This window comes from Youngimonas ophiurae (nom. illeg.), assembly GCF_049803795.1.
Lineage (GTDB): Bacteria > Pseudomonadota > Alphaproteobacteria > Rhodobacterales > Rhodobacteraceae > Thalassobius.
The window spans coordinates 55,919-112,385 of the sequence record NZ_JBNAGJ010000006.1; the positions used below are offsets into that span (position 1 = coordinate 55,919).

At 62.9% G+C, this 56,467-nt stretch carries 53 protein-coding genes (2 of these 53 cut by a window edge); 16 read left to right on the top strand and 37 right to left on the bottom strand.

Annotation, left to right across the window (positions count from 1 at the left end):
* The 31 genes from ACP15O_RS13745 to ACP15O_RS13900 all read right to left on the bottom strand — a co-directional run.
* Positions 1-696: the 5' portion of a bifunctional AfsR/SARP family transcriptional regulator/alpha/beta hydrolase gene (locus ACP15O_RS13745; RefSeq protein WP_425096684.1), read on the bottom strand. 876 nt of this gene lie to the left of the window's left edge; the window shows 696 of its 1,572 coding nt (coding positions 1-696); it begins with the start codon at positions 694-696; its stop codon lies beyond the left edge, outside the window.
* Between the two features lie 299 nt (positions 697-995).
* Positions 996-2,021 carry a hypothetical protein gene (locus tag ACP15O_RS13750; protein ID WP_425096685.1) on the bottom strand — a complete coding sequence of 342 codons (1,026 nt, stop codon included), beginning with the start codon at positions 2,019-2,021 and terminating at the stop codon, positions 996-998.
* 11 nt (positions 2,022-2,032) lie between these two features.
* Positions 2,033-2,758 (bottom strand): PP2C family protein-serine/threonine phosphatase, encoded by a 726-nt coding sequence (locus tag ACP15O_RS13755; protein ID WP_425096686.1) that lies wholly within the window; start codon positions 2,756-2,758, stop codon positions 2,033-2,035.
* The gene (gene tagF / locus ACP15O_RS13760) at positions 2,755-3,366 is read right to left on the bottom strand and encodes a type VI secretion system-associated protein TagF (RefSeq protein ID WP_425096687.1); all 612 of its coding nucleotides are present in this window, start codon (positions 3,364-3,366) and stop codon (positions 2,755-2,757) included. The genes ACP15O_RS13755 and tagF overlap by 4 nt, the downstream gene beginning before the upstream one ends.
* A gap of 11 nt (positions 3,367-3,377) precedes the next feature.
* Positions 3,378-6,959, bottom strand: a complete 3,582-nt coding sequence (tssM, locus tag ACP15O_RS13765; protein ID WP_425096688.1) for a type VI secretion system membrane subunit TssM — start codon at positions 6,957-6,959, stop codon at positions 3,378-3,380.
* A gap of 4 nt (positions 6,960-6,963) precedes the next feature.
* Positions 6,964-8,373, bottom strand: coding sequence for a type IVB secretion system protein IcmH/DotU (gene icmH / locus ACP15O_RS13770; RefSeq protein WP_425096689.1), 1,410 nt, complete (start codon positions 8,371-8,373; stop codon positions 6,964-6,966).
* A gap of 21 nt (positions 8,374-8,394) precedes the next feature.
* Positions 8,395-9,729 carry a type VI secretion system baseplate subunit TssK gene (gene tssK / locus ACP15O_RS13775; RefSeq protein WP_425096690.1) on the bottom strand — a complete coding sequence of 445 codons (1,335 nt, stop codon included), beginning with the start codon at positions 9,727-9,729 and terminating at the stop codon, positions 8,395-8,397.
* Between the two features lie 22 nt (positions 9,730-9,751).
* Positions 9,752-10,189, bottom strand: a complete 438-nt coding sequence (tssJ, locus tag ACP15O_RS13780; RefSeq protein ID WP_425096691.1) for a type VI secretion system lipoprotein TssJ — start codon at positions 10,187-10,189, stop codon at positions 9,752-9,754.
* A gap of 12 nt (positions 10,190-10,201) precedes the next feature.
* Positions 10,202-11,497 (bottom strand): type VI secretion system-associated FHA domain protein TagH, encoded by a 1,296-nt coding sequence (gene tagH, locus ACP15O_RS13785; RefSeq protein ID WP_425096692.1) that lies wholly within the window; start codon positions 11,495-11,497, stop codon positions 10,202-10,204.
* Between the two features lie 5 nt (positions 11,498-11,502).
* Positions 11,503-11,793, bottom strand: a complete 291-nt coding sequence (locus tag ACP15O_RS13790; protein ID WP_425096693.1) for a PAAR domain-containing protein — start codon at positions 11,791-11,793, stop codon at positions 11,503-11,505.
* 79 nt (positions 11,794-11,872) lie between these two features.
* Positions 11,873-12,457, bottom strand: coding sequence for a DUF6931 family protein (locus tag ACP15O_RS13795; protein ID WP_425096694.1), 585 nt, complete (start codon positions 12,455-12,457; stop codon positions 11,873-11,875).
* Positions 12,458-12,467: 10 nt separating this feature from the next.
* Positions 12,468-14,546, bottom strand: a complete 2,079-nt coding sequence (locus tag ACP15O_RS13800) for a type VI secretion system Vgr family protein (RefSeq protein WP_425096695.1) — start codon at positions 14,544-14,546, stop codon at positions 12,468-12,470.
* Between the two features lie 2 nt (positions 14,547-14,548).
* Entirely contained in the window at positions 14,549-14,833 is a 285-nt protein-coding gene (locus ACP15O_RS13805; RefSeq protein WP_425096696.1) for a hypothetical protein, read from the bottom strand.
* Positions 14,833-17,340 carry a type VI secretion system contractile sheath small subunit gene (tssB, locus tag ACP15O_RS13810; protein ID WP_446033524.1) on the bottom strand — a complete coding sequence of 836 codons (2,508 nt, stop codon included), beginning with the start codon at positions 17,338-17,340 and terminating at the stop codon, positions 14,833-14,835. The genes ACP15O_RS13805 and tssB (ACP15O_RS13810) overlap by 1 nt, the downstream gene beginning before the upstream one ends.
* A 103-nt stretch (positions 17,341-17,443) precedes the next feature.
* Positions 17,444-20,086, bottom strand: a complete 2,643-nt coding sequence (tssH, locus tag ACP15O_RS13820) for a type VI secretion system ATPase TssH (protein WP_425096697.1) — start codon at positions 20,084-20,086, stop codon at positions 17,444-17,446.
* An 8-nt stretch (positions 20,087-20,094) separates the two neighbouring features.
* Positions 20,095-21,114: a type VI secretion system baseplate subunit TssG gene (tssG, locus tag ACP15O_RS13825; protein WP_425096698.1), complete on the bottom strand. Its 1,020-nt coding sequence runs from the start codon at positions 21,112-21,114 to the stop codon at positions 20,095-20,097.
* Entirely contained in the window at positions 21,078-22,952 is a 1,875-nt protein-coding gene (gene tssF, locus ACP15O_RS13830; RefSeq protein ID WP_425096699.1) for a type VI secretion system baseplate subunit TssF, read from the bottom strand. The genes tssG and tssF overlap by 37 nt, the downstream gene beginning before the upstream one ends.
* Before the next feature lie 4 nt (positions 22,953-22,956).
* A complete protein-coding gene (gene tssE, locus ACP15O_RS13835) occupies positions 22,957-23,454 on the bottom strand; it encodes a type VI secretion system baseplate subunit TssE (protein WP_425096700.1) in 498 nt (165 codons plus the stop codon).
* On the bottom strand, positions 23,447-24,232 hold the full coding sequence (locus tag ACP15O_RS13840; RefSeq protein WP_425096701.1) for a type VI secretion system accessory protein TagJ: 786 nt from the start codon (positions 24,230-24,232) through the stop codon (positions 23,447-23,449). Before ACP15O_RS13840 ends, tssE begins: the two co-directional genes overlap by 8 nt.
* Positions 24,233-24,306: 74 nt before the next feature.
* On the bottom strand, positions 24,307-24,849 hold the full coding sequence (locus ACP15O_RS13845; RefSeq protein ID WP_425096702.1) for an Hcp family type VI secretion system effector: 543 nt from the start codon (positions 24,847-24,849) through the stop codon (positions 24,307-24,309).
* A 53-nt stretch (positions 24,850-24,902) separates the two neighbouring features.
* Positions 24,903-26,396: a type VI secretion system contractile sheath large subunit gene (gene tssC, locus ACP15O_RS13850; protein WP_425096703.1), complete on the bottom strand. Its 1,494-nt coding sequence runs from the start codon at positions 26,394-26,396 to the stop codon at positions 24,903-24,905.
* A 3-nt stretch (positions 26,397-26,399) separates the two neighbouring features.
* A complete protein-coding gene (tssB, locus tag ACP15O_RS13855; RefSeq protein ID WP_446033528.1) occupies positions 26,400-26,921 on the bottom strand; it encodes a type VI secretion system contractile sheath small subunit in 522 nt (173 codons plus the stop codon).
* Between the two features lie 45 nt (positions 26,922-26,966).
* Entirely contained in the window at positions 26,967-28,004 is a 1,038-nt protein-coding gene (gene tssA / locus ACP15O_RS13860; protein WP_425096705.1) for a type VI secretion system protein TssA, read from the bottom strand.
* A gap of 11 nt (positions 28,005-28,015) precedes the next feature.
* A complete protein-coding gene (locus tag ACP15O_RS13865) occupies positions 28,016-29,353 on the bottom strand; it encodes a serine/threonine-protein kinase (RefSeq protein WP_425096706.1) in 1,338 nt (445 codons plus the stop codon).
* Positions 29,346-30,224 (bottom strand): c-type heme family protein, encoded by an 879-nt coding sequence (locus tag ACP15O_RS13870; RefSeq protein ID WP_425096707.1) that lies wholly within the window; start codon positions 30,222-30,224, stop codon positions 29,346-29,348. The genes ACP15O_RS13865 and ACP15O_RS13870 overlap by 8 nt, the downstream gene beginning before the upstream one ends.
* Before the next feature lie 30 nt (positions 30,225-30,254).
* Positions 30,255-31,244, bottom strand: coding sequence for a peptidoglycan-binding domain-containing protein (locus ACP15O_RS13875; protein ID WP_425096708.1), 990 nt, complete (start codon positions 31,242-31,244; stop codon positions 30,255-30,257).
* Positions 31,241-32,383: a S8 family peptidase gene (locus ACP15O_RS13880; protein ID WP_425096709.1), complete on the bottom strand. Its 1,143-nt coding sequence runs from the start codon at positions 32,381-32,383 to the stop codon at positions 31,241-31,243. Before ACP15O_RS13880 ends, ACP15O_RS13875 begins: the two co-directional genes overlap by 4 nt.
* A complete protein-coding gene (locus ACP15O_RS13885) occupies positions 32,380-33,024 on the bottom strand; it encodes a hypothetical protein (RefSeq protein WP_425096710.1) in 645 nt (214 codons plus the stop codon). Before ACP15O_RS13885 ends, ACP15O_RS13880 begins: the two co-directional genes overlap by 4 nt.
* On the bottom strand, positions 33,005-33,610 hold the full coding sequence (locus tag ACP15O_RS13890; RefSeq protein ID WP_425096711.1) for an RNA polymerase sigma factor: 606 nt from the start codon (positions 33,608-33,610) through the stop codon (positions 33,005-33,007). The genes ACP15O_RS13885 and ACP15O_RS13890 overlap by 20 nt, the downstream gene beginning before the upstream one ends.
* Before the next feature lie 279 nt (positions 33,611-33,889).
* Positions 33,890-34,741: a hypothetical protein gene (locus ACP15O_RS13895; RefSeq protein ID WP_425096712.1), complete on the bottom strand. Its 852-nt coding sequence runs from the start codon at positions 34,739-34,741 to the stop codon at positions 33,890-33,892.
* A 71-nt stretch (positions 34,742-34,812) separates the two neighbouring features.
* Entirely contained in the window at positions 34,813-35,682 is an 870-nt protein-coding gene (locus tag ACP15O_RS13900; protein ID WP_425096713.1) for a M15 family metallopeptidase, read from the bottom strand.
* Positions 35,683-35,907: 225 nt separating this feature from the next.
* Between ACP15O_RS13900 and ACP15O_RS13905 the strand changes: the two genes are divergently transcribed.
* Entirely contained in the window at positions 35,908-36,933 is a 1,026-nt protein-coding gene (locus ACP15O_RS13905) for an AraC family transcriptional regulator (protein ID WP_425096714.1), read from the top strand.
* 93 nt (positions 36,934-37,026) lie between these two features.
* A complete protein-coding gene (gene acmB / locus ACP15O_RS13910) occupies positions 37,027-38,226 on the top strand; it encodes a methyl acetate hydrolase AcmB (RefSeq protein WP_425096715.1) in 1,200 nt (399 codons plus the stop codon).
* 87 nt (positions 38,227-38,313) lie between these two features.
* Here the strand turns inward: acmB and ACP15O_RS13915 are convergent, their stop codons facing one another.
* On the bottom strand, positions 38,314-38,856 hold the full coding sequence (locus tag ACP15O_RS13915; protein WP_425096716.1) for a TetR/AcrR family transcriptional regulator: 543 nt from the start codon (positions 38,854-38,856) through the stop codon (positions 38,314-38,316).
* 69 nt (positions 38,857-38,925) lie between these two features.
* On the opposite strand from ACP15O_RS13915, the gene ACP15O_RS13920 reads away from it, so the two are divergent.
* Positions 38,926-39,297, top strand: coding sequence for a VOC family protein (locus ACP15O_RS13920; protein WP_425096717.1), 372 nt, complete (start codon positions 38,926-38,928; stop codon positions 39,295-39,297).
* Between the two features lie 48 nt (positions 39,298-39,345).
* Here ACP15O_RS13920 and ACP15O_RS13925 read toward each other — a convergent pair whose 3' ends face one another.
* From ACP15O_RS13925 to ACP15O_RS13940, 4 genes are read right to left on the bottom strand one after another with little or no spacing between them, the layout of a single operon-like run.
* Positions 39,346-40,365 carry a VOC family protein gene (locus ACP15O_RS13925; protein WP_425096718.1) on the bottom strand — a complete coding sequence of 340 codons (1,020 nt, stop codon included), beginning with the start codon at positions 40,363-40,365 and terminating at the stop codon, positions 39,346-39,348.
* 1 nt (position 40,366) lies between these two features.
* A complete protein-coding gene (locus ACP15O_RS13930) occupies positions 40,367-41,131 on the bottom strand; it encodes an HpcH/HpaI aldolase family protein (protein WP_425096719.1) in 765 nt (254 codons plus the stop codon).
* Positions 41,128-41,601 (bottom strand): nuclear transport factor 2 family protein, encoded by a 474-nt coding sequence (locus ACP15O_RS13935; RefSeq protein ID WP_425096720.1) that lies wholly within the window; start codon positions 41,599-41,601, stop codon positions 41,128-41,130. Before ACP15O_RS13935 ends, ACP15O_RS13930 begins: the two co-directional genes overlap by 4 nt.
* Complete coding sequence (locus ACP15O_RS13940; protein ID WP_425096721.1) at positions 41,594-42,493, bottom strand: cupin domain-containing protein; 900 nt, start codon at positions 42,491-42,493, stop codon at positions 41,594-41,596. Before ACP15O_RS13940 ends, ACP15O_RS13935 begins: the two co-directional genes overlap by 8 nt.
* Positions 42,494-42,647: 154 nt before the next feature.
* Between ACP15O_RS13940 and ACP15O_RS13945 the strand changes: the two genes are divergently transcribed.
* From ACP15O_RS13945 to mhpA, 5 genes are all read left to right on the top strand, one after another.
* On the top strand, positions 42,648-43,394 hold the full coding sequence (locus tag ACP15O_RS13945) for a DNA-binding transcriptional regulator (RefSeq protein WP_425096722.1): 747 nt from the start codon (positions 42,648-42,650) through the stop codon (positions 43,392-43,394).
* Complete coding sequence (locus tag ACP15O_RS13950) at positions 43,387-44,574, top strand: MFS transporter (protein ID WP_425096723.1); 1,188 nt, start codon at positions 43,387-43,389, stop codon at positions 44,572-44,574. The genes ACP15O_RS13945 and ACP15O_RS13950 overlap by 8 nt, the downstream gene beginning before the upstream one ends.
* Before the next feature lie 103 nt (positions 44,575-44,677).
* On the top strand, positions 44,678-45,547 hold the full coding sequence (locus ACP15O_RS13955) for a beta-keto acid cleavage family enzyme (protein ID WP_425096724.1): 870 nt from the start codon (positions 44,678-44,680) through the stop codon (positions 45,545-45,547).
* A complete protein-coding gene (locus ACP15O_RS13960; RefSeq protein ID WP_425096725.1) occupies positions 45,544-46,152 on the top strand; it encodes a glutathione S-transferase family protein in 609 nt (202 codons plus the stop codon). Before ACP15O_RS13955 ends, ACP15O_RS13960 begins: the two co-directional genes overlap by 4 nt.
* A gap of 122 nt (positions 46,153-46,274) precedes the next feature.
* Entirely contained in the window at positions 46,275-47,852 is a 1,578-nt protein-coding gene (mhpA, locus tag ACP15O_RS13965) for a bifunctional 3-(3-hydroxy-phenyl)propionate/3-hydroxycinnamic acid hydroxylase MhpA (protein WP_425096726.1), read from the top strand.
* A 10-nt stretch (positions 47,853-47,862) separates the two neighbouring features.
* Here the strand turns inward: mhpA and ACP15O_RS13970 are convergent, their stop codons facing one another.
* Entirely contained in the window at positions 47,863-48,639 is a 777-nt protein-coding gene (locus ACP15O_RS13970; protein WP_425096727.1) for a helix-turn-helix domain-containing protein, read from the bottom strand.
* Between the two features lie 137 nt (positions 48,640-48,776).
* On the opposite strand from ACP15O_RS13970, the gene ACP15O_RS13975 reads away from it, so the two are divergent.
* The 8 genes from ACP15O_RS13975 to scpB all read left to right on the top strand — a co-directional run.
* Positions 48,777-49,304 carry a TRAP transporter small permease gene (locus ACP15O_RS13975; protein WP_425096728.1) on the top strand — a complete coding sequence of 176 codons (528 nt, stop codon included), beginning with the start codon at positions 48,777-48,779 and terminating at the stop codon, positions 49,302-49,304.
* 21 nt (positions 49,305-49,325) lie between these two features.
* Positions 49,326-50,627, top strand: coding sequence for a TRAP transporter large permease (locus ACP15O_RS13980; RefSeq protein ID WP_425096729.1), 1,302 nt, complete (start codon positions 49,326-49,328; stop codon positions 50,625-50,627).
* A 107-nt stretch (positions 50,628-50,734) separates the two neighbouring features.
* Positions 50,735-51,730, top strand: coding sequence for a TRAP transporter substrate-binding protein (locus tag ACP15O_RS13985; protein WP_425096730.1), 996 nt, complete (start codon positions 50,735-50,737; stop codon positions 51,728-51,730).
* Positions 51,731-51,889: 159 nt separating this feature from the next.
* Positions 51,890-52,852: a VOC family protein gene (locus ACP15O_RS13990; RefSeq protein WP_425096731.1), complete on the top strand. Its 963-nt coding sequence runs from the start codon at positions 51,890-51,892 to the stop codon at positions 52,850-52,852.
* Positions 52,852-53,694, top strand: coding sequence for an acetoacetate decarboxylase family protein (locus ACP15O_RS13995; RefSeq protein ID WP_425096732.1), 843 nt, complete (start codon positions 52,852-52,854; stop codon positions 53,692-53,694). Before ACP15O_RS13990 ends, ACP15O_RS13995 begins: the two co-directional genes overlap by 1 nt.
* Before the next feature lie 83 nt (positions 53,695-53,777).
* Positions 53,778-54,623, top strand: a complete 846-nt coding sequence (locus ACP15O_RS14000) for a fumarylacetoacetate hydrolase family protein (protein WP_425096733.1) — start codon at positions 53,778-53,780, stop codon at positions 54,621-54,623.
* Between the two features lie 302 nt (positions 54,624-54,925).
* Positions 54,926-55,879: a DUF1403 family protein gene (locus ACP15O_RS14005; protein ID WP_425096734.1), complete on the top strand. Its 954-nt coding sequence runs from the start codon at positions 54,926-54,928 to the stop codon at positions 55,877-55,879.
* Positions 55,876-56,467, top strand: partial view of an SMC-Scp complex subunit ScpB gene (scpB, locus tag ACP15O_RS14010; RefSeq protein WP_425096735.1) — the 5' portion only. It continues 8 nt past the right edge of the window; only the first 592 of its 600 coding nucleotides appear in the window; its start codon is at positions 55,876-55,878; its stop codon lies off the right edge, out of view. Before ACP15O_RS14005 ends, scpB begins: the two co-directional genes overlap by 4 nt.

The following is a 56,467-nucleotide window of genomic DNA, read 5'->3' on the forward strand; positions in this document are numbered from 1 at the left end:
CACCGCAGCGGCCCTGCCTGGGTCGGCCAGGTCCAGGGGCTGCGCCTGATCGCCCATCAGATCCAGGTAGCTATCTGCGACTTGCCGGGCCTCTTCCATCAGGCCCAGCTCGGACAGTTTGCCCGACAAAAGCCGCGGGGCGTCATGTGAATAGGGTTCAAGCCGCGCCCATGTGCGCAGCCATTTGACCGCCTCTTGGTTGGAAAGGCCGGGGGTTTGGGCCAGCCGGCGGAAAATGCCGCCGCGCAGGCTTTTTAATTGCTCGCATTCGCCCATCAGCCAGAATGTGTAATCCTGAGCCCGAGAGATCTCGATACCTACGAAGGGGGTGATCGAAAGAAGTGTTGCCGCTTCCTTCAGATCGTCCAGCCGTGCGGCCGGATTGTCGTGAACATTCCGGACAAAGCTGACATCAAGATCGACCTGCGCCATATCGATGCGAACGCTGCTGGGCGTGGTCAGCAGAACCTGGGTTTCGGCGTTCAGCACCTTGCGTAATTTGGTCAGGGACCAGCGCAGCGATGCGCGGGGGTCACTGGTGCCGGAAAAGAACAGCTCGCATAGGGATTCGCGGCGCTGTTCGCGCCCTGACACCAGAAGATAAGCCAACAGCGCCAGCGTTTTTCGGGAGGATACCAGCGGCACCGCCGACCCATCGACGCGGACCGACACTTCGTCGATGAGGGTAATCTTCAAGTGGCCTGCCACGTCTTTGTCTCAGATCCTTGGTGAGATGTTGGCTGGGCTGAGCTTGTGTCAGCCGGGCTCTGAATTTCCGGTGCCAGAATGGTCCAGCATAGAGCAATCCATACCTGTATCTTCCGATTGCAAGAAACGATTGCCATATGAAACCGCGTGGCGACCTTCTGTTTTCATGCCATTGCCGGTTTTTACAGCTATAGGGCGATTTGGCCAAGCTGAACAGAGAGGTTTTCGCCAAAGCGCGAAAAGACAGCCAAAAGGGGGCATCTGCGGGCCCTTTTCCCGCGCAGCGGCTAACATGGGCAGGCCGCGCACAGATCGAACGCCGGCATATCCAGCGCCAGCTGCATCGAGGCCCCAATCGCGACCATCAGGCTTGCTACGGGCATAAAGGCCAGTTTCGGCATCGAAAAGCTCATCATCGGGGCGAACATGCCGGGCGTGAACAGATCGGCTCCGGCCATGACCGAGGGCAGATCGGGCAAGGCATCCAGTTTCGGCATCAGCGCCAGCGCGGGTGCGGTGGGAAAGGGGATCGGCAGCCCCGAAAGCCCATGCAGCATTGCGCTGATTGACGCCAGCCCGCCGGGGGTAAAGGCCGAAGCGCCGAACGCCTGGTTGATCACCGCCAGCGAGGACAGGGTCAACGCCAGCTTTTGCAGCATCGGAATGCTGATCCCCACCGAGGGCGGCCGGATCGAGGCAAGCGTCGTCATCAGCCCGCTCATTGCCGCGGGCGCGCCGGGATCGCCCAGGGGGGGCAGTTCCAGGCTCTCGGTCATGCTGACCAGTGAGGGCAGGCCCATCATCAGCCGTGCCATTTGCAGCTTTGGCGTGGTCAGAGCAAAGGAAAAGCTGGCGGCAGGCGGGGCCGTGGCGGGCATGGTCAGGGTCACGGGGTCGATCCCCAGCGCCCGCAGATCCAGCACCAGCCGCGCCGCCAGGGCAAAGTTCAGAAGCGGCGCCATTTTCAGCGAAGCCAGCCACCCGGCCATGGGCCACAGGTTCTGCGTCATGGTCGCGGCGGCCTGATCCAGGCTGGCCTGAAGCGTCGGCAGGCCGTCCAGCGCGAAGGTGCCCATGACCATGGACAGGGTGGGTGCGATGCTCAGAAGCCCGCCAATGCTCCCACCGGCAAAACCCATCGGCGGGAGTGTCAGCCCCTCAAGAGCTGCATTCATTTTAATATCAAGCCGCCCCATCGGAAACAGCGCGGGCGCGATCATCAGCTGAATCGGCACTTTTGGCAGCGCGATGCTGAAGCCGGGCGGAAAAATCCGCGGAATTTGCTGCGAGGGTGTCTGACAGAAACAAACCATGGTGTTTTCCCTCAGGTTTCTATGGCGATGATCGAAACATTATCCGCAGCCCCGCCCTCAAGAGCGACGCGCAACAGATCATCCGCAAGGGCTTCGATCGGGCATTCGGCCATCATCCGGGCCAGCGTGGCGTGATCGGCGTATTTGGTCAGCCCATCCGAGCACAGCAAAAAACGATCCCCCGGCGTGACCGCGCCCCGGCGTTTATCAAGGGCGAGTGTCTCATTCACGCCGACGGCGCGGGTGATCTGGTTAGCGTATTGGTGGCGCTCGGCCTCGTCCCAGGTCAGTTGCCCTGCGCAGACCATCTCGCCTACCACCGAATGATCGGAACTGATCATCATAAGCCGCTGGTCGTGCCACTGGTACAGCCGGCTATCCCCGGCCCAAAGACACAGGAAATGGCCCTGAGCAAGGGCCAGCAGCACGACGGTGGCGCCGATAATTGCGTTGTCGTGACGATGGGATTCAGCCCGGATGGCCGTATGGGCCGCGTGCAGCGCCGCCCGTGTGTGCGTGACCAGATCGCCGGCACCAAGACCCGAAGGCAGGGCCAGTAGCGCATCAATCACGGTCTGGCTGGCAAAGTCGCCGCCCATATGCCCGCCCATCCCGTCCGCCACCGCCCAGACCCCCAGATCGGGCCGTGCGACGATGGAATCCTCATTCACTTTGCGGACAAGCCCGACATGAGTCCGGGCGCTGAAACGGGGGGGCTTGGGGATTGTCCGGGTCATTGTGCGCCCTGCGATTGTGGCGGCCCTGCCCAAAAGAGCGCATCCAGGTCGAAAAGCGCGGCGGCCTCGGCCCCGTCCGAAGGCAGGCCGGGCAGGGATAGCACACGGGATTTATCGGTTCCGGCCGCCACCCAAAGCGACCCGCCCTGCGGGCCGTATGCCGTGTCCACCATGGCCGGGGGCGGCAACGCGGTCAGCCCGGCATCCAGACGGGCCAGCGTGGCGCCCTCTTCGAGCATCTCTAGGGCCAGCGCTTCCAGCCGGTCCGCCACGGGTTGCAGCGCCAGATTGGCGGCCATGGGGGACAGATCGGTTTCGGCAGCAATGCAAAAGGGAAACTGCCGCCCGACCTTGTCGAGGCTGGGCATCACGATCCCCACCGCGCCCCGCGGTCCCAGAAGCTGTGGCGCAACGGAAAACCGCCAGATCGGGGCGCTGAAATAGGCTGTGGCCCATTGCTCGGGCCCCATTTGTGCGGGGGCGGCGATCATCACGCCCTGGAGCCAGCGATCCCAGGCAGAGGTAAAGCCAGGGCTTAGCCCGCGCCGCAGGAAATCCCCCGCAAAAGGCAGTTTTCCGTAATACCCATAGGTGATCATGTCGCGCATCCCTGAGGCCCTTACATCGAGGTCGGGCAGCTAAATCCCGCAAGCGCCCCCAGCGTGAAGGGATTCAGCGCGGTCCCGGCCCGGAGCTCGAAGATGGCGATCCGCCCGCCGACATTGAACACCACGCGGTTGCGATCGGTCACGTTGGTGCGGCGCAATTCGGCACTATCGAGCATCCGAAAGAGCGACCAGGGCCCGTCATGCGTGATGTCATTCTGCCGTCCGGGCGCGGGCGGGGAAAACGCGATTCGCGTGCGCGCGCCGCCAGTGCCGGGCCATCGCAGGGCGCTGACCTGAGGCGGACCGTGGGCATAGATGACCTGCTGACCATCCACATCCAGCGTGACTTGGGCCACCGTGGGGTCCAGCGCCGCCGGGGTGACGTTAAACGTGACCGAGGGCAGACCGGGGGCCAGAAAGAACGCATTGCGGATTTCATCGGCGTTCTGGAACTGACGCACCACGGCCTGAGAAATGCCGATATCCACACCATTCACCCGGCGCACCTGCCAGGGATCGGTGGTGGTATCGACAAACTGCGCAAGGTTTTGTTCAAAGAAGCTGTGCAACAGGCCAGAAGGCCCGAAAAGCCGTCCGAAATCCTGCAATGCGACATCCGCGCGGGCCTGCCGGTTAAAGGGATAGCGCCCCTCGATGGCCTGCTGACAAAAGGGCAGGACCTCGGATTTCCATTTTGCGTTCAGCTCATTGCGGACCCCGCCCACGGCGGCCCCGGCGCTGGCCGCGACAACCTGTGTTGCCCAGCGTTCCAGCGGGGCGGGCATACGCCCGATCTCGGCCTGAAGCCGGGCCGAGGCATTATTCGCCCCGCCCACCACGGCAGATGACAGGTTTTGCCCAAGCGAGAGCCGGTTCAGCTCGTCATAGACATCGGTCATCAGCAGGATCGCCCGGTCCAGCTCGGACTGGCCGCTGCTGCGGTCGGTTAGCCGGTGGAGAGACTGAAACCGGGCTTCGACGAACTGGCCGGGCTGCACCGGATCCTGACCGGGGATCTGGGCCAGCGACTCTTGAAACGTGCCGAACAGGATTTCCACATCGGTGCCGAAATTCGAAACCACCTGATCGATGGCCAGTTTCTGCGCGCGGTCGGCCGTGGCATTGGTCGCCACATCGGCGGCGGGGGGCTGGGCCAGACGGGTTTGCTTGCTGACCTCTTCAAGGATATTGCGCAGCGGCGACACGGGGCCCGAAAGGATGTTGATGACATCGGTCGCCTGAGCCAGGCTGGCCATGGGCAGAATGTCGATATCGGCCAGCAGATCGTCATAGCGCGTCACGTAATCGTTTTCATACAGCGCCAGCACATCGCGCGACAAAAGCGCCAGCGACACCGCGCTGCCATCCCCGGCAGCGGGTCCAAGGATCTGGGCATCGCTTTGCACACGCTCGGCGGCGATCAGGATTTCCGGCAGCACATAGTCGTAGAACCCGGCATGGGTATAGACGCCTTCCACGCCGGCGCTAAGCGGCCGCCCCGAGGGGCGCACCAGCACCCGCGCCGCGGCCGGGCCGCCCACATCGGTGATCCGGAAGGGGCGCAGCGCCTGCGCCTGAGGGGCCGTCACGATGGACAGATAGACGCGTTCAGACAGCGGCGTTTCGGCCAGAATCCCGCGCGCCTGCTCGATCATCGGCCCGTTCAGGCCGATTTCCTGCATCGGCTGGTTCAGCATCCCGGTCAGGTGCCCCAGAAGATCGGCCCGCAGTTGCGGCTGGGTCGGCAACAGGTTTTCCCAGTCCTCGGTCATCCATTGGCGCACATGCTCGCCGTCCATCGGCACCTGAAGGCCCAGCATCAGATAGGTCTTGAGCGCCTCGAACAGGAAGTCGCCATTGTTCAGGTTGGACTGGATTTGCGTCTCAAGCCGGACCAGAAGGCGCGGCAGCAGGATCGTGTTCAGCGCGGCGCGATAATTCTGGCCGGTTTCGGTGCCCAAAACATCGCCCTGATACAGCCCATAGGTCAGCGCCCGTGGCGGTTCGGGGTCCAGGGCCGCCGGATTGCCGGGCAGGTCGCGCAGGATGTTCAGCGCGGGGACAATGGCGGCGATGTCCTGATCCTCGATCGGGCTGGGGGGCAGGGCTGCGGCGGCAGTGCGGAAGGCCGAAATCTGGGTGCCGGCTTCCGCGATCAGCGCGCGGTTGCCGACAAAGCTGTTGCCCAAGAGGCCCAAAGCCAGCCCAACCAATGCCACCCCGGCGACAATCGCCCCGCGCGCGGTCCAGCGATAGCGCCGCTCGACCGCGTCATCGGCGCTGACCAGGCCGGCCTCGTGAAAGATCACATCCCCCATCAGCTGCGTCAGAAAGAAACTGCGCCCCTGACCGCGCCCGGCGCCGATGGCCTGCCGCCCGATGCCAAATGTCTGCGCCATGCCCGCCATAAGCCGGTCAATCGGCATACCTTCCTGCGTGCCCGAGGTGAAATAGACCCCGCGCAGAAGCTGGTTATCGGCATAGCGGCTTTCCTGAAATACCTCGTCCAGAAAGCGTTCGGTCACATCGCGCAGCGCCGCCATTTGGGCGGGAAATCCGGCGATCAGGCTGCGGCGCTGGAAATCGGTCTCGGATTGAATCCGTTCCAAGGAGTGCTCGGAGAGCTGCGCCAGAAGCGCGTCATATTCGCGGGTAACGGCCTGGGCCAGGGGCGGGGCGCCTTTTTTGGTGGTCTCAAGCGGCAGGGTCAGGCCCCAGACCTGCTGGGCCTCTTTACTGGAGAGCGTGTCGAAAAATTCCTGAAACCCGGCGATCAGATCGGCCTTGGTGAACAGCACATAGACAGGGAATCGCACGCCCAGTTTTTCGCGCAATTCCTGTAGGCGGACACGGATGGCGCGGGCATGTTCGGCGCGGGCGGCGGCGTCAAGATTAGACAGATCGCTAAGGCTGATCGCCACCAGCGCGCCATTGATCGGCTGGCGTTTGCGGTATTTCTTGAGCATGGTCAGAAAGCCGGTCCAGGCCTTGGCATCGGCGCTGGCATCGCTGTCTTGCGTGGTATAGCGCCCGGCCGTGTCGATCAGCACCGCGTCATTGGTGAACCACCAATCGCAATTGCGCGTCCCGCCGATACCGCCCACGGCCTGGGTGCCCATGGTCTCGGCCAGGGGGAATTTCAGCCCGGAATTGACGATGGCGGTGGTCTTGCCCGCGCCGGGGGGGCCGATGATGATATACCAGGGCAACTGATACAGATGCCGGCTGCCAAACCTGCTTAGCCGCGCGCCGCGCAGAGTTTTGAGCGCTGCGCGCATACGGCTGCCGAGCTCGGCCAGCTCGGCCTTGACGGCCTCGTCCTGGGGGGCGGTCTCTTCGGTTTGGGTGATTTCCTCGGTCAGGCGGCTGTCGGTGGCGCGGCGAGTCAGCAAAATGGTCAGCACCGCGATGATCGTGGCCGCCGCCAGCGATAACGTGGCAAGCACCCGGTCCGCAAACCCATCGAAGGGGCGCACAGGGCCGATCGCGACCAGTGGTCCAAGATACCACAGGGCCAGGGTCAACAGCAGGCTGGACAGGATCAAGACCCCCACAGGGGTGAAAAAGACGGCGCGAAATGCGTTACGGATCATGGGTTTATCCTGACTTGACCAGAATGACATCAATACGGCGATTGAGCGCGCGCCCCGCGGCGGTGTCGTTGGGGGCGATGGGCTCGCGGTCGGCGCGGCCCTCGGCGACGATGCGCGTGGGGTCCGAAAGCAAGGGCGTCATCCGCGCCATCACCGCCCGCGCACGGGCGAGCGATAGGAAAGTGTTGGACGGAAACCGCGCGGTATTGATCGGGATATTGTCGGAATGACCGGCCACGATGATCCGGCCTGCCTCGTTCTCCAGCGCGGTGGCCACGCGGTCGATGATCGGGCCGAAATCCTTGGCCAGCACATCAGAGGCCGAGCCGAACATGCCGGCTCCGTTTATCCGGATGGTCACGGTATTGGCGTCGGTTTCGACTGTCACCAGACCTTCGGCCACTTCGGCGGCCAGGAATTCGCGGATACTGACCTGTTGAACCACGACCACCGGCTCGGGGGGCGGAGGTGGAGGCGGCGCGGGGCGGGCCAGCTCGACCGGACCGGAAAGATCAAGCGACAGGAACTGCCCGCGCAGTCTTTCGGTATCTAGGCTAAGCACAAAGGACAGGCCGAAAAACACCACCGAGATCAGCGCAACCGTAACCCCGGCAAACAGCCAGATCGGCATCCAGGCCGAAAGCGTCCGATGGGCGATGTGCACGCCGCGCCAGTGCGGCGACAGATCGGGTACGGATTGCCCGCGCTGCGTGCGGATCGCGCGGGCCAGCCCGTCGCGAATGGCCAGATGCCGCTCGCTGCCGCGCGGTTCGACCCGCAGCCGTCCCTCGAACCCAAGCGACAGGCACATATAGAGGAACTCCAGCAGGTCGCGATTGCCTGCCGGGTTGGATTGGAGCTTGTCGAGCAGATCATAGAACCGATCGCCGCCGTGGGTTTCCTTGTGAAACGTGCCGACCATGCTTTGCCGGGCCCACAGGCTTTGCCCGCCCCAGGGCGTGTTCAGCACCACGTCGTCGATTGTCGCGCAAATCGCATAGCGGGCCACGCGGATGGTCTGGGCGGGAATTCCGGCCTGCCCGGCGCGCGTTTCAAAGGCGCGGATTTCCGCGACCACGCTTTCGCGCAATGCTGCCGGATCGCTGTGCTGGGCGCGGTTGCGGATGCGCCCGACCAGCAAAAAGAGCGGCGTCGCGGCGGCATTCAGCGGGTTGAGCCCAGTGGCGGCGCTGTCGATGCGGGGTGATGCCGCCCCATGCGGTGCGGATGTGGCCTCTGGTACTGGGGATGACGCAGAGGGTGGCACTGGGGGCGGCATCTGCCCGGCAGGCGTCGCGGCTGGCGCGGCGCTTGGTGGGGGCGGCGCGGCGTCAAGCCTGCGACCACCGGGATTAAGCCGGATCACCGTTTTATCGGTGTCGGTCGGTTCGGCAAAAGGATCGTCGTCTGTCATGTCTTGGCCTCTGGCGGGGGATCAGCGGATCGCCCACAGCTCCATTTCAAGGTTCGGAAAATCCCCGGCAACATGGATCGCCAGCCCGCCAGAGGAGGTCATCTGCTTCCAATAGGGGCTGGCGCTGTCGAGTTCGAAATAGACAACGCCCGCATGGTAGGGCACCTGCCGGGGGGCGACGGGCAGGGCGCGCAGATCGACGCCGGGCAGGGCCGAGTTGACCAGTTGGCGGATCTCCTCGACGGGGCCCAGCTTGGCCTGGGCCGGGAAATGGCGGCGCACGCTTTCGGGGGGGACATCGGCCTTGGCGGCCAACACGAAACTGGCCGAGCTGAGCAGCGATTTATCTGCGATCATCGCCACCGAGACCCCGTATTTGCGCGCCTCGATGGGGATCGGGATCGCCCCCTGTTCCAGCACAGCCGAGAGATGTTCGCGCAGGCTTTGGATCACCGGCTGAAACGTGTGGGTCAGGTCGTCGTGGCGATAGAGCGGAAACTCGGGCGCGGTTTTGTCCGCAGCCATGAAGCTGGCCAGTTGCCCGGCCAGCCCGGTCAGCACCTGATAGATTGCGGCCGGGTGGGCGTTCTCGATCGCGCTCAGATGCCGGATCTGGGGCAGCGCGCCATTGACCGCGATCAACAGCAGGAAATCGGCAATCTCGGCCACGCCCTTGGCCCCGCCATTCTGGCTCAGCCGTGCCGAAAGGGCCTGCGCACGATGGGACAAAAGCCCCTCAAGCTCTTGCAGGAAATCATGCAGCGGCGGCGCGGCGCGGGTGTCCAGACAAGAGGGCATGAACCCCTTGTCGAGCAGGATTTCCCCATCGGCGCGCACCTCGGTGATCCGGGCGATGGGGATGACCAGATGATCGGTCAGCTCGTCCACGTCCAGCGCCAGCCGGGTGCGCAACCGGCCCACGGCCATCTCGACCGCGCGCCGTTCTGGGCCCATGCTATCTGTCACTTCGACTTCGCAGGGAAGGTAACGCGCCGTTGCGCCGGGATCGCCGGTCAGGTCCACCTCGGGGGCGCCCTGCCGCCGGGTCGGGACGGTCAGATAGACCACCGAATTGCGCACCGAGGGCGGCACATCCAGCGCGGGCGGATGCGGGTCCACCTGCGGGATGCGAAAGATCGCCCCGTCCGGGGTCAGGCCTGTGGCCGATTTCACCGCCAGCTTGCCCAGTTTCAGCAGTTCCGTGTCCAGAGTCAGTTCGCGCAGGCCCCAGGCATAGGGCGTCACGGAACCGGCCAGGCCACAGACCAGAGATTCCAGATAACGGTCTTGCTGCTGGAAATGATGCGGCTGAAGGAACAGCCCCTCTTGCCAGACAACTTTGCTTTCCCAGGACATGGGCGGTTTCCTTCGGCCGGCGTTAGCGCAGGGTGACAGAATTGCCGGACAGGCTGGCCTGTACCGGGTTGGATGCGTTCGGGCTTAGCGGCCGGACGGCCAGAAAGCGGCCGTTGATGTTCCGGAAGGCTCCGACGATGCCGATGGCCTTGGGGGCAGGCGCGCCCGCAGGGAACGAGGCCGTGTCGGCAATCGTCCGTCCGGGGGAAAGCTGATAGGTTTTGACCTCGATCAGGTCCGTGCCAAGCGTGGCCTGCGGGTCGTTGAAGACCGCAAAGAAATCCGCCGAGGCAAAGACCGAGCTATCGGCCAGATAATAAACCTTGGCCTGCGCCGGCGCGCCGCCATTCATGTCCGCCGCGCCGGTCAGGGTCAGTTGAACGCTGGTGTCCGACGGCCCCGCGCAGGCGGCCAGCAAGGCTGCGGCGGCAAGGCCAAGAAAGGCGCGTTTGGTCAGCATGGGCGGGGTCTCCTAGAGTTTGTTGATCTGCTCTTCGTAGGCGCGGGAAAATTCCTTGCCGAAGGTGGATTGAAAATCGGTCTCGGTGGCGTTTGCGATTTCGGCGTAATGGGCCGCGTAGGCGTCCCAATAGAGTGCTTTTTTCGAACCGAACCGGCTGATGCGCCCGGATTTCTGTTCGATCCGGGCGGCCAGATTGTCGGGGCCAAGCTGGGCCAGAAGATCCTTCAGCGCGGCCTCCATGCCGGTCATGGTGGCGATCTCATGGGCCTTGATGTCGCGCAGGGCCTCTGCCACGGCTGCCTCGGGTTCCTGGTAACCGGGGGTGGTGGGTTTCAGCATGGCCTCGATCGCCTGTTCCTTCGAGACCGAGAATTTCAGCGGATTGTTGGCCTGCGCCTGGATCATGGTCCGGTTGACGCGCATTTCGCTTTTGAGCGCCGAGCGGGTCATCAGAATGTCGCGCAGCCCGTCGATTGTCGTGGCCATGATGCGGCCAACCCGGCCCATGATCTCTTTGGCCTCGTGCGGGGACAGCTGCAAATGAGGGGCACCAACCCCTGCCAGAAAGGCCCGCAGCAGGGCGTCGTCTTGCGGGGTCTCAGGGGCCAGAGGGTTTGCGGGCGAAACAGGCGCCTGAACGGGCGGCTGGCGCGCAGAGGCAGTTTCAAGAGGCAGTTCTTCGGCCGGGGGCTCGGGCTGCGGCGCGATCAGGCTGTCCTCCCAATCATCGGGGATCATCGGCCCGCTGGCCTGCGGCGGCGCGAAATGCGCACTGGCGGCGGGGGCATGATCGGGGGCGCTGGCTCCGGGCTGTTGGGGGTGGCCTAGCGGATCGGTCGAGGCGGGCTCACCCAAAAGATCGTTCAGAAAATCCCCTGCCTCGTCCTCTTCCTCCAGGGTTGGCAGGTCCTGGCGGGCGGCGGGCCTGGAAACAAACGGGCTGTGCCCGGCATCCAGCGCAGGCAATTCGGGTTCGGCAGGCAGGGCCGAGGGGGCGATGTCGATCACCAGCTCATATTGGCCGATCTGAATCACATCCCCGTGCGACAGCGGCGTCGGCCCCGCGCCCAGAGGTTCGGTGCCGTAATTGAGAAAAGTGCCGTTGGTGCTGGTGTCGGTCAGGATGTAATCGGCCCCGCGCCGTTCTAAAATACAGTGCCGCTTGGACAGGAACTTTTCCGGGTCGGGCAGAACAAGATCGCAATCGGCACCGCGCCCCACAGCGAACCGATCCCCCGGCATCGTGGCGCGGATCGGGGCGGCTTGGGGCTCAAGCGGGTTGCGGGCCAGAATGGTCAGGGACATTGGGCTTATCCTCCGACCAGAACGGTTGGGCATCCCATGACGATCATCCCGCCCTGCGCGCAGCTATCCAGTGCGCGGGCTTGCGGCTTGCGCCCCGTCAGGCATGTCATCGAGCCCTTTACCACCACATCGGGCGGGCCGATGCAGACGGCCATTGCCGTGGCTGTGGTGGCTGGCATTTTGCCGATCAGCACCGTGGGCACTGGCGTCACCACCGGCCCGCCCACGCAGGGCACCACACCCACGACCATCGGGCTGACGTGATTGTCTGCAACGCGGGCGGCGGGCATGGGCATGGCGGGCCTCTCTTGTGGCGATAACAGAGCCCTTTATCGGGCGGGTTCTTCTGTTAGTGCCGCTTTGCCGGTTTTGGGTTCATGCGTCTGTTGCGATTTGGCCATTTCCGCCCCGTGCAATATCCAGCCCCCGCGCCAGAAGCAGCGGGCCGCGTTCCTCGGGCGTGCTGTCTTCGGCAAAGAGCGTGATCAGCAGCAGACCGAAAACCGCTGCGCCCACCGCGCCGGGGGGCGCGTCGTAATCGTCATATTCACCGGGCCCCATGGTGCCATCGGCAAAGCTGGCGGCCATGGCGCAAAACACCGTGTCATCGTCATCGGGGGCGGTATCATAGGTCGCGCGGGCGGCGCTCCGGGTCTGTGGCCCCGGCTGACGCACCCAGGCCTCGGCGGCGTGAACGGCGCTGGTGTTGCCCTGCCCAAGATCGCGGGCTGTCAGGCACGCCCACCAGGTTGCCTCGCGCGGGGGGAGCGCATGAGCCAGAACCTGAAGCATATCCATCAGTGCCTTCTGGTCCCAGAGCGCCTGTAACATCTCAGCGGCACTGGCCCCGGCGGGCAGGTCCGGCGGTGTTTGCAGCGTGACCTTGCCTTGGGTCAGAAACCGGGCGGCGGGGTAATCGGGAAGCTTTCGAAGATCGTTAAACTGCGCGTCGATTTGCATGGGCCGGCCTTTAGTTAATCATGGTCAGGCTGCCCTTCACGATCAGCAAGCCCTTGGATTTCACCTGAGTCATCCCGCCGCCCTCGACGGTCAGCATTCCGCCGCCCTTCAGTTTGGCCATGCCCTTGCCCTCTAGCATAAGCTGGCCCTTGGCGTTCAGCTTGGCCATGCCGGTGGCCGACATGTCCAGCTTGGGCGAGGACAGCGTGATCCCGGTGGGTGTCATCTCGATTTTGGAGGCGCCGCATTTCAGGGTGATCTTGGTCTTGGCCGAGATTTCCAGCGCGGCGCCGATGTCGATCTTGCCGTTTTTGTCCACCTTCAGGCTGTCGCTGCCGCCGATCTTGGTGTCGCGGTCCTTGGCGACGGTCCAGGTCTCTTTGCCCTTGGCGATGGTAAAGGCGTGGTCGCCCTCGACGATCTTTTCGGTTTTGTCGCCGTGGATTGTCTGTTTGAAAAAACCCTTGTCCTTGTGGCCAAGGCCGATCTCAATTTCGGCGTTGTTCTTGACGATCTGCCTGAAGTCCCGTTCCGACTGCAACCGGACGAACTCGGCGTCTTTTTTGTCTTCGAACACCAGTTCGGAAAAGCCGCCGCCCTTTTTCGAGCTGTTGGTTTTCAGCGCGAATTGCGTCGCGTTCTTGGGCAGGTCATAGGGGAATTTCGTGTCCCCATTATACAGCATTCCGGTGATCAAAGGGCGATCGGGATCGCCGTCTTCGAACTGAACGACGACTTCCTGCCCGATCCGGGGCACGGCCATCATGCCCCAGCCCTTGCCTGACCAGGGCACCGCACAGCGCACCCAGCACGAGGCCGTTTCATCCTTTTTGCCGTCCCGGTCCCAATGGAACTGGATCTTCACCCGGCCGTGTTTGTCGGTCCAGACTTCCTCGCCCTTTTTGCCGACCACCAGCGCGGTCTGCATTCCTGGGCTTTCGGGCCGCGGGGTGCGGTGCGGGGCGCGGTATGGTTCGCGGGCGGGCTGTACCTCGACGATGCAGCGATAGATGTCGGGGCTGCTGGCGCTGTCGAAATCCAGCATCGGCCCCAGGATCGAGGACACCACCTCGTTGATCCCATTATTGCTGTCCGATTGGATTTCATGGCGGGCCGAGACCACGATGTAATCGGTGTTTTCGGCCTTGCGGGGGTGTTCCTTCAGCTTGAACCGCCCACCGACAACCATCTGCCGCAGATTGCCCACCGCACGGGCCCGCGTGGCCTGCGCGGCGTGGGCTTCGATACGGACGCGTGCGTGGTGTTCGCCGGTTTTCACGTCCGTGTGGCGGCCCGGATAATCGTAGATTTCAAGCTTGGTATAGGGGTGCCGCCCCTTGGGCAGTGATTTGACGGTTTGCAGGTCGGTCTTGGGCTTTTCGAAATCGAAATCCGACAGCGTGACTTTGCCCGGCTGGATCGCCTCGATCCCGCGCCATTCGAAAAAATGATCCGCCTCAAAGCGAAATTTTTCGGTCCTGCCATGGAATTCCACCTCGGCCTGATCGGTCAGGGGGCGGTGGCTGCTGACATCATCGGCAAGGATCAGGGTTTCCTTGGTTTTGTCGCAGCTGTGGAAATAGTAAATCCCCTCTTCCTCCATCAGCCGCGAGACGAAATCGAAATCGGATTCGCGATACTGAACGCAATAGGGCCGTTTGGCGAAGCTTTTCTTGGTTTTGTCCTGCCAGTCGGAAAACCCGTGTTCTCCAAAGACGTCGCGCAGGATGTCGATGACGGTTTTATCCTGAAAAATTCGGCAGTTGCTGGTTTGGGTCAGGAACCAAAGCCATGGGCGCAGATGCGCGCGGAAATAGGCCTGGCCGTCAAAACTGTCCAGATATTCGGCCGAGACGCAGCGCCCCTGGAAATAGCGTGTTTTCTTCTTGGGCGCATCCAGTTCGATTCGCAGACGTTCCCCCACCAGTTTGCCAAGGTCCAGATCAAGATCCGAGCTGACGAATTCGACGATTGTTTCAGGGATCGAGCTAAGCGCTTCGTCAATCCGCGCTCGGACAAGGAAGCCTTTGATTTTGTTTGGTAATATAAGGTTGGCGTTGCGGTTTTCCAGAAAGTTTTCGTTTGCCATCGTCAGGCCTTTGTTTCTGGCGGCGTCAGATCGTGCAATTCGCCGGCCTGTTGCAGCCGGGCAAGGACATTGCCGTGGATTGTCCACAGCGCCGAGATGTCCTGCCCGCGGGGCAGAAGATATTCGGCCAGCGCCTCGGCATCGGCAAAGCGGATACGCCTGACCGGCACCGGATAGCCGCCCTGCCCTTGAAGCAGGGCGTTGATGTGATCCTCGCCCTCCAGCAGCCAGGCGCCTTGGTCAGCGCAGGCCGCCAGCACGATGGTGTCTGTGTCGATGCGGTCCATCACAGGCCCTCCAGCAGTGCGGCCAGGTCTTCGTCCATGTCTTCATCCAAGTCGTCGCCGGTGCCATCCTCGTCATCGCCAAATCCGGCCAAGAGCGCGTCGAGGTCATCTTCATCCTCGGCGCTCTCGGGATCGAGGCCAAGGGCGTCACCGCCGTCATCATCGTCCAGATCGAAGTCCAGATCCCCGAACCCGTCCAGATCCTCGTTTTCGGGGTCGTCTGCCGGATCGTCCGTCCCCGTGTCACTGCTTGGGGCCGTGGGGGTGAGTGTCCCGTCGATCGCGGCATCCGTGGTATGGGGCTGGGCGGTTTCATTCTGGGCCTGCCCCCAGGGCCCGGCCAGCATCCCCGGCCCAAGCCCCTGAAACGAGCCTTGTCGCACCTCGTTACGGCCCTTGATCGAGAGCAGCGGGATATACCCCCGCGCCACGACCTCGGCCATCGTCCGGGTGGTCAGCAGCCGCTCGGTGCAGGGCAGGGCAATCTGATCGCCATATTGATCGGTCATATAATGAAAGGGCATGTCGCCGGCGCTCATGACTGTGCCCAGCTGCATGTCTTTGCCGCCTTGGGTTGCCGTTTCGGCCATCAGAATCGCGCTCAGCACAACCGGGTTGGCCCATAGCATTCCTTTCAGCCCCTCGCGCAGGGTGAATTCCTCGTAATCGAAGGGCTCTACCGGGTCGGTCTTGGTCCCATAGGGCAGCCGCAGCAGGAAACGGGGTGCGGCCAGGCCGACAAAGGATGCCTCGGGCAGGGCGCGCAGCGCATCCCAGGCCTGGGCCACCAGCGGGTTGCGCTCGTGCTTTGGCACCTCCAGAAATTTCGGCGAGATCGCCGCCAGGAACGGAGCGTTCATCCAGTTGCAGATCTTGGCCATTCGGGCCATCAGCTGCGCATGGGGCGGGGTTTCTTCCAGCGTATACAGGCCGAACACCGCCGAAAGAGGCCCCTGCGCGGCGTCAAGACGGGGCTCTTCGGCCAGCAGCCGGAACAGGCCGGATTCGCCCAGATCTTCCTGCGCTGACAGATCGGCGGCCCATTCTTCGGCCGAGACGTCATACAGCACGATATCCAGCGCCGCCCCGGTGGGAATCCGGCGCGCCATAAGGTCAAGCGCGCGCCAGGTGCTTTCCAGCGCCTGAAAATCCGGATGGTGCAGGATTGCGCTCATCGCGCCCGAGATCGCGGCATCCACAGCGGCCAGCATGGCCGGCTGCGCGGGGTCCGGCGCGGTCTGAACGAAGGGGCCGACAATGCGCCCGATCAGCGCCTGCGCGGGCGAGGCACTGCGCAAGTTGCCGGTCATATCCCCGATCAGGGCGCCAAAGTCGGACAGCCTGCGGTCGGCGGGCACGGTGGCCCCCCGTGCGCGGGGTTTCGGGGTCAGGTTAAGATCGCCGAACGCCTCGGCCCAGTCTTGCAGCTCGGCGATGGCCTGGGCGCCATCCCCCCTGGCCACCCGCTGACGCAGGGCGGCCAGTTCTTCAAAAAGCGACACGTTTTCATAGAGCTCATCCGGGTGCAGATCATCCAGCGTCCGTAGCGGCACCTCGATCCCGGCGCCATCCCTGCCAATGGGCAAAACCAGAGTGGTGGCGAAACGGGCAATCACATCGTCAATCGTATCGACATCGAATTTGATCGGTTTACGGGCGGCAAGAGCGTCCCCGGTTTCAAGCGCCCCCCGCGCGGCGCGGCCAGTGAAATCGCCAAGAATGGCGATGCGGAATTTCTTTTGCGGCGCATCGCGGTCTTCGGGTTGGGGCGTGGTCAGAATGCCGAAAGGATCGGAGTCTTCGGCGGGTTTGTCCCCGTCGGCGCCCATATCTGCCGGAAAATCGTCCAGCTCGGCGTCGGTCGTGTCACTGTCCTCCTCAAGAAGATCCAGCATATCATCTTCGCTTGCATCCGCAGTTTGCGAAACAAGAGTATCGAGGTCATCCTGCGGGTTGTCTGCCGTGCTCTTGTCTTCGTTCAGCGCGGCCAGGATGGCATCTGTCTGGTCCGGCGTTTCTGCGGGCAGGCTGTCACACATAGCACAGAGCGCCTCGGGATCGGCGATCAGCCGGGCGATCAGCTCTTCGGTGCCCGATTTGCCATCCATATAGGTGGTCAGATGCTGAAGCCGGGTTCGGGCCGCCAGCAGCGTCTTCAGCGCGGGCACTTTGCGGGCCACGGCGGCGGGGGAAAAATCGTCGATGCTGTTAAAGCTCAGATCGACCGGCAGATTGCCCTGCCCGGTCAGGGTGTTGGGCACGGCAAAGGTGGCACGGGGCTGGATGGCCCGCATCCTTGCATCAAAATTATCGACGTCGATTTCAAGGAACTTACGGTCAGCCACGGCCGGGACGGGCAGATCGGATTTACCGGCCAGATCGGCCATCACCCCCATGACAAAGGGAAGCTGGATTTGCTTTTCCGCGCCGTACAGCTCCACATCATATTCGATCTGGACGCGGGGGGCGCGGTTGCGGGCGACGAATTTCTGACCGCTGGTTGACATGGGCTGGGCTTCCTCGGCAAAGACGGCTTTGAGATGTAAGTGCCGGGCGGGGCGCAGATGGTTCGCCCCGCCCGACAAAAATCACAGCCAGGGCCGCCGCAGGTCAGTCGAAGGCATAGGTGAACTCGGCCCCGGTCACATCCACGGCCAGGCGGCCAAGGGGCGTGCCGCTGATCTGGCGGGTCAGCACCTCGGTCGAGAGAGCGGGCAGCATCGTGTTGGTCACAATCGCGTCGATCATACGCCCGCCGCTTTCGACCTCTTGGCAGCGCGAGACGATCAGATCCACCACATCATCCGAATAGGTGAAGGGCACGCCGTGGGCTTCGTCCACGCGGCGGACGATCCGGTCCAGTTGCAGGCGGGTGATCTGGCCGATCATATCGGGCGAGAGCGGATAATAGGGGATTGTCACCATCCGCCCCAACAACGCGGGCGGGAAAACCTGTAATAAAGGATCGCGCAGCGCCTTGGCCATGCCATCGGGATCGGGCATCAGATCGGGATCGGCGCACAGGTCCATGATGACCTCTGATCCGACATTCGAGGTCAGCAGGATCAGCGTGTTGCGGAAATCAATCATCCGCCCTTCGCCATCTTCCATCATGCCCTTATCGAAAACCTGAAAGAACATCTCGTGCACGTCCGGGTGCGCCTTTTCCACCTCGTCCAGCAGGACCACGGAATAGGGGCGGCGGCGCACGGCTTCCGTCAGGACGCCGCCCTCGCCATAGCCGACATAGCCCGGAGGCGCGCCTTTGAGCGAACTGACGGTGTGCGCCTCTTGGTATTCGGACATGTTGATGGTGATGACGTTCTGCTCGCCGCCATACAGGGTTTCGGCAATGGCCAGCGCGGTTTCCGTTTTGCCCACGCCGGATGTGCCGGCCAGCAGGAAAACCCCAACGGGTTTCGAGGGGTTATCCAGCCCCGCGCGCGAGGATTTGACCCGTTTTGCGATCATCTCCATGGCGTGATCCTGGCCGATCACCCGCTTGGACAGGTGGTCCGACAGGTTCAGCACGGTGCGCATTTCGTCCTTGACCATCCGGCCGACGGGAATGCCCGTCCAATCCGCCACAACCGCGCCGACAGCGGCGGCATCCACAATGGGCAGCATCATCGGCGTCTCCCCTTGCAGGGTTTCCAGCTCGGCCTGGGTGGTTTTGAGCTCGGCCAGCGCGGCGGCGCGGTTTTCGGCTTCTTCGTCGCTGCGTAGCTGGGCGCGCAGGTCCATCAGGCGGGCGACCAGGGCTTTCTCGGCCTCCCAGCGTTCGGTCAGTTGGGTCAGCTCGGTCTGGGCCTGGGTCAGGGCTTGGGTTGCGGTGTCGCGGCGGGTGCCGATGTCGGCCCCGGCGGTCTCATCACGGGTGATGATCTCTAGTTCCGTGGTGATCCCGTCGATCCGGCGGCGGCAATCATCGACGGGGGCGGGCACCGCATGGAGCGAAATACCGACGCGGGCGCAGGCGGTATCCAGCACGCTGACCGATTTGTCGGGCAACTGCCGCGCCGGGATATAGCGGGCAGACAGGCGGATCGCGGCCAAGAGCGCCTCGTCCAAGATCTGCACTTTGTGGTGATTTTCCAGCATGTTAGACGTGCCGCGCATCATCAGAAGCGCCTTGGCCTCGTCCGGTTCATCCACCTGCACCACCTGAAAACGGCGCGTCAGGGCGGGGTCTTTCTCGATGTGCTTTTTATATTCAGCCCATGTGGTTGCGCCGATGGTGCGCAGGGTGCCCCGTGCCAGCGCGGGTTTCAGTAGGTTGGCAGCGTCCCCGGTGCCCGCGGCCCCGCCAGCGCCCACCAGAGTGTGTGTTTCATCCACAAACAACAGGATCGGGCGGGGGCTGGACTGAACCTCTTCGATCACCTGCCGCAGCCGCTGTTCAAACTCGCCCTTCATCGAGGCCCCGGCCTGCAAAAGCCCCACATCAAGCGACAAAAGCCGTGCCTGGGCCAGCGCCGGGGGCACGTCCCCGCGCGCGATCCGCAGGGCCAGACCCTCGACAATCGCGGTCTTGCCGACCCCGGCCTCGCCCGTCAGGATCGGGTTATTTTGGCGGCGGCGGGTCAGCACGTCGATGACCTGGCGGATCTCATCATCGCGGCCCACGATCGGGTCGATCTCTCCGGCTTCGGCCCGCGCGGTCATGTCGGTGCAGAAGGTCGCCAGCGCCTCGCCGCTTTCGGCTTGCGGGGCCATGGCTGCCGCCGATGTGCCCGGATCGCCCAGATGCGAGCCATCCTGCGCCGTCAGCCCGGTCTCTGGCGATCCGGCCACTGCATCGTCGAAGTTGCGGGTCAGCGCGCGCGAGTCAATGCCGGCCAGCTCAGGCGAAATGCCTTGCAGCACGCGCGACAGGCCCGCGCTGGTCAGCATCCCCAAGAGCAGATGCCCGGTGCGGACCTGAGACACCCCAAAGCCCAGCGTGGCGTGAATCCAGGCGCGCTCGACGCATTCCTCCAGATGGGGCGACAGGTCCGAGATCGCCGTCGCCCCGCGCGGCAACGCATCCAGCGCGCGTTGCAATTGGGTGGCGATGCGCCCGGCGTCCAGATCGAAAAACCGGATGATCCGGTGCAGATCGCTGTCCTGATCCTTGAGAATCTGATGCAGGTAATGGGCCAGCTCGACATAGGGATTGCCGCGCATTTTACAAAAGACGGTGGCGCTTTCGATGGATTGAAACGCGCGGGAGTTGAGCTTGCCAAACAGGGCTATACGGTTGATTTCAGACATGTTTTATCTCACATTACAGGGGAGAGTGGGGGGCTGAGGCACAGATCGTCGGCATTTCCGGGCGGGCGCTGACCGATCCAGGCCGTCCGGCCCAGCGTCGCCGCCTGGCCGAGGATCGCCGGGGGCACCTCGCTGGACAGAAGGATCAGGTTCGCCTCCCATTCCAGCGTGTCGCCGGCATAATTGCGGATGATCGCGGCCAGCCGTTTGTAGCCTTTCGTGCCGGGCAGAAGGCTTTTGTAATCGGCCAGCGACATCGGGCCGATGCGCACCCGGAATTTAGAGGCGCGGCTCCAGAATCTTTCGCCCAGATTGGCATTCTGGCCCAGTGTCACGGCGCCCAGCTGGCCCCGGTCATGGGGTTCCAGATGCAGCCAGGAGCCAACGAAACTGTCGATCTGAACCTCGGCTCCGGTCATGCCGGACAGGATCGCCGACAGCCCGGATTCGCTGCGCGGGGCGGCGGCCAGCAGCCCGGCGTAATGGCGCTTGGCCACGTCCGGCATGGCGTCACGGTCCTCAAAGGCCTCTCCGGCGACACCGGCAAAGGCCGAGATCATCTGCCCAAACCCATCCTCGCCCGGTCGGTCAAAACTGGCGGCGGGCTGGCCGCTGGCCCAGGCGCGATACAGCAGCGACAGCATCCGATGGTGAAACATGTCGGCAAAAGCGACAAAGGTTGCGTCATTGTGATTACGCTGCCGGTCACGGGCATATTCGGTCAGGTGCAGCGGGAGCGCGCCCGAGGGTCCGAACAGGCCGAACATCTGCTGGCTTAGCTGCCCCGGTCCGTCCTGATCCTGCGGGGCGAAGCCGGTGATCGTGGCGGGGGGAAAGGCCAGATCGGCCGCTTGTGTCAGGCGTACCGGGTCTTCTGACGGGCGGCGCGACTGGCCCAGCTTGGGGCTTTGGGGATGCGCGGCCTCGATCAGGCGCAGGGCTTGAAAGATGTGATAGGCCTGGGGTGTCTGAACAAGCGGCTCCAGCCGGGTCAGATCAGCACCTTGCGGCCGCTTTTGGCCTTCCATCGGGCGATATCTCCGCGCTGGGTCGAATGAATCGAGGTTTCGGTGAAGGAATTCAGCGCCACATAGCGGGCAAAGAACGATTCAAGCACGGCCCCAAACAGGTAACAGCCGGTGCCTTCGAAATAGCTTTCGTCAAAGCCGACACGGATTTCCAGGCCGCGCACTGCGGTGCTGAGCACCCCATCGGACAGTCGCCGCACAATCGGCCGGGACGTGACCGAGGCCAGCCCCTCGACCTGTTTGGCCAGCGCCGGTTCGCCCAGTCGCGCATACAGGCCGACCAGTTCGCGCAGGGCTGCCGCCCCTTTGCCGCGGTCGGCATCGACCAAGGAAAGGTAATTGAGGCTCAGATGCGAGATCAGCTGCCAGGCCTGCTGCCCCTCGGCCAGCGCGGTGCGGGGCCGGGTGGGCGGCACAATGGCGCGGATGGCGTTCACCGGGCCGCCTTCGGGCAGGGTGAAATCCGTGTCTCCGCCCCCAAGCGGGGTGAGCATCGGCAGATCCCGATTGGTGCACAGCGCAGTGACCGCCAGTTGCCGGATGTCCTGACGGAACGGGGCCTGATGGGCGTCGGTCAGCGACAGGAACACATCCGAGCCCAGATAGGACGTCCGCGTTCCCCGCTGCTGCTGGCGCTCGGATCGCTGGCGCAAGCGCCGCCGCTGGCTATAATAGGCCGCATGGCTGTCGCCCATTGGCGTGATATCACTGGGGCTGAAAAACGGCCGAATGGGTTGATCATCGCGGGCATCGGCACCAATTCCGGTGACGCTTTCGATCTGGAAAATCTCGAAGTCCAGCGGGGCGGTTCGATCCACGATCACCGCCTGCTCGACATCGGCGGCATTCACATGCACCCGGTCGCAGCGTTTGCGAAACAGGTTGATCGCCGGAACTGCGTGCAGTTCGAAATGGTCGGGGGTGATGGCGGCAAGCGCGGGATTTCCGCTTTCCATCAGGATATAGAGGTCCAGATCCTGGCCGCTGCACCGGCTAAGCGCGGGGCCAAGCCCCAGCAGATCGACGAAAAAGAACCGCTGCGGCAGTGCGAAATATTCTTGCAACAGCCGGTAGCCCTCAAACGAGGCACCGGGCGTCGGCAAAAGCGCCTCATCGGGGCCAAAGCCCACGGGCTCGATGCCTGCGCCCAGATATTCCAGCCAATCGTCGCGCCGATCGGTCGAGCGCCCGGCCAACCCGATCCCGCGCCCCAGAAGCGCCTCGTATAGCTGCCAGGGCAGGGCCGCGCTGCCCCCCAGAAAGAGCCGCAGACGGTCCAGCGGCAGCTCGGAGATCGGGGCACCGTCGGTGCGGTGCAAGCGCAGCCGCAGCGCGGCCCTGGCCGGGGAATGGCGGCCGATGCCCGCTGCAACCAGATCGCCGCGCGCGTCGATATATTCGGCCTCGGTAACGCGAAGCGGCCAGAGCGTCAGATCCTGCCCGGTCGTGTAGATACAGGCAGTCTGCGCGCCCCCGCGTACCTGCCCGCGCAGCTGGGTGCCACGCGGGATGGTCACCCCGGCGGCAAGGTTGCCCTGACCGGCGTCGGGCTCCATCCGGGCGATTGTCATGGACGGAACGGGGGCCAGAAAATGCGGATAGACGATTTCCAGCATATTCTGGGTAAGATTTGGATATTGCAGGGATAATTCCAGCTGCACTCGCGCGGCCATAAAGGCGAACCCCTCCATCAGCCGTTCGACATAGGGGTCCATGACCTCCAGGCTGCCCATGCCAAGCCGGCCGGCGATCTTAGGATAGGCCGCAGCGAATTCATCGCCCATCTCGCGGATGAAGCCAAGTTCCTGCTCATAGTGTTTCAGAAGCCGCGTATCCATCGGGTCAGCCCTGCTTTTGTACGGTGACCTGGCCGGTGGTCACGTCCAGCTGGGTGCGCAGATACAGATCAAGCGGCACGGGTTCCGCCCATAGTTCGGCCCGGATATCGAAAGAGACAAGCGCCCCGCGCGCATCGCCGTCTTCCCGCAGGGATACCTCAAGGCTACCGGGTAGAAGCCGGGGCTCGAACCGCTCGATTGCGGTGCGGATGGCGGCGCGGATTTCGGCGGCGCGGGCATTGGTGGCGACACTGCCCGACACATCGGAAATACCGAAATTAATCACCGATCCGGCCGCCTGGGGGTGGTTTTCTGGGCTCAGATCTGTGCCGAAATTGGTGGTGTTCAGCAGCCAGTGCAGATCGCGCTGGATGATTTCGCGCAGCCGGGTGACATCAATGATCCAGGCGGCGCCGGTCTCAGAGCTGTGCTCGGGGGCGTCATCGGTCAGCCGGTCCAGCAGCGAGGGCTGCAACCGTTCAAGAAGGGCGCGATCAGCCATCGTGACCGGCCGGCGTCGCGAGCGTGATCTCGCGCACATCAAGAAGCGGGATATCGGCGTTTTGCGTCACAAACATCCGCTGACCCAGCCCGGTTCCGGTTTTGCTCCAGTCCGTGGCACGGGCCAGCGCATGAGGCCCCTCTAACGCCGCGCCGGGATAGCGGGTGGGGATCAGCCCGATCATGTCGGTGCCATCGGCCAAGGTCAGGGTGGCAGGCGTCCAAACCATGTCGCGCAGATCGCTGGGCGCGTCGATGGTGATCCGGGCGATGTCGGAAAAGGGCAGCCAGACATAGGCGCCGTTCAGGATGATCTCAAGCACCGGGCCCAGCCGCGTATCGGCGTCGGCCAGCCAGTCAAAGGGCGCGCCGTTCAGCGTGCCGGGCGTGGCGGGGGCCTGATCCAGCGCGGCAGAGCGCAGGGGCCCCGCCCCCGCATCGCCTGCGATGTCCATCGTCAGAGCGCGGGCCAGATCGGCCAGCCAGCCTGGCGGATCCCCTCGAAAACCGGGGGTGGCCTTGCCGGTAAAGACGCGGTTGCGGTACACCTCGGCGACGATCGCCTCGCGGTACATTTGCGCCATCGTCTGGGCCGCCGGATCAAGGGTTGCGGCGGTTTTAAGCTGTTGAACGGCACGGGGCCAGTCGCAGGTCACGCAGAGCAGCTGAAACAGAAAGACACGCAGCTTTGCATCCGCCGGATTGGCGCGCACCTGGTCCCGAAGCGCATCCAGCGCGCCATGGGGATCGCCTGATTTCAGCATGTCTTCGGCGGTCATGTTCCGGGCCTCGTGATGGGAAAGGGGGGCGGATGCCGCGCGCAGGGCAGGGCATCCGCAGACAGGGGCGGCCCTTAGCGGGCTTCCTTGACCGAGAAGACAGCCTCGTTCAGCTGCTGGCTCCACATCGCCTCGGCCCCGGATTGAGGTTTCTTCATCGTGCCTTCGATGGTCTGAATCCAGTACTCGGTTTTGATTGCGCCATATTTGATGGTCAGGTTTTCGGTCAGCATTTCATCACCTTCCGTGCCGTTCCAAGTCATGCCAGAGACGATCACCAGCTTGAAACTGATGCGGAAAAACGTCTTGCCCGATTTGGATTTCGACCCGCCCGAGCGGCGCAGCTCCAGAACTGCGTCCTTGAAATGGTGGCCGGTGCACAGCGCGTTGAACAGACCGTTCGAGGCAGTGTCCGTGTGCTTTTCAAAGGTGAAATCGTTAAAGCTGGTGCTGCCCGACCCGCCGCCGCCGGTGCCGGTGCCGATGCTTGTGGGTTTCTCTGCGCCAAAGTCGAAGCTGTTGAGTTTAAAGGCGAATTTTGCATTCATTTCGCTGTCCAGCACCTCCCCTCTGACCAGTTTGGAACCGGGGAAATAAAGATATGCGTCAAAGGCCATTGGATGTTCCTTTCATCAGGTCGTCGCCCCGCCGGGACGGAAAAGTTAGGGGGTTATTCGGTCTGCGAGGGCAGTTTGGACACCAGCCGCAAAGAGACCGAGAGCCCTTCAAGCTGGTAATGCGGCCGCAGGAAGAACTTGGAGCTGTAGTAGCCCGGATTGCCTTCGACCTCTTCGACCACCACTTCGGCCGAAGCGAGCGGTTTGCGCGCCTTCACCTCGTCCGAAGAATTTTCTTCGTTGAAATCAACGTAGTTGCTGATCCAGTCCTGTAGCCATTCCTGCATCGACTCGCGGTCCGAGAACGAGCCAACCTTGTCGCGCACGATACATTTCAGGTAATGCGCAAAGCGGCAGGTGGCGAAAAGATAGGGCAGCCGCGCCGAGAGATTGGCATTGGCGGTTGCGTCCGGATCGTCATATTGCACCGGCTTTTGCAGCGACTGCGCGCCGATAAAGGCCGCTGTATCGGTGTTTTTGCGGTGGATCAGCGGCATCAGCCCGTTTTTGGCCAGCTCTGACTCGCGCCGGTCCGAAATGGCGATCTCGGTGGGGCATTTCATGTCCACCCCGCCATCGTCCGAGGGGAAGGTGTGGGTCGGCAGATTGTCCACCGTGCCGCCCGATTCCACGCCCCGGATGCGGCTGCACCAGCCATATTCGCTAAACGAGCGATTGATGTTGCGCGCCATGGCATAGGCCGCGTTGATCCAGCAGTATTGATCGGAATTGGTGTCGCTGGTGTCTTCTTCGAAGGCGAATTCTTCCACCGGGTCGGTTTTGGCCCCATAGGGGTGCCGGCCCAGAAAACGCGGCATGGCCAGACCCAGATAACGGGCGTCTTCGCTTTCACGCAGGGACCGCCAGGCGGCATATTCGGGGGTTTGGAAAATCTTGGTCAGATCGCGCGGATTGGCCAGTTCGTCCCAGCCGTCCATCTGCATCAGGGCCGGGTCCGCGCCGGTCAGAAAGGGCGCGTGGGCGGCGGCGGCGATCTTGGACATTTCGCCCAGAATCTCGACATCCTTGGGGCTGTGATCGAAATGGTAATCCCCGATCAGGCAGCCATAGGGCTCGCCGCCGAACTGGCCGTATTCCTCTTCATAAAGCTTCTTGAACAGCGGGGACTGATCCCAGGCGGTGCCCTTGTATTTGCGCAGCGTCTTGGACAGATCCTTTTTCGAGATGTCCATGACCCGGATCTTCAGCATCTCGTCGGTTTCCGAGTTGTTCACCAGGAAATGCAGCCCGCGCCAAGCGCTTTCCAGTTGCTGATAATCGGCATGATGGATGATCTGGTTCACCTGCTCGGTCAGCTTGGCGTCGATCTCGGCGACAATCGCTTCGATCGAGCGCAACGCATCGTCCGAGACCAGCGTTTCATTGGCCAGCACCTGTTCGGCCAGCGTGCGCACGGCGCTTTCGACGGCGGTGCGCGCCTGATCGGATTTGGGGCGGAATTCCTTTTGCAGCAGATCCGCGAAGTCGGAATTGGCAAAGAGGGTTTCGGTCGGCGCCTCGGCTGCGCTGTGTGTTGTTTCGGTCATGGCCTATTCCTCGGATTCGGCGGAGGTTTCGGTTGAGGCTGCGGGCGCAGAGCTCAGAGCCTTCAGCAGCGCCGGATCGTTGATGATCCTGGCCATCAGCTCTTCTGCGCCGGTCTTTCCGTCCATGTAGGTGCTGAGATTCGACAATTCGGTTCGCGCCTGGAGCAGTTTTTTCAGCGGCTCGACCTTTTCGGCCACGGCTGCGGGTGAAAAATCGTCCATGCTGTCAAAGGTCAGATCGACCGACAGATTGCCCTCACCCGTCAAGGTATTGGGCACGTTGAACGCGGCGCGTGGCTTGATGGATTTCATCCGGCTGTCGAAATTATCCACGTCGATTTCCAGGAACTTGCGGTCCCCCACGGCGGGAAGCGGTTCTTCGGATTTGCCCGAAAGGTTCGAAAGCACCCCCATCACAAACGGAAGCTGGATGCTCTTTTCCGCGCCGTAGACCTCGACGTCATATTCGATCTGAACCCGCGGGGCACGGTTGCGGGCGATGAATTTCTGGCTGCTGGCCATGATCATTTCCTCTTTGATGGACTGTCATCGACCCACAGGGGCCATATCCTAGTCGTATGTGCCCTCGTCATCGTCATCTGGTTCAATGCCGCCGACATTTCTTACGTTGCTCATGCCTTCGGGGGCCAAATCGCGCACGATGGTCAGGAAATCGGCCCCCACCAGCCGCTTGGCGCGTTCCAGCACCAGAGGCAGCGGGCTGGAGGGTTCGTAGCGGCGGTAATAGTCCATGATCCGGTCCAGCGCGGCGCGCACATCCGCAGGCGAGGTGATCGCACCGGGCGCGGTGATCTGGCTGGGGGCAGAGGGGGCGGTGTCTGCGGTTTCCTCGTCCTCTTCCATGTCGATTGTCAGATCGGCGGGGCCATGGGCCGACATGCGGCGTTTGATGTCGAAAAGCATCTTCTCCAGCGGTGACAGATCGGGCCCTTCAGCGCCGATCTGCGCGTCAAAAATCGCCGAGATCGCCCGCGTGGTTTCCAGCGCCGTATCCGCCGTTTCAATCATCGCGGCCAGATCATCGGGATCGGTTTCGTGGAAGGCGGCAGCGATGGTCTGGGGGTCGCTGGGTGTCTCGCTTTCGGGGACGTTCAGATCGCCCGAGGCAATCTGCATATCCCGCAGCCCGAATTGCCCATAGCCCCGGCTGCTGACCAAGGGACACAGCCGCAATGACCGCAGCACCCCGTCCTGCGCGGTCAGGCCCAGCACCGCGTTCACCCGCATTGTCGGGTCGCCGTCATCCTCGTCCAGTTGCGGGTGCGCGCTGTCCCAATAGCTGTCCAGACAGCCATGGATGTACCGCAAAGCCGCGCCAAAAGCGGTAAAATCCCCCGTGCGCAACACTGCATTGGCAAGGATCACGGCGATCCGCAGGTCATGAGACCGCGCCAGAAGCGACATCGACAGCTGTGCGACGTTTTCATAATCGGGGTCTTCGGCGGGGATCACATTGTCGCCGATCACCCGTTCCTCGCCTGGTTTGTTGGCGATTTCTAACGCATTGAATTCAGGATCATATTCGAGATCCTCGCCGCTGGGGGCGTGCTCGTCTATGGTGCAGAGCAAGCTGTCGAGGTCAATCATGTCATGTCCTTTCAGGGGTGCCGGTGTTTGACGCGAGACAGGAAATCAGCCCGCTCGGCCGCGTCAGGAAGGGTGTCGGCCAGCGTCTCCAGCAGGTCTTCGGCAGAGCTGGCGCTGCTTGCGTGGCGGCGCACCATGGTGCCGGCGATGGGGCCAAGATGGGGGGTCAGGGCCGCGATGATATGGGCCAGATCGGCCTGGGTGATCGCGGGGGTGCCGGTGCGGCCTGTGTTGCTGGACAGATGCCGGGCGATGGCGCGGCGCAGATCCTCGCGTTCGGACCCTTCCGAGACCTCGGACAGGATCTGTTCCATCAGCGCATCCTGGCTGGAGGCGGACTGCGCGGCGCGGCGGGCCAGAATGCGGCCCATGGGGCCGATCCGGGCAACCAGGCTTTGTTCCAACCCTGACATCGCCGCGCCGGACAGGCGGCTGATCATCGTGCCTGCGGCCGGGCGCGGGGCCTTGGTACGCGCGACCAGCGTGACATCGCTGCCGGGGGTGCCTGCCAGCGATGTTTCAAATGCTGCTTTCATCTCGGCGGCGCTGGCAAAGCGGCCGGCCGGATCGGCGCTCAGTGCCCGCAAAACCACATCGTCCAGCGCGGAGGGCAGGTCGGGAACCCATGCGCTTGGCGCGGCGGGGGCTTGGCCCTTGCCTGCCATCATGACCGCCTCGATCCCGCCTTTCTGAAAGGGCAACTTTCCGGTCAGAATCTCGTAAAGCACGACACCGACGGCATAAATATCCGCCCGCGCATCGACATCCCCGCCCGAGAACTGCTCGGGCGACATATAGGCGGGGGTGCCGATCATGCCCGCGCCGGTGCGTTCGGCGCTGGTGATCCGGGCAATGCCGAAATCGGTCAGTTTCAGCCGCCCGGCACTGGCCAGCATGACATTGGCCGGCTTCATGTCGCGGTGAACGATCCCCACCTCATGAATAGCGTCAAGCCCGTCCAGCATCTGCACGACGATGTCGCGGACGTCCTCTAGCGGCAGCCCGCGCGGATCGGCCAGCCGGTCTTCGAGCGTGGACGACGCTTCGAGCCGCTCCATCACCAGATAGGGCAGCCCGTCATGGACCAGAAAATCGAAGATGGTGACAAGGTTGGGGTGCAGAACACGGCCTGCGGCCTTCGCCTCGCGGGGGAAGCGTTCCAGCCAGTCCTCGGCGCCGGCGGCCTCGATCAGGTGGCGGTGCACCGTTTTGATCGCGACGGGCCGATCAATGTCGGGGTCATGCGCATCATAGACCACCCCCATCGCGCCTTCGCCCAATTTCCCGCGCAGAAGATATTTGCCCACCCGGATGGGCGCATGGTGGCGTATGACGGTCTTGTCACTCATTGCTTTCCAGCATCGCCATCGCCCGTTCCAGACTGCGGCGCATCCGGTTGAAAGACCCGGCCAGAGACCCGATTTCATCCCGCGATTTGCTGGCAGATTCGGGCACGCTGAAATCGCCCATGGACACGCGCTCGGCCATATCGGTAAGGTATCTTACCGGCCGGATCACAACCCGAGACAGCAGCAGATTGGTCAGGATCAGCACCAGGCCAAAGGCCGCCAGCAAGGCCGAGCCAACCAGCAGCGCGGTTTCTTCGGCGCGCCGGGCGATCAGCGTTGTCGGCACGGTGATGATCTGCGCGCCCACGGTTTCGCCAAATTCCCAGCCAAAGCCATTTTCACTGCCATAAAGATCCAGCATCGCGGGCGGCGCAATGTCGGGGGTGGAGTGGCAGTTCAGGCAGCCGGGGTTTTCGATCTCGATGGGGAAGGCCATCGCCAGAAACCGTCCGTTCTCATCCTCGATCTCGGCCGAGAGCTGGTCCAGGGTGGAATCTGATCGGAACTGTTCGATCATGTCCCGTTCCAGCGGGGTGGGCAGATCTTCGGGGTTTGTCGGGTTCAGCGCGGCTTCTTTGTAGGTATATTGCGGGAATTCGGCGCCCACGGTGTCAAACACGGTGCGGGCGGCAAAAGACGTCACTGCCTCGGGTTGAAACAGGATGGCGCCATCTTCGATCAGCAGCGGGTCAATATGTTTGACCGTATAGGCCCGCACGGCCTTGGCATTGGCGCGCATCAGCCGGGCCTCGCGTTCCACGTCTCGGGTCGCGCTTTGCTGGACCGTTTCATAGCTTAGCCCCACCGCTCCGGCGATCCCCAGGACCATAGCGGCAAGCAGGACGGCGTTGTATTTCAGGCGGAGTCCCATCGTCGGCTATCCATTCATAATGCTGTGTTGTCAGGTTCGGGCCAGCAGATCGCTTAGCTGTCCGGGCGTTAGAAATCCGGTTTCTTTTTCGCTCCGTTCGGCCTGGAATGCGGTGATGGCAGAGCGCGTTTGCTTGCCCGCGATCCCGTCGATCAGGCCGGGGTAATGGCCCAGTTTGCGCAAGACCCGCTGCAATCGCCGGATGATCGCGGGCGAGAGAGATTTCTCCAAGATTTCAAGCTCTTCCACAGAGGGGGCGGCAGCGGCGGGAGTGGCCGTTTGGGCCGGTGCGGGGGCGGGCGTGGCGACGGCGCTTACTGATTTTGGCTGCGGATTGACCTGGATGGGGGCCTTCAGAACGATCGGCCTGGGGGGCGGGGCAGACAGGGTTGCGCCTGGGGTGCGGGCCAGGGCGGGCAGCACTTTCGCCAGATCGACACGGACCGGATTGCCAATCTGCGTATCGAATGCGCGCAGCAGCGGATCGGCCTGATTTGCAGGCACAAAGAGTATCTCGCTCAGGCCGGGCTGGGCGGCCTGAGCCGTGCTGGTGGGGGCCACGCCTTCGGGCAGCGGGCTGGACGGGGGGGCGCCCAGGACAATCACCGCGCCGCCGCGTTCGGACAGGGCTGTGATCCGCGAAAAGGCCCGCAGCGGCACCGCCTGTGTGAACAGATCTGTCGGCCGGCCTAGCCCTGCGCCGGTGGGCAGAACAAAGCTCCGGTCTTCAAAGGATACCATCGGCATATCAATAAAGACGATGGCCGCGTCGGACTGTTCGGCCTCTTTGGCAAAGCGGCGCATCTGTGCGCGCAGGGCGGCATTGCTGGGGTCTGTCACCCGCAGCGTTTCTGCGTCGATCCGGGTCAGGCTCTCGGCCATCTGATCGGCCCGTTCAGGCGCCGCGCCCGCGGTAACGAGCAGGGCGATGATGCGCAGGTCGTCCTGAGCCTGAGCCAAAGACGGCAGGCCAAGAGCGATCAGCACAAGGGCGCGGAGCAGGATCGTGATTGGCTTCATTCTGCGCACTCCTTGCCCAGAACGGCGCGGCAGGCATCCAGCATTGGGCCCTGCGGGGCGTCGTCCACCGCAGACAGAAGGCGCGGCCCCACATCGGCCGTGGGCATGTCGGGATTACCCGCCAGCACCAGCGCAGCGACACCGGACACATGGGCCGTCGCGATAGAAGAGCCCGAGACATAGCGGTGGCTTTCGCCCGGCGCAGTGCTGAGGATGTCGGTCATCGGCGCGGGGATGCGCCCCGGCCCGGCCCGGCCCGCCGCGATCACGCCAGGCAGCGATGCGGGAAACACGGTTTCCTCGGTTTCGCCAGCGGCGGCCACGACGACCATATCCTTGGCCATTGCGGCCTCGATCAGCTCGGTCAGCAGCGGATCGTCCGGTCCGCCGAGGGACATGTTAAGCACGTCAATGCCATTGAGGATGGCGAAATTTACTGCACGGGCCAGCGAAAAACTGTTGCATTGCCCGCCAGTGTCGGTTTGCCAGCAGGCACGCAGCCCCACCATCTCCGAGCCCGGAGCAACACCCAAAAGGCCGGTCTGTTGCGCGTCGGCGCCGATCACACCGGCGACGGCTGTGCCGTGATCCTCGGCCTGTTGGGTGGCGATGACCGAGACAAAATCACGGGTGTCGGCCATGCGGTGGCTCAGGTCGGGGTGGGTCCGGTCGATGGCGCTATCGACGATACCGACACGCACACCTGCGCCGGTGCTGGCGGCATGAGCGGCCAGAACATTCATCCGGTGCATCGCCCATTGCGCCGGCAAGAGCGAGCGGGCCCCCTGGCTGCTGGAAACGGAATAGCCCCGGACGCGCTGCGCGGTGCGAACACGGGTATCCAGCCGCAGCGCGGTCAGCAGCGCTTCGATATCGGGGCTGGCGCTGGCATCATAGACAAGGCAGAGGACAGAAATGGAATTCAGCGGCCATTCGGCGGTCAGCGGAATGTCATAGTCTTCGGACAGGGCGGCGGCGACCGCGGTCAGGGTCTCGGGCGTATCTGTAGGGATGGTCAGCACGATATAAGCACCGGGAGAGATGGCGTTGGCATCCACCAGCCGCCAGTCCTGCGCCTGCGCGGGCCGAGACAGAAAACCGGCCAGCAGGGCCACGAACAGCAGGATAACGCGGGTCATTGGCTGCCCTCGGGCGCGGCAAAGAGAATATCCTCGCGGGCCATCATGGCACGGGCGATGGCCGCGATATCGGCATCTTCGGCCACCAGCGCGGTGTAGACCCCGGATTCGGACGGGCCATGGATGGACAGAACACCCAAAGCGGCAAGAGCCTTGGCATCGGGCTGTCCGCTGGGCTGGAATTTGATCACCTGCTCGGTTCCGTCGGGCGGGGCGGTCAGGGTGATGAAGTCGTCGTTCCCCGGCCCCTGTATCTGCACCACCAGGACAAGCGCAGCGCAGGCCAGGGCCGCGGCACCGATGGCCGAAACAATGCGCCCCTCGATCCGGCCAAGCAACCGCCGATACCAGGGGGTGGCGGGGCTGCGGGCGGCAATGTCGGCCAATGCCTGGGCCCGCAGGTTTTCCCAGCTGCGTTCGAGGGGCACGTCAAAAGGGTCTTCGGTCGCGACCTTCTTAGCGAGGGTGCGTTGCTGGCTGATTTCGCGGGCGATACCGGGGTCGGCCTTGGCCGCATCCTCGACAAGACGCGTCTCATCCTCGGGCAAGGTTCCGTTCACGTACCAGGGAATGAGTTCCCGAATGGTATCGGTATCTTCCGGCGCGCCGGAGTCGGTGGATTCAGGCAACTTTATGCTCATTGGGGGCCGTCACTTCTTCGCCTTCGTTGAGGATTTTCCGCAGGTGCCGCCGCGCGGTCATCATCCGCGTCTTTACGGTGCCCACCGGGCAGTCCAGGATTTCGGCGATCTCGGTATAGAGATAGCCGTTGAAATAGGTCAGCTCGACCACGGCGCGCTGCTCGGGTTTGAGCTGCGCCATGGCGCGTGCCAGATCTCGGCTGCGGATAACCGTCTGTTCGGTGTCGATGCCATCCGCGACCAGACCTTCGTCCAGTTCGATATTGCCGGCGTGGCGTTCATTACGGCCACGCTGCTTCATCGCCACACGATAGGCGATACCGAAGATCCAGGTCGAGGGCTTTGAGCGCCCTTCAAACCGATCGGCGGTGCGCCAGACGGTCATCAGCACGTCATTGGCGACCTCTTCGGCAATTTCGGAATTCGACGTGATGCGCCGGGCAAAATGCATCAGCTTGGGGAAATACTTGCGGTGCAACTGTTCGAAGGCGGTGATGTCGCTTTGGGCGATTGCCGCCAGCAGCGCATCGTCAGTCGGTGCGCTGGCCGCAGTGCCCTTTCTCGATATTAGCTTTGGCTTTCGCATTGTGGGGTCTCTAACCTCGTCCTTAAGCGTTAGTCCCCGGAAACGGCCCGGAGGTTCACGGCTCTGTTGGATTTTTTGCGACGTGGTACGCGGGAGGGGTGTATCGCGAAGTTGACCTTGCGGCAGTTGCGGGGGGCGGAGCGTTGAAAAGAGCGTTTGAAAACCGTTGTATTTATACTGGACGGTCAGTTTTTTGGCATAAATCAGCGCAACGGTGCCCCGCAAAAGGAAAACCCGCGGCAGGGGGCTGCCGCGGGTCTGTGCGCCGTGTTGTGTGGATCATGACTTGACGGACTTGACCCATTGTTCCAGCGCCAGCATGACCTTGCGCATTTTGGCCGAGGTCTCCATGACCCCCTCGGGCCCCACCTCGTCGCGCAGATGGTTTCTGTAGTCGCCAAAAGGCACAAGAAGCTTGTCGGCGGTATCAAACATCTTTTTGTCATGCGGCGTGGTAAAGACTTCGCGGCACAGTTCGATCTGAGAGGTAATATCGCGGCAGACATTCCCAAACCCCACGTTGAAGTTATCTACCGTGGGATCGCGGTCCAGTTTGTTCAACCAGGCCAGGCCCTTGACGATCGTGGAGTGAATCGCTTTTTTGCGTGCCTTGGCATCAGTCGCTAAGCGTGCGCGCCCTGGTTCGTCTCTTTCGCCCTTTTCGTTGCGCAGTTTCACTTCCCTGAACAAGGCGGCTTGGGCCGTATAGATGACAGACTCCAAATCCCGCTGATAGAGTTTGCTCAGGTTCGCGACATTCTTTTCGTGCTGCTTTCTTTCGGTCGCGGTCATCATTTTGACCTCGTTCTTGGCCTCCAACTGCTTTTTTATCTCTGCCAGTGACTTATTGCCCTGACGAATTGCCGCTTCGATGGCTTTTCTGAACTCCTGGGCGGCAAGTTTGAATTCCTTGGGCGGGACGCGGAACATGTTGGTATAGGTCTTGTCCAAATGGCCAAAGACCTTTTGCAGCTTGGTATCCTCGATCTTTTTCTTCTTGTAGAAGGGGTTATAGACCTTAGGAGCCCAAACCGTCTTGATAACGGGGGTCTGGGTAAGCTTGGCTTCTTTGTTGAAGTATTTTACGCGGTCTTCCCATTCGACTTGGTAACTGCCGTTGAAATTGGCCATTGGTCGTCTCCTGTTTGCAGATCCGTTTGATGGGTAAGTGCGGCCAGCCGGCAAAAAGGTTCACGCTCCGATTAAAGGAGCCCCAGTTCCCGCCATTCTTGGATTTTCTCGCGGCTGACCTCGAAATGCATGGAATCCTCGCGGCCGAACCCGGCCCCCCAGATCCATCCTTCGCTGTGGAAAAAATCGGCCATCAGGATCAGGCCAAGCTGGGTTTTGCCATCGGCGAAATTATCAAGAGCCCCACCGATATTGATGTCTACTGCCAGGCCATAGGCATGGGCCGACGCAAAAGACGAAGACCCGCGGATCAGCCGCACGCACAGCGACCCGGATGAGGCAAGCCTGTCATACAGCTCGGGTTCAAAGGCCTGCACCTCGGCGAAAACTTTGCGCAGCGAGGCAATCGCGGGCTTCAGCATCCGGACGCGGATCGGGCCAACATCTTCCGTGCTGAGCAGGGCGCGCAGGCGCGGATTGGACATGGGCTGGCATTTCTGGGTCAGGTCGGGCCGGGGCAGACCGAAGGTGTTGCGCAGAAAAGAGGGCGAGGCGACAGTCAGCCCTTCATTGGCGTTGCGGCGGTCGCCGATCAGCACGATCTGATCGAAACTGTTGCGCAAACCGTCAGCCTGGGGCGTGTCGCCGGAACGAGAGGGCGGGGCGGCCTGTGGCTGGGAACGGGGCGCGCGGGCCTGGCTGGCGGCGGAAAGACCGATCGCCGTCCGAGAATCGAGCCCGTCCACCCGGCTGCGCAATGCCTGAACATCCTGTTTCAGCGCCTCAATTTCGGCCCCAAGCGCGGCAACGGTATTGGCGTCCACCGTCGCGGGCGGTGTTGCGGTTGCTGTGGCACCGGGCTCGGCCGTGCGGGCAATTTGCCAGATCAGAGGGGCAGACAGCACGACAAGGGCAAAAAACAGGCCGATCCATTTGATCATGGGATGCGCACTCCGATTATGGCAGCGATCTGGCGGCCCCAACCGGAGGGCCTTTGCCAATGAGTGCCGGCCTGAGGGGGAAAGGTTCAAACGCGAACAGGCCGCGGCAGATCCCCGGCCATATGCGGCCGTGTGGTCTTTGGGCGCGGGTGTGCCCAACGCTAGGTAAAGCCGGGCAAGCATGTTATGACCCCTGAACATCACTCTCTCAGGGAGGAGGGAGCCTTGCTGGAACAAGCTCTTTTGTGTGACGCCATTGGTGATGCAATCGAACACGGCGACCACACGCATTCGACCGATTGGGACGAAGTGCAGGCGTTTTGCAATTCGGTCTACATGCCCTATCGTGTGCGGCCGCTTGATCGGTTGTCCCGTCCTGATGCCACGTTGATCTCGGCACAGGCAGGGCGGATGACCATGACACGGTTTTCCTATGGCACCGGCATTCATCTTGACAGGTTTGACCCCGAGGCCGGCAACATCCTTGTCCTGAATACCATCAGGGGGGCCTTGGATCACCAAACCGATGGCGGCTCTGTCAGTACGGGCGAGGGCGAGAGCTTTGTCGTTGATTGTTCGCGGGCCGAATACTGGCTGGAGGCCGCCCCGGATCACATGCAGCTTAATCTGACGATTCCACATGCTGTCATGGAAGAGACCGCCGAGCGTTGGCTTGGTTTCGTTCCGGATGACCGGCTTTGGACAAGCCGTGTCAAGATCGGTGGAGGGAACACGGCCTGGCCCGCGCTGCTGGATTATGCAGCCCGAGCACTGACGCGTTCGGGGGCGCTCTGTGCTGATGCCGCGCTGGCGCGTCACATCGAAGAAATCCTTTGCGTGGAACTGTTGCGCCAGTGGGCGGCGGGTGCTGGTCTGAAGCTCGAAGATGGGGCTCGTGCCGCAGCCCCCGGCTATGTCCGCCGCGCCGAGGAGATTTTCGAGGCCGAAGCCCGCGACGCCCCCACCATCGGTGACGTGGCGCAGCGTGTGGGCGTTTCTGCGCGCACGCTGTCAGGGGGGTTCCAACGCTTCCGGGGTTTGTCTCCGCGGGCGTTCCTTGCGGCCCGCAGGCTCGATGGGTTGCGCGCCGATTTGGTGGCCGCCCCCGCAGACCTGACAGTGACCGAGATTGCCGCGGGCTGGGGGTTTTCCAACTTTGGCGCGCTGGCCGGCCGCTATCGTGCGCGTTTCGGTGAATTGCCCTCGCAAACGCGCGCGCGCCGCAGCGGCAGGCACGGGGCGCGGCGCTGATTTTGCTTCCGAAATCGAACAGCCTGTGCCGGTTGGGGACAGTCGCCAGCGCAAACGGTCGATAGATTCCCTTGTGTTTCAAGGGAGGAACCAATGAAAGATAGCGATATTTCCAACATCAAATCGCGCTGCGACGCGGTTCTTGATAGTTCGACCTCGGGCGCTGCGCGCGTGCCCGGCGTTGTTGCCATGGTCACGGATCGTGAGGGCGACATCTATTCCGGCGCATCGGGCGCGCGCCGGATCGGGGGGCACCCCATGACCGAGGATACGGTCTTTGCCATTTTCTCGACCACCAAAGCCATCGCGGGCACGACGGCCCTGCAATGCGTCGAGGAAGGGCTGCTTGATCTTGATGCTCCGGCCAGGGAATACGCCCCGGCGATCGGAGAGCTTCAGGTGATCCAGGGGTTCGAGGCCGACGGCACGTCCCGTCTGCGCGCGCCCAAGACCGATGTCACAACTCGTCAGCTTATGCTGCACACGGGCGGGTTTGGTTATGATTTCTTTAATGAGGTCTACAAACGTCTGGCCGAAGATCATGGTCAGCCTTCGGTTGTCAGTGCGTCGCGCGCGTCCATCGAGACGCCGCTGCTGTTCGATCCGGGTGAAAAATGGGAATACGGCACCAATATAGATTGGGTCGGGCAGGTGGTCGAAGGCATTCGTGGCAAAAGGCTGGGCGAGGTCATGCGGGACCGCGTTTTTGACCCTCTGGGCATGGAGGACATCGCCTTTACCCGAACGCCAGAGATGAAGACGCGCACCGCCACCATTCACGCGCGTGGTGCAGATGGCAGCCTGACCCCGATGGATGATTTCGCGCTGCCCGATAACCCTGAAATTGATATGGGGGGCCATGGTCTGTATGCGACGGTGCCGGAGTATATGAAATTCATTCGGATGTGGCTGAACGATGGGGCCGGTCCGCACGGGCGGGTGCTTGCGCCGGAAACCGTTGAATGGGCTGTCAAAGGGGCTCTGGTGCCGCCACAGAAGGTTACAATGCTTCCCGGTGTCATTCCGTCGCTTTCCAACGATGCCGAATTCTGGCCCGGTCTGAAGAAGGATTGGGCCTATACCTTCATGGTTAACTCAGAAGACGCGCCGACGGGCCGGCCGGCCGGGTCGATTGGTTGGGCGGGGCTGGCGAACAGCTACTACTGGATTGATCGTCAAAACGGGATCGGAGGCTATTGGGCCACCCAAATCCTGCCGTTTGCCGATGGCGTCTCTTTTCCTGGGTATACCGACTTCGAAAGCGCCGTATATGCTGCCCTTTCGGCGGGATAATCTGGCTGAAACGCGAACAGGGCGCCATGCCTTGTTCGCCAACTTTGGGCGTGCAGGGCCTCTTTTTGCGTCAGTGTCCGCCTGAATTCATTTCCTTGTCATAAGCGCGGCCAGCCCCGAGATTTCGGGGCATGACAACACATTGTTCTGCGGAAACGGCAGCATCAGGCGCCCGATTGCAGCCCAGTAGAGCACCTTGGCGCGCGCGTTTGCAACCGGCCTGGGCACGCCGGCTTTGTGCAAAAGCGTCTCGGCAATGCCGATCCGTTCCTGATCGACGCGTTCCACGGCTTCGGCCACGAAAGGTGTGACTGTGGACCAGGACCGGATCGCACGTTCCAGGGCCTCGCCCGAGCAAAGTGTCTTCTGAAGCAAGTTGTCCAGAGCTTCATGCGCTTCGCCGATGTCCTGTGCCTCTTGGGCCATTTGGCCGCTGGTGCTTTTGGACCAATGCGCGATCACAGCCGTATGAAAGGCCTCAAGGCTTTCGAAATGATGATAGAAACTGCCACGGGTCACGTTCAGTTTCTTGGCCAGAGGCTGGGCTTTTAAAGCGGTGTAACCGTGTTCTTTCAGCTCTTGCAAAGCCAGGTTCAGCCAGTCTTCGGCGGTCAGTGCGCGATCAGTCATGGCCTAGACATACACTAATGTATGCTGTAGGCAAGATACACCTGTGTATGTCGTTGGAGGAACTGAACCGTGAAGCGCGCTTTTTCAAATATACTGACCAGCGATGTCACCGCGACAGCACAATTCTACGAACAGCTACTGGGCATGAGCCGGACCGGGGATTTTGGCTGGTTTGTCATTTTGGCTCATGAGGAAATGCCGGGTTTCGAGCTTGGTATTCTGGACCGAAACCACGACACAATCCCCAAGGGCGTGGCAGCCGCCCCATCCGGTGTTATCCTGACCTTTGTGGTGGCGTCCGTCGAGAACGTGCAAAGACAGGCAATTGCTATGCAGGCTGAAATTATCGAAGGGCCAACCGATTTGTCCTATGGTCAGCGGCGCCTGATGCTACGAGACCCGGCCGGCACCGCTGTGGACATCAGTGCGCCGATCGTTTGACCGGCCTCGCGGCCTGTCTAAGGGCGGTTGCGGGTATTTGTCCGCAGGTCAGGTATAGGGGCGTTTGGCGTCTTCGGTCAGGTGGTCCTCCAGCGTCAGGATCGCGCCTGCGCCAGCGGGTTTCCGGATGTCCGATCCGGCGAAGGGCGCGGCCTCGGTATAATAGCGGCGGGTGCCGGGCAGGCCCCAGGTCTGCGCTTTGGCGGGGTCTTTGGGATCCCAGCGGATGACCTGAAAATCGCTGTCGATGGCCATATAATGGTCGGTGAACAGTTCCACCCGGTGGCCGTCGGGGTCGCGGAAATACATGAACAGCGCGTTGGAAATCCCATGTCGCCCCGGCCCGCGTTCCACGGATTTGGCAAATCCCAAAGCGGCGGCGGTATCGGCGGCGTGGATCAGGTCCGCGATCCCCGGCGCGTGATAGCCGCAATGGTGTAACTGCGGACCCGGCGCGGTGTTATAAACCACGTCCTGCGTGCCACCCTTGCGTTGCAGCCAGACGGCGGGGGGCTCGGAAACGCCCTCGGGGCCGATGATTTCCGTCAGGCGGAATCCCAGACCCATGTACCAGTGCATGGCGGCGGGCACGTCATGCGAGTAGATCTGCGTATGGTCGAAATGCATGGGCTTGCCGCCGCGATGGCGGTGGAACTGTTGCAGGGCGCGGGGGCGTTGCTCCATCGTGGCGACAAATTCCAGAGGCACGCCGACGGGATCGGTGACATGCAGGGTCAGGCCCTGATGCTCGATCTGGACCAGCTTGGCGTCGCGCCCTTCGGCCAGGAAATGATCGTGCGCGGCGCGGATGTCATCATCGGTATACATCCGGTAGCCCATGCGCAGGCACTGGCGCGGGCCGTCCTGTTTGTGGAACACCATCGAGTGGTGGCCGCGCTCCTCGATCCCGCGCAGATAGAGCCGGTCGCTGGTCTGGTCGGTCACGTCGAACCCCAGCGCCTGTTCATAGAAGGCGCGGGTGGCGTCCAGATCGGCGCTGGTCAGCACGACATGGCTGGCGCGGGTGATGTTGAAGGGCGGGTTTGGGTTCGCTGTGGGCAGGGGCATGTCAGTCTCCGTGACGGAAGGCGGCGTAGTCGGCAGCGGCCTGGGCGGCTGCGCGTTTCAGATAGGATTGGTCCGAGCCGGTGATAAAGGCCGTGGCCCCCTGATCGGCAAAACCCTGCGCCAGGGCGGGGCTTTCGACCATCATCATCACGGGTTTGCCCGCGCGTTTGGCGGCGGACAGGATGGCGGACACGGCATCGGTGACGATGGCATCTGTGGGGGCATCGGCCTTCAGCGCGGCGGTCAGATCGCCGCGCCCGATGAACAGGCCGGTCAGGCCCGGCGTGGCGCAGATCGCGTCCAGATGATCCAGCGCCTCGGCGTCCTCGATCATGGCGATGGCGGCGATAGTGGCGTCCTGATCGCGCATGTGGTCCCAGCGCTTCACGCCGCCATACGCCCCCGCACGGCCCGAGGGCGAAAAGCCCCGCCGCCCGATCTGGTAGAAACAGGCATCGACCATCTGCGCGGCCTTCTCGGGGGTGGACACATGCGGCACCAGCACCCCCTCGGCCCCGCAATCCAGAACGCGCAGGATGGCGTCGGTGTTGGGCACGCGCACTAAGGGCGCGATGCCGGTGGCGCGGGCGGTCAGGATCATGTGATCCACGGTTTCGGGGTTGAAGGGGGCGTGCTCTTCGTCGATGACGATGAAATCTAGGCCGGTTTTCGACAGGATTTCAACGGGTTGCGCCGCGGGGGTTTTCAGGAAACTGCCCAGCAGGCCGCGGCGGGCGGTGAAGCGGGTGGTAAATGTGCGGGTCATTCGGGGCCTTTCATTGGCACGCCGGGCAGGCGGGTGGTGGGGACGCCGCCCTTGAACAGGGTCTTGAAAAGGCGGTGTTGGCACAGCCAGGTGCCATCGGGCTGCTGGAGGTGCTTATCCTCCATCGCGGACAGCAGAATGGGCGGGGCGCTTTCGTGGGGCGGGGTGCCGTCGCAGGCGAAAAGCTGCATATACCAGGTGCTGGTGGCGGTGGTCGCCCCGGTGCGGAAGGCCCGAAAGTTGCTGACCGAGTGAACGGCCGTGCGCGCCCCCCGATCCAGCCGGTATTGGTAGAAGGATTTGATAACCTCGCGCCCCTCGTAGAGGCTGCCCGAGGACGCCTCGAACACGCCGTCCTGGGTGTAATACAGATGCGCGGTGCGGCCCCAGTTGAAATCTACGTCGTACCAGTAATCGTGCAGTTGGGTTTCCAGAATGCGGGTCAGGTGCAGGCGATCGGCGTCAAACATTTTGGCCTCCGGCATGGGCGGGCAGGGGGTAATCGGCGGCGTTCAGAACCCAGCCGGGTTTCAGGGAAAAATCCAGCCGGGGCGGCGCGAAAATGTCGATCAATTGGTTCTCGCCGGGGCCCGTGGACAGGCTGGTGTGGATCGCGGGAGGCGGGATCACGGTGGCCGAGGGGCTGCCGACCTCCACTGCCTTATCCTTGATCCAGTGGTCCATATTGGGCGTCCAGGGCCAGCGCATCAGATGGCTGAACGCCCCGCGCAGGGCCAGCGAGACTTGCTCGAAATCGTCGTGATGATGCGGCGAGACCTTGGTGCGGTCGCGGGGGCCCATGCGCGGGTCCAGCACGTTCACCATCATCGTGGTGCAGCGGAAGATGCGGCCAAAGCGGCCGGGTTCGGCGGCGATGTTCAGATCGTAGGCGCGGATTTTGAAGCCTTCGGGCGGGTCGGGCCAGGGCTGAAAGGCGGGGATGCGCGGGTTATGCTCGGGCGTGTTGCGGCATTTCGCGGCCAGATCGGTGGCGCGGGGCGAAAACAGCAAGGTCAGCGTGCCGGTGCCGCGCGCGATGATCGTGCTGGCGCCGGGGGGGAGGATTGTCAGGTGGTTGCCGGGGATGGTGCGGGTTTCGCCTGCGGTGATGTCCAGCGTGATGTCGTCCAGCGTCAGGGCGACATATTCGTCCGGTTGGGCGGGGCGGTTGATGGTCAGTTCACCATCCAGCTCGATACAGCAGGCAATCACGGCCTGCGCGCGCCAGTACCAGGTTTTATGCGCCGGGCCGGTTTCGTCTGGCGTCAGGGTCGAAAAATCGCCAGCCTGCGGCGCGCAAAACGGGCCGGAGGGTTTGGCGGTACGGATCAATGCGGCGCGCGGATCGGAGGGGTCGTACATAGGGTATCCTTGGGTTGGTTCCTTCAAGACGTAATCGGCCTTGTGCGGATCGGCGCGGTGCCCGAAAGCTTGTTTCACCAGGTGAAACATGGCTCTCTTTGGGGATGCGCGCGGGCGCGGGCGGGCGTATGGGACGGGCAGGAAAGGGGGCGGTATGGCGTCGTACAAGGCGGTGCAATCGGTCGAGAAGGCCTTTGTTGTGCTGGAACTGCTGAACCGGCAGCCGATCACCCGTTTGCGTGATCTGGCGGCGGGGACGGGCCTGCCACGCGCCACGCTGGTACGGGCGCTGGAGACGCTGATCCAGCTGGGCTATGTCCGGCAGGTGGACCGGCTGTCGGGCTATTGCGTCACCGATAAGGTGCTGTCGCTGAGCGCGGGCCATCACGGGCTGCCCGCCGCGCTGGAGCGGCTGGCGGCGCGGGCTGATGCGCTGACACGCGAATGGCTGTGGCCGGCCTCGATTGCGACGCTGGACGGGGATGCGATGGTGGTGCGTTACAGCACGATCCCGGCCAGTCCGCTGGCGCACATCCATTCCACGATCAACCGGCGTCTGAGCCTGGCGCGGCGGGCGCATGGCCGCGCCTATCTGGCCTTCTGCCCGGATGAGGAACGCGACTACCTGCTGGGGGTGATCGAGCGCCTGCCCAGCACCGCCCCGGATTTTTCCCGCCCCAGGCTAGAGCAGATTCTGGACGGGGTGCGCACCAGCGGCTTTGCCCGGCGCGATCCGTCGGTGGGGCCGCAGACCTCGACCCTGGCGGTGCCGGTGTGGGCGCAGGGGCGGCTGGTGGCGACGCTGGGGATGACGTTCTTTGCGCGCTCGGTTCCTGACCCGGTGCATATGATCGCGGCGCTTAGGGCGGCAGGGCAGGCATCGGAGGCGCAGGATGGCTGAAACCGCCCTAAGCGTGCCGATGTTCCGTCGCTATTATGCCGGGGCGGTGTCTGGTGTGAACGGGATGTGGATTTTCCGCGTGCTGCTGTCGTGGCTGGCCTGGGACATGACCGGCGCGGCTTCGTTCGTGGGGCTGGTGGCGGCGGCCAGCCTGCTGCCCGTCGCGGTGGCGGGGCCGATCATGGGGGCTGTGACGGACCGCTCTGACATCAAGCGCGCGTTTCGCTGGGTCTCTGTGGGGTTGCTGGTGTGTCCGGTTCTGATGCTGGGTGCGATGGCGGCGGGGGTGTTGACGCCGCCGGTTCTGCTGGCTGTTGCGCTGAGCTTTGGCGTGGTGCTGGCGCTATATCACCCCGTGCGCCAATCCATCGGGCCGCGGTTGGTGGATAAGCGGCTGATTGGGTCAGTCGTGGCGCTGTCGGCGCTGAACTTCAACCTGGGGCGGACGATTGCGCCGGCTTTGGGTGGGGTGCTGATTGCGCGGATCGGGGCCGAGGTGACGGTGCTGGTGGTGATTGCGCTGTTCGTGCCGAACCTTCTGTTGCAGGGCGGGTTGCAGCCCCGACAGGTCCGGGCTGGCGGTGGCACGGCGCTATGGGCGGATTTCCGGGCCGGGCTGCGCCATGCGTTAGGGCCGGGGCCGATCCGGGCGGTGCTGATCCTGTCGGTGGCCGGGCTGGGCCCGGTGCGCGCGGTGATGGAGCTGCTGGCGCTGATCGCGGACGGCCAGTTCCAGCGCGGGGCCGAGGGGCTGGGCCTGCTGACCTCGGCCATCGGGGCGGGGGCGCTGGTGGCGGCGCTGGTGCAAGTGGGCGCGGGGGCACGGCTGCTGGCGCAGGGCCGAGGGCGTTGGGCGGCGTTGGCGCTGGGATTTACCGGGGCGATTGCGCTGGTCTGGGCGCCGGTTTTTCCGGCGGCTCTGGCGGCGGCTGTGGTGACGGGGTTTTGCGGCACCTATGTTGCCGTGGGCCTTCAGATCGGGCTGCAATCGGGGCTGGAGGACCACCTGCGCGGGCGCATCATGAGCCTGTGGATGGTGGCGGTCACGGCCTCGACCTCGGTGATGGCGCTGGGGCTGAGCCTGGCGGCAGATCGCTGGGGGCTGGGCGGATCGGTGGTGTTTCTGCTGGTGGTTTGTGCGGGGATCGCGGGCCTGTGGGGGCGCGCGGCGCGGGTCTGATCCGTTCACAGAGTGAAGCATGCGCAAGTCAGCGTGGGGGCGCGTGCGGGATTGGCGGATGATACCCAAACCCACGAACCCGCGAAGAGGAGACCCGGTTCGCATGTCCTCTGTCATTTTGACTTGTGCCCTGCTGGGCAATTTCACCACCCGCACGCATAACCCTAACCTGCCCATTACCCCGGCCGAGATCGCGCAGCAGGCACTGGATGCCTGGCGCGCAGGGGCGGCGATTGTGCATATTCATGTGCGCGATCCGGGGACGGAACTGCCCTCGATGGAGGTGGCGCTGTACGCCGAGGTGGTGCAGCGCATCCGCGATGTGACTGACGAGCTGATCATCAACCTGACCACGGGCAATGGCGGGCGTTATCACCCGTCCGAGGACGACCCGGCCAAGGCCGGACCGCGCACCAACCTGCTGGTGCCCGAAAAACGGGTCGAACATATCGTGCAGATCCGCCCCGACATCGCCACGCTGGACTTGAACACAATGGTGTTTGGCAGCGAGGTGGTGATCAATACGCCTGCGAATGTGCGGGCCATGGCCGACATGATCTATGACGCCGGGGTGCGCCCCGAGGTGGAGCTGTTCGACAGCGGTGACATCGCCCTGATGAACGATCTGATCAAGGAGGGCAGCCTGCGCCCGGCGCCGCTGTGTTCGCTGGTGATGGGGATCAAATACGGGTTCCAGCCCTCGCCCGAGACATTGCTATATGCGCGCGGCCTGCTGCCCGAGGGCGCGATCTGGACGGGCTTTGGCACGGGCCGGTGGGCGTTTCCGATGCTGGCCATGTCGGCCATCGCGGGCGGGCAGGTGCGCATCGGGCTGGAGGACGCCGTGTGGCTGTCACGCGGTGAACTGGCTCCGTCCAACGCGGCGATGGTCACCAAGGGCCGGCGGATGCTGGAGGATCTGGGCTTTGATCTGGCCACCTGCGCGGAGGCGCGCAAGCGGTTGGCGCTATGATGCGGCTGTTTCATGCGCCTGGGTCGTGCTCGGACGGGATCGCATTTCTGCTGGAGGAGATCGGCGCAGAGTATGACGTGCAGATCATTGACCTGAAAACCAAGGCGCAGCTAACCCCTGAATATCGCGCGCAAAACCCCAAGGGCAAGGTGCCTGCGCTGCGGCGGGCGGATGGCTCGGTCCTGACAGAATTTCAGGCGATCGCGTTCTGGCTGGGGCGTGCGCATCCGCAGACGGGGCTGATCGGGGACGATCTGGAACAGCAGGCACGGATGCTGGAGATGCTGGATTTCCTGGTGGGCAGTTTGCATATGCGCGGCTTTACCCTGTTGAAAGTGCCTCAGAAATTCCTGGCCGATCCGGCAGGACAGGCCGCATTACAGGCCCATGGCCGCGCCGAGGTGGAGAAGGGCCTGGCCTATCTGTCCGAACGTCTGGGCGATCAGGAATTCCTGTTCGGACGGCTGAGCATCGTCGAGGGTGCGGTGTTTTACCTGCTGCGGTGGGCGGATCAGGGCGGGCTGCCGATGGCGGAAAACCTGCGCGCCTTGCTGGCACGGCTGCGGGCGCGCCCGGCGGCGGACCGGGCGCTGGCGCATGGCTGAGCGCGTTCACACAGCGAACGCGCGCCTACGAAACCGTAGCGGGCGGCGCGCGCGTTTCGTTCTTTAGCCGACAATGACAGACAGCCCGCGCAAAGCTGCGGGCGAGCGGAGGAGCACTAAACATGACCGCCTATCCCACCGAGATTCCCGTTGTGATCGTTGGCGCGGGGCCGACGGGCCTGACCACCGGGCTGTTGCTGGCCGAATACGGGGTGGACTCGATCATTCTGGAGCGCAACAGCGCCCCCATGGACATCCCTCGCGCCATTGTGCTGGATGACGAAGGGGCGCGCACCTTGCAGGTGTTCGGGGCGGACAAAACCTATGTCGCGGGCACAATCCCCGGCGAGGGCGCGGCCTATGTGGATGACGCTGGCACGACCTTTGCCAAGGTCGGATCGGGGCCGGAAACCTATGGTTTTGCCAAGCGGCATTTCATCAATCAGCCGGAAATGGAATACGCGCTGCATGACTGTCTGAAAACGACGGATCGTTGCTCGGCGCAATTCAACAGCGAGGTGCAAAGCCTGACGCAGGACGGCGAAGGCATCACCGTGGTGGTGCGGGGCGCTGACGGGGCCGAGCACAGCATTCGCGCGCAATATGTAGTGGCCTCGGACGGGGGGCGCAGCCCGATTCGGGAAAGCCTGGGCATTGCGATGCAGGGCTCGACCTATGCGCAGGACTGGATTGTGATCGACACGCTGAATGACCCGGATGAGGTGCGCCATTCGTGGTTTCACTGTTCCAATAAACGTCCCACGGTGTCGGTGCCCGCGCCTCATGGCGGCCGTCGGTACGAGTTCATGCTGCTGCCGGGGGAAACCCACGAACAGGTGCTTGAGGCCGATTTCGTGGCTGAATTGCTGGCGCCGTTTCGTACGATCACGGATGCCGATATTATTCGCAAAACAATTTACACCTTCCACGCGCGCATTGCCGACAAGTTCCGTGAAGGGCGCATTCTGCTGGCCGGAGACGCCGCGCATCTGACGCCACCCTTTGCCGGGCAGGGGATGAATGCGGGGCTGCGGGACGCGTGGAATCTGGCGTGGAAGCTGGCCTCGGTGGTGAAGGGCGGGGCGGGGGATACCGCCTTGGACAGTTATTTTGACGAACGGCGCGATCCGGCCTGGGCGATGATCCAGCTGGCCGTGGTGATGGGCGATATCGTGATGCCCATCGGCCAGGAGGAACTGGCCTTTCGCGAGCAATTGATGAAGTCCTTGGTGCCATTCCCGGCGGTGCAGGACTATTTCCTGAAAATGAAATTCAAACCCCGCCCGCGATATGACCGGGGCCTGTTTCTGGATCTGAAGGCGCAGGCCTTCGAGGCCTCGATCGTGGGTGAGATGATCGCTCAGCCCGATGTAGACACGGCGCAGGGCGTTCAGAAACTGGATATGCTGCTGGGCGCGGGCTTTGCGTTGATCGCGCAGGATCAGGCCGGAGCGGATGCTTTGGCGGGGTTGGTGCAGGATCAACTGGGCGGGTTGCCGCTGTCGAAAACGGTGCTGTCCTGGGGCGCGGTTGATCTGCGGGGCTTGCCGGGGGGCGGTACACAGGACGGGCGTGCGAAATCCCTGCGCACGCATCGTGATCAGATTTTGCTGGTGCGCCCGGATCGCTATGTCGCGGCAGCGATTGCGCCTTCGGAACTGGCGCGGGCTTTGGCCGATTATGCGGCGGTTCTGGCCTAAGCGCCGCCGCCTATATGGCGGCCGTGCGTGTCACCTCAGCCCCGATCATGTCGCAGGTGCGACGCAGACGGTGCGCATATTTGCGCACCATTTCGTCATAGCCGATGGCCGATTTCAGACACACCACCGTCAGCGAGGCAATCGGGCGGCTCTCTTGGTAGACAGGCATCGAGATCGAGCAGGTGTGCCCCTTGTATCCTTCGGTTCGGGTTCCGAACCCCTGGGTGCGGGTGCGGTCGATGATCTGCTGAATGGCGACGGGATCATGGGCCAGTTCGTGTTCGGGCTTGCCGGTTCGGCGCATCGTATCCAGCAGGGCCTCGCGTTCGTCATCGGGGCAAAAGGCCAGATAGGCGTGCCCGCCCGCAGTGTGCAGCATCGGGATCAGCTTGCCGACCATGCCCACGTCAAAGGAAAAAGGGCTGATCTTATGCGTGGTTTCGCGGATCTGCATCGCGGCATCGGCCAGCGTGACCAGATCCAGCGGCCACAGGATTTTCTTGCCCAGCTTGGTCATTTCGGGCATCGCGATTTGCCCCACCCAGGCCTTGTCCAGAAACCCCGAGCTCAGCAGATTGCACCGCAATGTCGGGTGCCAGGTATCGTCCGAGGGCGACTGGCTGACAAAGCCCATGCCCTCCAGTGTTTCCAGCAGCCGGAACACGGTGGCGCGCGGCAATTCCGTGTGGCGGGCAATGTCCTGCGTGCGCATCCCGTCTTGTTCATTCACCGCTTGCAGAATGTCGAGACCGCGCTCCAACGCACGAACGGGTTTGAAAACAGGCATTTGGGGCTCCTTAATGTTCATCTAGTGAACGATTCGCGCATCCAATTTGCACCGCTGCGACAAAATGTCAACAAACGCGCACATATGCGCCGGGGGCGGCTGTGGCCCGCCCCGACACGCATTCTGGGAGGAAAAACATGTACGACACGCTGCGCCGCCTGACCGAGCGGATGACTTATATTCTGGCCTTGGCAGGGTTTGCCGGGCTGCTGGTCCTGGCGATGATGGTCACGCTGGATATTCTGCTGCGGTTCTTTTTCGGCTACCCTTTGCAAGGGGTGAACGATGTCAGTGCCGTGGTGATGGCAGTGGTGATCGCGGCCTGTATTCCACAGAGCCTGATGCTCAAGCAGAACATCTCAATCGAAGTGCTGGGCAGCATGTCGCCGCAGGTGGTGCGCCTGCTACTGAACCTGTTCGCCAGTGCGGCTGTGCTGCTGTTTTTCGTGCTGATGGTGGGGCAATTCGTGCCCTATTCGGCGGCGATCACCGATAGCGGAGAAAAAACCTGGGTGCTGCAATGGCCTGTCGGCCCGTGGTGGTGGGCGGCGACGTGCCTTCTGTCGGTGGCGGTTCTGGCGCAGCTGGTGGTGACGCTGACCGATCTGCGCGCTTTGTTCGGGCTGGAGGGCCGCGCGCGCGGCGCTTCGGACGACATCCTGTAATCCTGACCGACGGAGAGAGCTATGGATCCGCTACTTATTGCCGGTATCGGCTTTGCCATGATGCTGGGGTTGATCGCGCTGCATGTGCCGATCGGGGTTGCCATGGGCTTTGTCGGGGTGACCGGCTTTGCCATGGTTGTGGGCTGGGGGCCGGCGCTGTCGTTGCTGGCTTCTGAACCGGCCTCGACGCTGACGAACCTGAACCTGGCGGTGATCCCGTTGTTCATGCTGATGGGGAATCTGGCTGCTGCGGCAGGGCTGGCCAATGACGTGTATAATATCGCCCATGCCTTTATCGGCCATCGCAAGGGCGGGCTGGCGACGGCAACGGTGCTGGGCTGTGGCGGGTTCGGAGCTGTCTGCGGCTCGGGCGTGGCGACAACGGCCACCTTTGGCCGCGTGGCCCTGCCCGAGATGTTGGAGCGCAAATACGATCCGTCGCTGGCCACAGGGGCGATTGCGGCGGGGGGAACGCTGGGGATCATCGTGCCGCCCAGCACGATTATCGTGCTTTATGCGATCCTGACCGAACAATTCGTGGTCGAGCTGTTCACCGCTGCCCTGATCCCAGCTGTTTTGGCGGTGATCCTGTATATGGGCGCCGTGCGGGCGACGATGATCTATAATCCCAATGCCGCCGCGACGATTGAAAAACTACCGATGAAAGAGCGGCTGGCCGCATTGCGCAAAGGATGGGGCGTTGTCGTTCTGTCGGTTGTCGTGCTGGGGGGGATCTATTCGGGGATCTTCACCGTGAACGAGGCAGCCGCCGTGGGCGTTGTGGTGGCGTTTATCTTTCTGGTCGCCCGCCACGGGTTCAACTGGAAGGAGCTGACCAGTGTTCTGGTGCAGGCCTCGGCCTCGACGGCGATGATCTATGTGATGGTGTTTGGGGCCACGATTTTCTCGTATTTCATGGCGATCACGGATGCGCCCTCGATCATCGTGAACGGCATTGCGGCGATGGACCTGCCGCCGATGGGCGTGATCGCGATGCTGCTGCTGTTGTACATCTTCCTTGGCGCGTTTTTCGACGAGGTGGCGGCGATGATCATCACGCTGCCTTTCGTGATCCCGGTCGTGCAGCATCTGGGTTTCGATCTGGTCTGGTGGGGTATCATCAACGTCATCGTGATTGAGATCGGCATGATCACGCCCCCCATCGGGATCAACGTCATGGTCCTGAACGCCCTGCGCCGGGATATCGGGCTTCAGACGATCTATAAGGGGATTTTGCCATTTTTCCTGGCCGACATCGTGCGGCTGGTGATCCTGGTCAGCTTCCCCTGGCTGACGCTGTGGCTGCCCAGCGTGCTGCTGTGAACCGCTGTTCACACAGTGGACCGTTACATCAAAACGCATCGGGCTGACACCCGGTGCGGCTACCTTCACCCCTCAGTAAACAACAGGACTTCCAGGGAGGAAACCACATGAAACTGATGAAACTGACTGCGGCGGCGATTGCGCTGTCCTCGACGATGGCCAGCGGTGCCTGGGCGGAAATGCTGCGCTTTTCCAGCTTTGAACCCCCCGTCGCGTTCCTGACCAAGAACGTCTTCCCCGAGTGGGCCAAGAACGTGTCCGAAGCCTCGGGTGGGGATGTCACGATCAAGATGTTCCCCGGCGGTACGCTGGGCCGTTCGCCCGCGCAGCAGCTGCAAATGGTGGCGGATGGGGTGGCCGATATTGCCTTTATCGTGCCCGGCTATAACCCCGGTGTGTTCCCCGGCGTGACCGTGGGCGAGCTGCCCTTTACCGTGACCAGCTCGCAGGCCGGTTCCGAAGCGATTTGGAGCCTGTTTGAACAGGGAATGCTGGAAGGCGATTTCGACAAGTTCAAAATCATCGGTATTTTCACCACCGCGCCGCAGACGATCGCGTCGAAATCGGTGATCAAGATGCCCGCCGATATGGATGGCAAGAACTTCCGCGCTTCCTCACCTAACCTTCTGGTCGCAATTGAAAAAATGGGCGCTGTCCCCGTGGGCGGAATCACCGCGCCGACCATTGCGGAATCCATCTCGCGCGGGTTGATTGATGGCTCGTTCAACGAATGGAACGCGCTGAAATCCTTCCGTATCATGGAAGCCGTCGACAATATTCTTGAGGTGCCGATGGGCACCAGCCCGCTGATGGTGGTGATGAACAAGTCCAAATACGAAGGCCTGTCAGAGCAGGGCAAAGCGGCAGTCGATCAGTTCTCGGGTGCGGCCTTTGCGACGGCCTTTGGGCAGGCGTTCGACGGGGTGAACAACGCTGTGCGTGCGGATGCGGTGAAGGCAGGCAAGCTGACCATCACCACCCCGGACGCGGCCACTGTGGCCGCCTGGAAAGAGGCGACTCAGCCGGCCATCGACCAGTGGATTGCGAATACCGAAAACGGTCAGGCGATCTATGACGCGTTCCTGGCCACAATGGGCGAATGATCGCATAAAATCAAGGGGCAAAGCGGGCGTTTCGGCGCCCGTTTTTTCATGCCGGCGGGACTGTTCCGTTCATTCGGTGAACCGGGCGGTTACCGATCTTGAGCGCCCCGCGCAAAACCCGCGTGATGGGGCTGGGAGTTTCACGCATTGGAGGGCGTTATGGAAATCAGGTCTTTAGGCTATATCGGGATCAATTCGACTAAGGGACAGGACTGGTCGGATTATGCAACGGGGCTGCTTGGGATGCAGCAGGTGGACCGAGGCGGAAAGACGCGCGCCTTCCGCATGGACGATCGCAAGCAGCGGCTTGTGGTAACCGGAGAAGAAGGCGAAGGCCTGGGTTTCATGGGTTGGGAGGTAGACAGCCCCGCCGCATTGGACGCCCTGGCCAGCCGCCTGGAAAACGCGGGCGTCGCGGTAGAGTTGGCCGGTACGGCGCTGACGGATGAACGGTTTGTCACGCAGCTGATCCGGTTCAAAGACCCCGAAGGCAACCAGTTAGAGGCGTTTTGCGGCCAGCACAGTACCGACGATCCTTTCGTGCCGGGCCGTCCGATCCTGGGGTTTGAAACGGGGGCTTTGGGCATGGGCCATGCGGTGCTGAAGGCACGCGATGCCACTGCGTTGCTGCCCTTTTATGTGGACCTGCTTGGGTTTCGTATTTCGGATTATGCGCTGGCTCCGTTTCCTTTGTATTTCTTCCATGTCAACGGGCGGCATCACAGCTTTGCCATGGTGGGGCTGGGGCATCAGGGGTTCCACCATTTCATGGTGGAATATCAGGCGCTTGACGATGTGGGGCAGGGCTATGATCTGGCCAGTATCGAAGAGGGGCGGCTGGCCTATACGCTGGGCCGGCACACCAATGATTATATGATGAGCTTTTATACGCATACGCCCTCGGGGTTTTTTATCGAAACCGGGTTTGGCGGGCGGGTCATTGATCCTGAAACCTGGGAGCCGCATGAAACATTCGACGGGCCCAGCCTGTGGGGCCACGACCGGACATATATGGAAGAGGCGCAGCGCAAGCGGCTGGAGGACATGCGGCTGGATCTTGCGCGGCGTGGCGTACGGGCACCGAACTGCCCGTGGCTGGATTCCGTTCGGGGGGGCGCATAATGGCGGGGTTTCGGTTCGATCCCAAGGCACGGTATCGGATGCCGGTTCTGTTCGGCCCAACCGTGGGGCCGCGACAGGGGCCGCATGGGCAGCGCTATGACGGGCAGGATGCTCCGTTCGAGGTGATGGGCGCGCGGTTCCTGTCCACGGCAGAGGCGCTTGAGCCGCTGTTACCGCAGGGGTTTGCGCTGGATGGTGATCCTGTTGTGACCGTGGAACACACGATCTTGCAGGATCTGCAATGGCTGGCCGGCCGGTCCTATTCGATGCTGGGCGTAAAGCTGCCAGTGGTGTTTACCGGCGCGGATGAGCTGCTGCGCGGCCCGTTGCTGACGGTGCTGTGGGAAAACCGTCCCGAACCCATTCTAAGCGGGCGCGAAGAGTTGGGTTTTAACAAGCTCTATGCCGATTTGCCCGCGCCTGAACAGGTGGGCACAACGCGCAGTTGCCGGGCGTCCTGGGATGGGCATGGGTTTTTCCGGATGCGATTGCACGGGCTGGCCCCGGCCAAGCCGCCCAAGGCCCCGGCCAGCGATGGCACGTTGCATTATGCCTATATGCCGCCGATGGGGCAGGACGGGCCGCATCAGTCCCGTACCCGTGTCATGCTAAGCCCCAGTCCGCCCGCCACCCCGTCGCGTATCGTGCAGTATCAAGCGGGCGAAGCCGAGCTGGAATTCACCCGCTCGACCTTTGATCAGGTTCCGACAATGTTTCATATTATCAACGCTTTGTCCGATCTTCCCGTGGTCGAGATGCTGGGCGGGTTTACGCTGTCCGGACGGGGCAAAAGCGATCTGGCCGAGCAGCGCATGGTGGCACAGCAGGCGTTCACTGAATGAACGATTTCTCCGTCTGGCTTTGTTGCCGGACTGGCTCGGATTAGGCCGGGCCGACCCTTTGAAACCCGCGAGGAGGACCCCAGATGCGGCTTGTGTCTTTTGAATTGAGTGATGGCAGCCAGGGCTATGGTGTATTGGAGGGCGATACGATCCGCGCCGCCGGTGCGGCTCTGAGTGCCAAATATGCGGATCTGCGCGCCGTTCTGGCGGCGGATGCAGTGCCCGAGATGGCCGTGGCCGATGGCACCGTTTATGCGCTGGCGGATGTGACGCTGCGCTCGCCTATTCCGAACCCGGACAAGATCATCTGTATCGGCCTGAACTATATGTCCCACATCAAGGAAACGGGCCGTGAAAAGCCCAAACATCCGTCGATTTTCACCCGCTACCCGTCGTCGGTTCTGGGGCATGATGTGGATCTGATCCGCCCCAAGGCCAGCCCTGATTTCGACTATGAGGGCGAGCTGGCCGTGATCATCGGCACAGAAGGCCGGCACATCAGTGCGGCCAATGCCTGGGACCATATCGCGGGTTACAGCGTGTTCAATGATGGCTCGATCCGCGACTATCAGATTCACACCAGCCAGTTCTGGCCGGGCAAAAGCTTTGATGACACGGGCTCGATGGGGCCTGCGCTTGTGACACGCGATGAAGTGCCTGATATCGAAGCGCAATCCCTGAAAACGCGTCTGAACGGCCAAGAGGTGCAATCGACCACCATCGACGATCTGGCGATCTCGATCCCAGAGATCATCGCCTATTGTTCGACGGTGACCAAACTGCTGCCGGGCGACATCATCGCCACGGGCACGCCGGGCGGTGTGGGCCGCTTCCGCGAGCCGCGTTTGTACATGAAACCGGGTGATGTCTGCGAGGTGGAAATCTCGGGCGTGGGTCTGCTGCGCAACGGAATTCGCGACGAATCCTGATCGCCTGAACACCCGATCGACCGTGTAAAAACAGCCACAGGACGCCGCGTGCTTTCTGTGGCTTTTCAGTTTCGTGCCAGAGCCGTGTTTGCCTGTCTTTATATCCGCCCGGCTTCTGGTATCTTGTCCAAGGCCTGGACAAAGAAGGGGCGCAGTTGCAGCAGGGGGGGCAACCTCTGGATTACGCCGGGCCTGCAAGAGAGCTCGGCTGGAACAGCGCTTGGTGAGCTTGCAAAGCTGGCGCGTTATTCACTGTAATCGGTGCGGTAGGCAACACCGTTCAGAGAGGCTAATGTTGCGGTATGACACAGCAGATGGCCACGCTCTTGAACCCGCTGAACACCCTGCCACAGACCCCCGGCTGGGTTCCCTCTTTTCGTGGGCAAACCCCTGAAAACATGGCCTTTCGGTCTGGGGCGGTGCTGCTGGTGCTGGACCAGTTGATTGGCGATGCCAGACATGGTGTGCCGGTGCCGCTGCTTGCGAACCGGCTGGCGCTGAGCGCGGCGACGGCGACCTCGAAACTGGAGGGACGGCTGGCACGAGAGACGGATATCCGCGACGCCTATCACCTGACGCCCCCCGGCGAGGCGCGGGGGCCGGATGGCGATCTGCTGGCCTTCTGGCGCCGATCCGTACGTCTGAGGGGCGGCCGGACAGATGCGCTGGAGGCTTTGATCGGGGCGGCGCTGGCGGCCGAGGCGCATGTCTGGCTGCACGAAGGCCACGAACGGGCCAGCACCCACGGCCCTCTTGCGGGGTGCGTGTCCGTTTTGCGCCGGGTGCTTGACGCTGATGACCGGGCCGAGCGCGTGGCCTGTTTGCTGTCGGACATTGTTCTGGCGCGGGCGCTGAACTGGCGGGTCGTGCTGCCGATCTCTGCAAGCCGGCTGACCAAGAAGGCACTGCGGGACCTGACCGCGCCGGGACCGGGGGGCGAACTGGCGGTTCAGGGGCGGATTCTCGATGCTGCCGAGGCGCTGATCCGGCAGGCGCGGGATTTGGCCCGCTATGCAGGGGCGCTGCGTTCCGTGGCGCCGAAGCTGCGGGCAAAGGGGGCGGCGGCGGCGGTCGAGCTGTTCCTGACCGAGGATGCCGTGGCCCCGGCCTCGATGCTGTCACCGCGCATTCAGGGGACGAACATCCCCATGACCGATCGCGCCGCGCGGCGGTTCTGCGACCGGCTGGTCGAGCTGGGCGTGGCCCGAGAGCTGACCGGGCGGCCCACGTTCCGGCTTTATGGGATTGCGCCATGACGGCCGCGAGCAGGAAGCGCAAACCGGCGGATGAGGGGGGGGCTGTCTTTGACCGCGAGCTTGATGATCTGCCTCAGGAACTGCGCTGGCGCGAATGGATGGGCCGGATCGAGGCAGTGCTCTTTGCCAGCGCCTCGCCCGTCGGGCGTGAAGACCTGGCGCGCGTGGTGGGGCAGGGGGTCTCGGTTGAGCTGCTGATCGAGGACATCCGGGCCCAGCTGACGGGTCGTCCCTATGAGCTGATCGAAGTCGCCGGCGGCTGGATGTTCCGGACGCGTCCGCAGTTTTCCGATGCCATCAAAGCGGCCGCCGATCTGGGCACGCCATCGCTGTCCTTTACCGAGATGGAGATGGGGGTGCTGTGCGCGATTGCCTATCATCAACCGATTGACCGGGCGGGGCTGAAGGACATCTTCGGAAAGGACGTCAGCCGCGACCTGCTGGCCCGGCTGCGCTATAAGGATTTGATCGCCTCTGGCCCGCGCTCTCCGCGCCCCGGAGCGCCGCATACATTTGTGACGACTGAGACGTTTCTGACCACATTCGATTTGCAGAGCCTGCGGGATTTGCCGGATCTTGAATTGTCAG

Coding starts and splice junctions, on each gene's coding strand:
- ACP15O_RS13750 (WP_425096685.1), bottom strand. CDS start 2,021: ATGGTTTGTTTCTGTCAGACACCCTCGCAGCAAATTCCGCGGATTTTT.
- ACP15O_RS13755 (WP_425096686.1), bottom strand. CDS start 2,758: ATGACCCGGACAATCCCCAAGCCCCCCCGTTTCAGCGCCCGGACTCAT.
- tagF (WP_425096687.1), bottom strand. CDS start 3,366: ATGCGCGACATGATCACCTATGGGTATTACGGAAAACTGCCTTTTGCG.
- tssM (WP_425096688.1), bottom strand. CDS start 6,959: ATGATCCGTAACGCATTTCGCGCCGTCTTTTTCACCCCTGTGGGGGTC.
- icmH (WP_425096689.1), bottom strand. CDS start 8,373: ATGACAGACGACGATCCTTTTGCCGAACCGACCGACACCGATAAAACG.
- tssK (WP_425096690.1), bottom strand. CDS start 9,729: ATGTCCTGGGAAAGCAAAGTTGTCTGGCAAGAGGGGCTGTTCCTTCAG.
- tssJ (WP_425096691.1), bottom strand. CDS start 10,189: ATGCTGACCAAACGCGCCTTTCTTGGCCTTGCCGCCGCAGCCTTGCTG.
- tagH (WP_425096692.1), bottom strand. CDS start 11,497: ATGTCCCTGACCATTCTGGCCCGCAACCCGCTTGAGCCCCAAGCCGCC.
- ACP15O_RS13790 (WP_425096693.1), bottom strand. CDS start 11,793: ATGCCCATGCCCGCCGCCCGCGTTGCAGACAATCACGTCAGCCCGATG.
- ACP15O_RS13795 (WP_425096694.1), bottom strand. CDS start 12,457: ATGCAAATCGACGCGCAGTTTAACGATCTTCGAAAGCTTCCCGATTAC.
- ACP15O_RS13800 (WP_425096695.1), bottom strand. CDS start 14,546: ATGGCAAACGAAAACTTTCTGGAAAACCGCAACGCCAACCTTATATTA.
- ACP15O_RS13805 (WP_425096696.1), bottom strand. CDS start 14,833: ATGGACCGCATCGACACAGACACCATCGTGCTGGCGGCCTGCGCTGAC.
- tssB (WP_446033524.1), bottom strand. CDS start 17,340: ATGTCAACCAGCGGTCAGAAATTCGTCGCCCGCAACCGCGCCCCCCGC.
- tssH (WP_425096697.1), bottom strand. CDS start 20,086: ATGTCTGAAATCAACCGTATAGCCCTGTTTGGCAAGCTCAACTCCCGC.
- tssG (WP_425096698.1), bottom strand. CDS start 21,114: ATGGAAGGCCAAAAGCGGCCGCAAGGTGCTGATCTGACCCGGCTGGAG.
- tssF (WP_425096699.1), bottom strand. CDS start 22,952: ATGGATACGCGGCTTCTGAAACACTATGAGCAGGAACTTGGCTTCATC.
- tssE (WP_425096700.1), bottom strand. CDS start 23,454: ATGGCTGATCGCGCCCTTCTTGAACGGTTGCAGCCCTCGCTGCTGGAC.
- ACP15O_RS13840 (WP_425096701.1), bottom strand. CDS start 24,232: ATGACCGCCGAAGACATGCTGAAATCAGGCGATCCCCATGGCGCGCTG.
- ACP15O_RS13845 (WP_425096702.1), bottom strand. CDS start 24,849: ATGGCCTTTGACGCATATCTTTATTTCCCCGGTTCCAAACTGGTCAGA.
- tssC (WP_425096703.1), bottom strand. CDS start 26,396: ATGACCGAAACAACACACAGCGCAGCCGAGGCGCCGACCGAAACCCTC.
- tssA (WP_425096705.1), bottom strand. CDS start 28,004: ATGATTGACCTCGACAGCTTGCTCTGCACCATAGACGAGCACGCCCCC.
- ACP15O_RS13865 (WP_425096706.1), bottom strand. CDS start 29,353: ATGAGTGACAAGACCGTCATACGCCACCATGCGCCCATCCGGGTGGGC.
- ACP15O_RS13870 (WP_425096707.1), bottom strand. CDS start 30,224: ATGGGACTCCGCCTGAAATACAACGCCGTCCTGCTTGCCGCTATGGTC.
- ACP15O_RS13875 (WP_425096708.1), bottom strand. CDS start 31,244: ATGAAGCCAATCACGATCCTGCTCCGCGCCCTTGTGCTGATCGCTCTT.
- ACP15O_RS13880 (WP_425096709.1), bottom strand. CDS start 32,383: ATGACCCGCGTTATCCTGCTGTTCGTGGCCCTGCTGGCCGGTTTTCTG.
- ACP15O_RS13885 (WP_425096710.1), bottom strand. CDS start 33,024: ATGAGCATAAAGTTGCCTGAATCCACCGACTCCGGCGCGCCGGAAGAT.
- ACP15O_RS13890 (WP_425096711.1), bottom strand. CDS start 33,610: ATGCGAAAGCCAAAGCTAATATCGAGAAAGGGCACTGCGGCCAGCGCA.
- ACP15O_RS13895 (WP_425096712.1), bottom strand. CDS start 34,741: ATGGCCAATTTCAACGGCAGTTACCAAGTCGAATGGGAAGACCGCGTA.
- ACP15O_RS13900 (WP_425096713.1), bottom strand. CDS start 35,682: ATGATCAAATGGATCGGCCTGTTTTTTGCCCTTGTCGTGCTGTCTGCC.
- acmB (WP_425096715.1), top strand. CDS start 37,027: ATGAAAGATAGCGATATTTCCAACATCAAATCGCGCTGCGACGCGGTT.
- ACP15O_RS13915 (WP_425096716.1), bottom strand. CDS start 38,856: ATGACTGATCGCGCACTGACCGCCGAAGACTGGCTGAACCTGGCTTTG.
- ACP15O_RS13925 (WP_425096718.1), bottom strand. CDS start 40,365: ATGCCCCTGCCCACAGCGAACCCAAACCCGCCCTTCAACATCACCCGC.
- ACP15O_RS13930 (WP_425096719.1), bottom strand. CDS start 41,131: ATGACCCGCACATTTACCACCCGCTTCACCGCCCGCCGCGGCCTGCTG.
- ACP15O_RS13935 (WP_425096720.1), bottom strand. CDS start 41,601: ATGTTTGACGCCGATCGCCTGCACCTGACCCGCATTCTGGAAACCCAA.
- ACP15O_RS13940 (WP_425096721.1), bottom strand. CDS start 42,493: ATGTACGACCCCTCCGATCCGCGCGCCGCATTGATCCGTACCGCCAAA.
- ACP15O_RS13945 (WP_425096722.1), top strand. CDS start 42,648: ATGGCGTCGTACAAGGCGGTGCAATCGGTCGAGAAGGCCTTTGTTGTG.
- ACP15O_RS13950 (WP_425096723.1), top strand. CDS start 43,387: ATGGCTGAAACCGCCCTAAGCGTGCCGATGTTCCGTCGCTATTATGCC.
- ACP15O_RS13955 (WP_425096724.1), top strand. CDS start 44,678: ATGTCCTCTGTCATTTTGACTTGTGCCCTGCTGGGCAATTTCACCACC.
- ACP15O_RS13960 (WP_425096725.1), top strand. CDS start 45,544: ATGATGCGGCTGTTTCATGCGCCTGGGTCGTGCTCGGACGGGATCGCA.
- mhpA (WP_425096726.1), top strand. CDS start 46,275: ATGACCGCCTATCCCACCGAGATTCCCGTTGTGATCGTTGGCGCGGGG.
- ACP15O_RS13970 (WP_425096727.1), bottom strand. CDS start 48,639: ATGCCTGTTTTCAAACCCGTTCGTGCGTTGGAGCGCGGTCTCGACATT.
- ACP15O_RS13975 (WP_425096728.1), top strand. CDS start 48,777: ATGTACGACACGCTGCGCCGCCTGACCGAGCGGATGACTTATATTCTG.
- ACP15O_RS13980 (WP_425096729.1), top strand. CDS start 49,326: ATGGATCCGCTACTTATTGCCGGTATCGGCTTTGCCATGATGCTGGGG.
- ACP15O_RS13985 (WP_425096730.1), top strand. CDS start 50,735: ATGAAACTGATGAAACTGACTGCGGCGGCGATTGCGCTGTCCTCGACG.
- ACP15O_RS13990 (WP_425096731.1), top strand. CDS start 51,890: ATGGAAATCAGGTCTTTAGGCTATATCGGGATCAATTCGACTAAGGGA.
- ACP15O_RS13995 (WP_425096732.1), top strand. CDS start 52,852: ATGGCGGGGTTTCGGTTCGATCCCAAGGCACGGTATCGGATGCCGGTT.
- ACP15O_RS14000 (WP_425096733.1), top strand. CDS start 53,778: ATGCGGCTTGTGTCTTTTGAATTGAGTGATGGCAGCCAGGGCTATGGT.
- ACP15O_RS14005 (WP_425096734.1), top strand. CDS start 54,926: ATGACACAGCAGATGGCCACGCTCTTGAACCCGCTGAACACCCTGCCA.